This window comes from Marinobacter sp. OP 3.4 (assembly GCF_036224885.1).
In the GTDB taxonomy this organism is placed as follows: domain Bacteria; phylum Pseudomonadota; class Gammaproteobacteria; order Pseudomonadales; family Oleiphilaceae; genus Marinobacter.
In genome coordinates this window covers 1-55,607 of record NZ_JAVVLT010000059.1, presented here as the reverse complement: position 1 = coordinate 55,607, position 55,607 = coordinate 1, and the positions used below count along the sequence as shown (strand labels likewise).

The 55,607-nt window shown below is 60.7% G+C and carries 49 protein-coding genes and 3 pseudogenes; 22 read left to right on the top strand and 30 right to left on the bottom strand.

Translation table 11 applies throughout. From position 1 onward, the window contains the following. Positions 1–86: 86 nt before the first annotated feature. From RO069_RS11420 to RO069_RS11410, 3 genes are all read right to left on the bottom strand, one after another. A complete protein-coding gene (locus RO069_RS11420) occupies positions 87–524 on the bottom strand; it encodes an RrF2 family transcriptional regulator (protein ID WP_328187622.1) in 438 nt (145 codons plus the stop codon). Positions 525–559: 35 nt separating this feature from the next. Then, positions 560–916, bottom strand: coding sequence for a YbaN family protein (locus RO069_RS11415; protein ID WP_328187620.1), 357 nt, complete (start codon positions 914–916; stop codon positions 560–562). A gap of 168 nt (positions 917–1,084) precedes the next feature. Next, positions 1,085–1,321 (bottom strand): hypothetical protein, encoded by a 237-nt coding sequence (locus tag RO069_RS11410; protein ID WP_328187619.1) that lies wholly within the window; start codon positions 1,319–1,321, stop codon positions 1,085–1,087. Between the two features lie 259 nt (positions 1,322–1,580). Here RO069_RS11410 and RO069_RS11405 point away from each other — a divergent pair, with 259 nt between their 5' ends. Beyond that, complete coding sequence (locus tag RO069_RS11405) at positions 1,581–3,869, top strand: nitric-oxide reductase large subunit (RefSeq protein WP_328187617.1); 2,289 nt, start codon at positions 1,581–1,583, stop codon at positions 3,867–3,869. A 125-nt stretch (positions 3,870–3,994) separates the two neighbouring features. After that, positions 3,995–4,987 carry a GTP 3',8-cyclase MoaA gene (moaA, locus tag RO069_RS11400; protein ID WP_328187615.1) on the top strand — a complete coding sequence of 331 codons (993 nt, stop codon included), beginning with the start codon at positions 3,995–3,997 and terminating at the stop codon, positions 4,985–4,987. A gap of 88 nt (positions 4,988–5,075) precedes the next feature. Here the strand turns inward: moaA and RO069_RS11395 are convergent, their stop codons facing one another. The 9 genes from RO069_RS11395 to RO069_RS11355 form a co-directional block, all read right to left on the bottom strand. Further along, positions 5,076–5,477 carry a ribonucleotide reductase subunit alpha gene (locus RO069_RS11395; RefSeq protein ID WP_328187613.1) on the bottom strand — a complete coding sequence of 134 codons (402 nt, stop codon included), beginning with the start codon at positions 5,475–5,477 and terminating at the stop codon, positions 5,076–5,078. Between the two features lie 58 nt (positions 5,478–5,535). Continuing rightward, on the bottom strand, positions 5,536–5,910 hold the full coding sequence (locus RO069_RS11390) for a putative zinc-binding protein (protein ID WP_328187611.1): 375 nt from the start codon (positions 5,908–5,910) through the stop codon (positions 5,536–5,538). Positions 5,911–5,931: 21 nt separating this feature from the next. Then, complete coding sequence (locus tag RO069_RS11385; protein ID WP_328187610.1) at positions 5,932–6,684, bottom strand: Crp/Fnr family transcriptional regulator; 753 nt, start codon at positions 6,682–6,684, stop codon at positions 5,932–5,934. A 435-nt stretch (positions 6,685–7,119) separates the two neighbouring features. After that, on the bottom strand, positions 7,120–7,926 hold the full coding sequence (locus tag RO069_RS11380; RefSeq protein WP_328187609.1) for a peptidylprolyl isomerase: 807 nt from the start codon (positions 7,924–7,926) through the stop codon (positions 7,120–7,122). Positions 7,927–8,199: 273 nt separating this feature from the next. Continuing rightward, complete coding sequence (narI, locus tag RO069_RS11375) at positions 8,200–8,880, bottom strand: respiratory nitrate reductase subunit gamma (RefSeq protein WP_328187608.1); 681 nt, start codon at positions 8,878–8,880, stop codon at positions 8,200–8,202. 20 nt (positions 8,881–8,900) lie between these two features. Beyond that, a complete protein-coding gene (gene narJ / locus RO069_RS11370) occupies positions 8,901–9,641 on the bottom strand; it encodes a nitrate reductase molybdenum cofactor assembly chaperone (RefSeq protein ID WP_328187606.1) in 741 nt (246 codons plus the stop codon). A gap of 10 nt (positions 9,642–9,651) precedes the next feature. Next, on the bottom strand, positions 9,652–11,226 hold the full coding sequence (gene narH / locus RO069_RS11365; protein WP_328187604.1) for a nitrate reductase subunit beta: 1,575 nt from the start codon (positions 11,224–11,226) through the stop codon (positions 9,652–9,654). Beyond that, complete coding sequence (locus RO069_RS11360; RefSeq protein WP_328187602.1) at positions 11,223–14,966, bottom strand: nitrate reductase subunit alpha; 3,744 nt, start codon at positions 14,964–14,966, stop codon at positions 11,223–11,225. The genes narH and RO069_RS11360 overlap by 4 nt, the downstream gene beginning before the upstream one ends. 139 nt (positions 14,967–15,105) lie before the next feature. Further along, complete coding sequence (locus tag RO069_RS11355) at positions 15,106–16,371, bottom strand: MFS transporter (RefSeq protein ID WP_328187601.1); 1,266 nt, start codon at positions 16,369–16,371, stop codon at positions 15,106–15,108. 166 nt (positions 16,372–16,537) lie between these two features. Between RO069_RS11355 and RO069_RS11350 the strand changes: the two genes are divergently transcribed. The 3 genes from RO069_RS11350 (at position 16,538) to ubiT (ending at position 19,695) form a co-directional block, all read left to right on the top strand. Then, on the top strand, positions 16,538–18,394 hold the full coding sequence (locus tag RO069_RS11350; RefSeq protein ID WP_328187600.1) for a histidine kinase: 1,857 nt from the start codon (positions 16,538–16,540) through the stop codon (positions 18,392–18,394). Between the two features lie 51 nt (positions 18,395–18,445). After that, complete coding sequence (gene narL / locus RO069_RS11345; protein ID WP_328187598.1) at positions 18,446–19,105, top strand: two-component system response regulator NarL; 660 nt, start codon at positions 18,446–18,448, stop codon at positions 19,103–19,105. 89 nt (positions 19,106–19,194) lie between these two features. Next, positions 19,195–19,695 (top strand): ubiquinone anaerobic biosynthesis accessory factor UbiT, encoded by a 501-nt coding sequence (ubiT, locus tag RO069_RS11340; protein ID WP_328187596.1) that lies wholly within the window; start codon positions 19,195–19,197, stop codon positions 19,693–19,695. Positions 19,696–19,714: 19 nt separating this feature from the next. Here the strand turns inward: ubiT and RO069_RS11335 are convergent, their stop codons facing one another. The 5 genes from RO069_RS11335 to hemN form a co-directional block, all read right to left on the bottom strand. Then, positions 19,715–20,605, bottom strand: a complete 891-nt coding sequence (locus tag RO069_RS11335) for a U32 family peptidase (RefSeq protein WP_328187594.1) — start codon at positions 20,603–20,605, stop codon at positions 19,715–19,717. Positions 20,606–20,617: 12 nt separating this feature from the next. Beyond that, complete coding sequence (gene ubiU, locus RO069_RS11330; RefSeq protein ID WP_328187592.1) at positions 20,618–21,613, bottom strand: ubiquinone anaerobic biosynthesis protein UbiU; 996 nt, start codon at positions 21,611–21,613, stop codon at positions 20,618–20,620. A gap of 145 nt (positions 21,614–21,758) precedes the next feature. Next, on the bottom strand, positions 21,759–21,893 hold the full coding sequence (locus RO069_RS11325) for a putative transporter small subunit (RefSeq protein ID WP_328187591.1): 135 nt from the start codon (positions 21,891–21,893) through the stop codon (positions 21,759–21,761). Continuing rightward, entirely contained in the window at positions 21,890–23,566 is a 1,677-nt protein-coding gene (locus RO069_RS11320) for a sodium:solute symporter family protein (RefSeq protein ID WP_328187589.1), read from the bottom strand. Before RO069_RS11320 ends, RO069_RS11325 begins: the two co-directional genes overlap by 4 nt. 576 nt (positions 23,567–24,142) lie before the next feature. After that, the gene (gene hemN / locus RO069_RS11315; RefSeq protein WP_328187587.1) at positions 24,143–25,555 is read right to left on the bottom strand and encodes an oxygen-independent coproporphyrinogen III oxidase; all 1,413 of its coding nucleotides are present in this window, start codon (positions 25,553–25,555) and stop codon (positions 24,143–24,145) included. Between the two features lie 162 nt (positions 25,556–25,717). Here hemN and RO069_RS11310 point away from each other — a divergent pair, with 162 nt between their 5' ends. Both RO069_RS11310 and RO069_RS11305 read left to right on the top strand, forming a co-directional pair. Beyond that, positions 25,718–27,250, top strand: coding sequence for a cryptochrome/photolyase family protein (locus tag RO069_RS11310; RefSeq protein ID WP_328187585.1), 1,533 nt, complete (start codon positions 25,718–25,720; stop codon positions 27,248–27,250). A 151-nt stretch (positions 27,251–27,401) separates the two neighbouring features. Next, complete coding sequence (locus RO069_RS11305) at positions 27,402–28,658, top strand: substrate-binding periplasmic protein (RefSeq protein ID WP_328187583.1); 1,257 nt, start codon at positions 27,402–27,404, stop codon at positions 28,656–28,658. A gap of 3 nt (positions 28,659–28,661) precedes the next feature. Here the strand turns inward: RO069_RS11305 and RO069_RS11300 are convergent, their stop codons facing one another. Together RO069_RS11300 and RO069_RS11295 are read right to left on the bottom strand one after the other, a co-directional pair. Beyond that, complete coding sequence (locus RO069_RS11300) at positions 28,662–29,243, bottom strand: DUF2845 domain-containing protein (RefSeq protein ID WP_328187581.1); 582 nt, start codon at positions 29,241–29,243, stop codon at positions 28,662–28,664. Between the two features lie 101 nt (positions 29,244–29,344). Next, the gene (locus RO069_RS11295; RefSeq protein ID WP_328187579.1) at positions 29,345–31,033 is read right to left on the bottom strand and encodes an HAD family hydrolase; all 1,689 of its coding nucleotides are present in this window, start codon (positions 31,031–31,033) and stop codon (positions 29,345–29,347) included. Positions 31,034–31,131: 98 nt separating this feature from the next. On the opposite strand from RO069_RS11295, the gene RO069_RS11290 reads away from it, so the two are divergent. From RO069_RS11290 to RO069_RS11235, 12 genes are all read left to right on the top strand, one after another. After that, a complete protein-coding gene (locus RO069_RS11290) occupies positions 31,132–31,275 on the top strand; it encodes a DUF2256 domain-containing protein (protein WP_328187577.1) in 144 nt (47 codons plus the stop codon). Further along, a complete protein-coding gene (locus RO069_RS11285; RefSeq protein ID WP_328187576.1) occupies positions 31,272–32,819 on the top strand; it encodes an FAD-binding domain-containing protein in 1,548 nt (515 codons plus the stop codon). The genes RO069_RS11290 and RO069_RS11285 overlap by 4 nt, the downstream gene beginning before the upstream one ends. A 131-nt stretch (positions 32,820–32,950) precedes the next feature. After that, the gene (locus RO069_RS11280) at positions 32,951–33,778 is read left to right on the top strand and encodes a cytochrome c oxidase assembly protein (protein ID WP_442915367.1); all 828 of its coding nucleotides are present in this window, start codon (positions 32,951–32,953) and stop codon (positions 33,776–33,778) included. After that, positions 33,775–34,371: an SCO family protein gene (locus tag RO069_RS11275; protein WP_328187574.1), complete on the top strand. Its 597-nt coding sequence runs from the start codon at positions 33,775–33,777 to the stop codon at positions 34,369–34,371. The genes RO069_RS11280 and RO069_RS11275 overlap by 4 nt, the downstream gene beginning before the upstream one ends. A gap of 198 nt (positions 34,372–34,569) precedes the next feature. Continuing rightward, a complete protein-coding gene (locus tag RO069_RS11270; protein ID WP_328187572.1) occupies positions 34,570–35,883 on the top strand; it encodes an ATP-binding protein in 1,314 nt (437 codons plus the stop codon). Positions 35,884–36,024: 141 nt separating this feature from the next. Continuing rightward, positions 36,025–36,345 (top strand): hypothetical protein, encoded by a 321-nt coding sequence (locus RO069_RS11265; protein ID WP_328187570.1) that lies wholly within the window; start codon positions 36,025–36,027, stop codon positions 36,343–36,345. Positions 36,346–36,471: 126 nt separating this feature from the next. Then, positions 36,472–37,893, top strand: coding sequence for an acetyl-CoA carboxylase biotin carboxylase subunit (locus tag RO069_RS11260; RefSeq protein WP_328187568.1), 1,422 nt, complete (start codon positions 36,472–36,474; stop codon positions 37,891–37,893). A 20-nt stretch (positions 37,894–37,913) separates the two neighbouring features. After that, positions 37,914–39,707, top strand: a complete 1,794-nt coding sequence (gene oadA / locus RO069_RS11255) for a sodium-extruding oxaloacetate decarboxylase subunit alpha (protein ID WP_328187566.1) — start codon at positions 37,914–37,916, stop codon at positions 39,705–39,707. A 51-nt stretch (positions 39,708–39,758) separates the two neighbouring features. Further along, positions 39,759–41,162: a sodium:proton antiporter NhaD gene (gene nhaD, locus RO069_RS11250; protein ID WP_328187564.1), complete on the top strand. Its 1,404-nt coding sequence runs from the start codon at positions 39,759–39,761 to the stop codon at positions 41,160–41,162. Positions 41,163–41,242: 80 nt separating this feature from the next. Beyond that, entirely contained in the window at positions 41,243–41,695 is a 453-nt protein-coding gene (gene cadR, locus RO069_RS11245) for a Cd(II)/Pb(II)-responsive transcriptional regulator (RefSeq protein WP_328187562.1), read from the top strand. Between the two features lie 77 nt (positions 41,696–41,772). After that, positions 41,773–42,405, top strand: a complete 633-nt coding sequence (locus tag RO069_RS11240; RefSeq protein ID WP_328187561.1) for a cation transporter — start codon at positions 41,773–41,775, stop codon at positions 42,403–42,405. Between the two features lie 105 nt (positions 42,406–42,510). Beyond that, positions 42,511–43,488, top strand: coding sequence for a quinone oxidoreductase family protein (locus RO069_RS11235; protein WP_328187559.1), 978 nt, complete (start codon positions 42,511–42,513; stop codon positions 43,486–43,488). 148 nt (positions 43,489–43,636) lie between these two features. On the opposite strand, the gene RO069_RS11230 is transcribed toward RO069_RS11235, so the two are convergent. The 3 genes from RO069_RS11230 to RO069_RS11220 all read right to left on the bottom strand — a co-directional run bounded on the left by RO069_RS11230 (position 43,637) and on the right by RO069_RS11220 (position 46,157). Further along, positions 43,637–44,836 (bottom strand): serine hydrolase domain-containing protein, encoded by a 1,200-nt coding sequence (locus RO069_RS11230; RefSeq protein WP_328187557.1) that lies wholly within the window; start codon positions 44,834–44,836, stop codon positions 43,637–43,639. 114 nt (positions 44,837–44,950) lie between these two features. Then, positions 44,951–45,874, bottom strand: coding sequence for a M14 family metallopeptidase (locus tag RO069_RS11225; RefSeq protein WP_328187555.1), 924 nt, complete (start codon positions 45,872–45,874; stop codon positions 44,951–44,953). Then, positions 45,804–46,157, bottom strand: coding sequence for a carboxymuconolactone decarboxylase family protein (locus RO069_RS11220; protein WP_328187553.1), 354 nt, complete (start codon positions 46,155–46,157; stop codon positions 45,804–45,806). The genes RO069_RS11225 and RO069_RS11220 overlap by 71 nt, the downstream gene beginning before the upstream one ends. A 410-nt stretch (positions 46,158–46,567) precedes the next feature. On the opposite strand from RO069_RS11220, the gene RO069_RS11215 reads away from it, so the two are divergent. The 3 genes from RO069_RS11215 to RO069_RS11205 all read left to right on the top strand — a co-directional run bounded on the left by RO069_RS11215 (position 46,568) and on the right by RO069_RS11205 (position 50,411). Further along, complete coding sequence (locus RO069_RS11215) at positions 46,568–47,443, top strand: hypothetical protein (protein ID WP_328187551.1); 876 nt, start codon at positions 46,568–46,570, stop codon at positions 47,441–47,443. 60 nt (positions 47,444–47,503) lie between these two features. Continuing rightward, positions 47,504–48,934, top strand: a complete 1,431-nt coding sequence (locus tag RO069_RS11210) for an esterase-like activity of phytase family protein (protein WP_328187549.1) — start codon at positions 47,504–47,506, stop codon at positions 48,932–48,934. A gap of 349 nt (positions 48,935–49,283) precedes the next feature. Beyond that, positions 49,284–50,411 (top strand): zinc-binding dehydrogenase, encoded by a 1,128-nt coding sequence (locus RO069_RS11205; RefSeq protein ID WP_328187548.1) that lies wholly within the window; start codon positions 49,284–49,286, stop codon positions 50,409–50,411. Positions 50,412–50,666: 255 nt separating this feature from the next. On the opposite strand, the gene RO069_RS22125 is transcribed toward RO069_RS11205, so the two are convergent. The 8 genes and pseudogenes from RO069_RS22125 to RO069_RS22120 form a co-directional block, all read right to left on the bottom strand. Then, positions 50,667–51,056: a GFA family protein gene (locus RO069_RS22125; RefSeq protein WP_442915366.1), complete on the bottom strand. Its 390-nt coding sequence runs from the start codon at positions 51,054–51,056 to the stop codon at positions 50,667–50,669. An 81-nt stretch (positions 51,057–51,137) separates the two neighbouring features. Further along, positions 51,138–51,818, bottom strand: coding sequence for an AbiU2 domain-containing protein (locus RO069_RS11200; protein ID WP_328187546.1), 681 nt, complete (start codon positions 51,816–51,818; stop codon positions 51,138–51,140). 25 nt (positions 51,819–51,843) lie between these two features. Continuing rightward, a complete protein-coding gene (locus RO069_RS11195) occupies positions 51,844–52,215 on the bottom strand; it encodes a hypothetical protein (RefSeq protein ID WP_328187544.1) in 372 nt (123 codons plus the stop codon). A gap of 99 nt (positions 52,216–52,314) precedes the next feature. Continuing rightward, positions 52,315–52,521 (bottom strand): hypothetical protein, encoded by a 207-nt coding sequence (locus tag RO069_RS11190; protein ID WP_328187542.1) that lies wholly within the window; start codon positions 52,519–52,521, stop codon positions 52,315–52,317. Positions 52,522–52,616: 95 nt separating this feature from the next. Further along, positions 52,617–53,249 carry a hypothetical protein gene (locus tag RO069_RS11185; RefSeq protein ID WP_328187541.1) on the bottom strand — a complete coding sequence of 211 codons (633 nt, stop codon included), beginning with the start codon at positions 53,247–53,249 and terminating at the stop codon, positions 52,617–52,619. Positions 53,250–53,272: 23 nt separating this feature from the next. Next, a pseudogene (locus RO069_RS11180) lies at positions 53,273–54,843 on the bottom strand (IS3 family transposase). Between the two features lie 75 nt (positions 54,844–54,918). Further along, positions 54,919–55,137, bottom strand: a pseudogene (locus RO069_RS11175) (transposase); the annotation flags it as partial. A 67-nt stretch (positions 55,138–55,204) separates the two neighbouring features. After that, a pseudogene (locus tag RO069_RS22120) lies at positions 55,205–55,471 on the bottom strand (winged helix-turn-helix transcriptional regulator); the annotation flags it as partial. Between the last annotated feature and the right edge of the window lie 136 nt (positions 55,472–55,607).

Sequence of the window (55,607 nt, the reverse complement as noted above, 5' to 3'; positions counted from 1 at the left end):
AAATCGAGCCGGCGCAACGCGGCTATCAAGGCTCTCAGTGGCTCCCGAAGGGCGCAGCCACGCGCAGTAGGTCAGCGAACGGCGCACTAGGCGATCTGCAGCAAACGCAGTAGCTGGGGCCGGTGTCGGTCCGGCAGCACATCCTCCAGGGTGTACTCATCCAGGGCTTCCAGGAAGGCGTTCAGGGCGTGGGCAAAGGCTCCCTTGAGCCCGCAGACCGGTGAGATCGCACACTGGTTGTCCGACGAGAAACACTCCACCACGTTCAGGTCCTGCTCGGTTTCACGAACCAGCACGCCGATGTTGATGGTACTGGGTTCCCGGTGAAGCCGCATACCGCCGCTCTTGCCACGGACCGTCTCGATGTAGCCCTTGCGGTTGAGCTGGTGCACCACCTTCATCAGGTGGTTCCTGGAAATCTGGTAGCTGTCGGCAATCTCCTGGATGGTGGACAGCCGATCCCGTCGCATGGACAGGTAGATGAGCACCCTCAGGGAGTAATCGGTATATCGGGTTATGTGCATCTGGAACTCCTGAACCGGAAAACATTCCGGCTACATCAAACCGATGGCCGCGTGACCAGGAACGTCACGACGCCCGAGAAAAAAAGCCCGGTCATGACCAGCACCACCAGGGGCATCCCCATCAGGAACAACATGGTCCAGCTGGACGCCAGCAATAGTCCCGCCACCCACTTGGCGCGCACCGGTACAGCCCGGCTCTCCCGCCAGTTGTGGATGACTGGCCCGAAGGTCGGGTGACCATGCAGCCAGGCTTCAAACGCCGGCGAACTGCGACTCGCACACCAGGCCGCCAGCAGCACGAAGGGTGTTGTCGGCAGTAGTGGCAAAACCACCCCCGCAAGCCCCAACGCCAGACTGATATACGCCAGGATCCGATAACCGGTTTTCCTCATGCCACTTCTCTCCACCGGCCCGCACCCCGTGCAATGAGCCAATACCCCCTACCGGGACAGCCCCGCCACCCATCGGTTCAGTCGTCATTGATCTCCGGTGCCGGTATCGGGCCGTGCCCCCGGAGTTCCGGATACATAGCGATTCTACCCTATTCCAGCAAGCCTCTGTCAGTGTACCGGGCGATTCAGGCGCCGCAGCGATATCAGCCGGGTGATGTAGGACAGCTTCAGCGTTGTGGCAAAAAGCAGCGTGAAGATGTGAGCCGCCACCTGAGCCGGTAATGAAAGGCCGCCGGCAAGTGGGTAGGCGCACACTACGGTTGCCACCACGCCCACCAGGCTCACCAGCAACGCCAGGTTGGACCGTTTCAGCATCTGCTCCATGTTTCTTTCACTGGTTGCCATATCTCACCCCACAAAACATTTAAAACAGATGAATGTATTAGAAAGCAACGGGGCAGAATATTCAAGTCAGGAACATGATTCAGGCTGAGAACCCAAATCTTCAACAGATTAACTGACCTTACGGCGATACCTACACCGTCATTTGATGTATCTCAAGGACCTCTTAAACATTCATTTTATATGATTCTTATAGAGAAAAGGACTCCAAAGGCAACGAAAGAGAGACCACCCGCAACGGAAACCACCTCGGAGATAATCCATGGCACACTACCGCCGACTCTGGTACATCCTGATTGCCATCCTGGCGATCACCTTTGCCCTGCTGGGCTACTTCGGTGCGGAGGTTTACCGAGCCGCTCCACCCATCCCCGACCGCGTTGTCACCGTCGACGGCGACACACTGATGACGGAAGACAGCATCCTCGACGGCCAGACCGCCTGGCAGTCGGTGGGCGGGATGCAACTGGGCTCTATCTGGGGCCATGGTGCCTACCAGGCCCCGGACTGGACCGCCGACTGGCTGCACCGGGAACTGACTGCCTGGCTGCATATCGCTGCCGGGGAGGAGTTCGGCCAGGACTGGCACAGCCTTACCGGACAACAGCAGAACACCCTGGAGTACCAGCTTAAAGAGGCATACCGGACCAACGGCTACAATCCCGATACCGGCGAGCTGACTCTGGATAACCGCCGGGTACAGGCCATTGCCGAAACCGCGGACTACTACAGCCGCCTGTTCAGTGACGACCCGGGCCTGCAGCCCACCCGGGAAAACTACGCCATGAAGGAGAACACCCTGCCCGACCCTGACCGCCGGGCACGCATGACCGAGTTCTTCTTCTGGACCGCCTGGGCCGCCGCCACTGAACGCCCCGGCAGCGACGCCACCTACACCAACAACTGGCCCCATGAGCCGCTGATCGACAACAAGCCCACCGCCGAGAACGTCGTGTGGTCGGTTATCAGCGTGATCCTGCTGATTGCCGGTGTTGGCGGCCTGATATGGGCCTGGGCCTTCCTGCGTGGCCAGGATGAGGACGAGCCCGCCGCCCCGGTCAAGGACCCACTCACCAGTTTCGCCCTGACACCGTCCCAGAAAGCCCTGGGCAAATACCTGCTGCTGGTGGTGGGCCTGTTCGTGTTCCAGGTCATGCTTGGGGGCTTTACCGCCCATTATACGGTGGAAGGCCAGAGCTTCTACGGCATCAACGTATCCGAATGGTTCCCCTACTCCCTGGTACGCACCTGGCATATCCAGTCTGCCCTGTTCTGGATCGCCACCGGTTTCCTGGCCGCGGGTCTGTTCCTGGCCCCGATCATCAATGGCGGCAAGGACCCGAAGTTCCAGAAACTGGGGGTGGATGCGCTGTTCTGGGCCCTGGTGGTCGTGGTGGCCGGTTCCTTTATCGGTAACTACCTGGCCATTGCCCAGATCATGCCCGAGCACCTGAGCTTCTGGCTCGGGCACCAGGGCTATGAGTATGTCGACCTGGGCAGGATCTGGCAGATCGGCAAATTCCTGGGCATCGTGTTCTGGCTGGTGCTGATGTTGCGCGGCATCGTGCCGGCCCTCCGCCAGCCCGGGGACAAGCATCTGCTGGCGTTGCTGACCGCCTCCGTGGTCGCCATCGGTCTGTTTTATGGAGCTGGCTTCTTCTACGGCGAACGCACCCACATTTCCATCATGGAGTACTGGCGCTGGTGGATTGTCCACCTGTGGGTGGAGGGCTTCTTCGAGGTGTTCGCCACCGCGGCCCTGGCTTTCATTTTCTGCAGCATGGGCCTGGTGTCCCGCACCGTGGCCACCTCCGCGAGCCTGGCATCCGCCAGTCTGTTCATGCTCGGTGGCGTACCCGGCACCTTCCACCACCTGTACTTCGCGGGCACCACCACCCCGGTGATGGCCGTGGGCGCCACCTTCAGCGCCCTGGAAGTGGTGCCGCTGGTGGTGCTTGGCTATGAGGCCTGGGAGAACTGGCGCCTGAAACACCGCGCCCCATGGATGGAGAATGTGCGCTGGCCACTGACTTTCTTTGTGGCGGTGGCCTTCTGGAACATGCTGGGCGCCGGGGTGCTGGGCTTCATGATCAACCCGCCGGTGGCGCTGTACTACATCCAGGGCCTCAACACTACGCCCACCCATGCCCATGCGGCGCTGTTCGGGGTATACGGCTTCCTGGCCCTTGGCTTCAGCCTGCTGATCCTGCGCTACATCCGTCCGCAGATCGTGTTTGACGAGCGCCTGATGAAAGTCGGCTTCTGGTCGCTGAACCTCGGCCTGGTGCTGATGCTGTTCACCAGTCTGCTGCCCGTAGGGCTGATCCAGTTTGTCGCCAGCGCCAGCGAAGGCCTGTGGTACGCCCGCAGCGAAGCCTTTATGCAGAGCGATATCCTGCAGTTCCTGCGCTGGTTCCGTACCCTGGGCGATGTGGTGTTTATCGTCGGCGCCCTGGCCGTTGCCTGGCAGGTGGTGAAGGGTATCTTCTTCCCCAACCTGGCGCCGTCGGTGGCTGATCCGCAGGGTGTGACCAACCGACTCCGTGCCTGATCCACCAGGGCCACGGACGGCCCCATGGAGATACTCCCGCCGGGGTATCGGATTTACCGGCGGGATTTGCCATACTGACTTAATAATCGCGCATCCCGCATGCCTTATCGCAACAGGATACCGACATGACCCAATCCAAGCTGACAGACCGTTTTGGCCGCACCGTCAACTACGTGCGCCTGTCCGTCACTGACCGTTGCGACTTCCGTTGTGTCTACTGCATGGCGGAGGATATGACCTTCCTGCCCCGCCAGCAGGTTCTCACCCTGGAAGAGATTGCCCGTCTGGCCCGTACGTTTACGGAGCTGGGCACCGAGAAAATCCGTCTCACCGGTGGCGAACCCCTGGTTCGACGGGACATCCTGGAACTGGTGAAGGAAATCGGTAGCTATGGACTGCGCGACTTCGCCATGACCACCAATGCCAGCCAATTGCCCACCATGGCCGATGACCTCCGACGGGCCGGCCTGCACCGGGTCAATATCAGCCTGGATTCCCTGGATAAGGACAAGTTCCGTCAGATCACTCGCACCGGTAGCCTGTCAAAGGTTCTGGACGGCATTGATGCCGCACGGGAAGCCGGTTTCAGGGGCATCAAACTCAATACCGTTGTCCTTAAAGGCCGTAATGACGAAGAAGTGCCTGAACTGGTGAATTTTGCCCGTCGCAAAGGTATCGACATCACATTTATCGAGGAAATGCCCCTGGGCGAGATCAACGAGCATGACCGGGGCCTGGCCTTCTGCAGTAGCGACGAGGTGCGGGATATCATCCGCCAGCATCACGATCTGGTGCCTGCCACCGAGGACTCGGGCGGGCCGGCCCGGTACTACCGGATGCCCGGCAGCGAAACCCGGGTCGGCTTCATTTCACCCCACTCCCATAACTTCTGCTCCACCTGCAACCGGGTACGCGTGACCGTGGAAGGTCGGCTGCTGCTGTGCCTGGGCAATGAACATTCAGTGGATCTTCGCCGCGTGCTGCGGGGCAACCCGGTGACCGACGATAAACTGAAACAGACCATTATTGACGCCATGGATCTGAAACCGGAGAAGCACCACTTCGAGGTTGGGGGGGATGTGCAGATTCTTCGGTTTATGAATATGACCGGGGGTTAAGGTCACCGTTCATTGGCCGCCCCGGGAAAACACTTCCGATGGCGGGTACCGCAATCGCAAGCGCTTTTCCAGAGTACAACAACTCCAATCACTGGAGATCAACCGCCTTGCCCTCACGGTCCAGCGGCAGGTAACCACTTACCTGGCCAAGCCGGATCGACTCCACCATCATGGTGAGGGGTTGCTGCGCCTCATCTGACGACGGAGCAATACCACCACGACCAGCCATGGCCGCAACGAAAACCAGGTCCCAGTCCTGGCCTGTTTCCCGGGATTCGGCCACCAGCGAGCAGAAATCCCTTACCTCCACCGGTGCCTTGTCGACACAGACCACCGGTGCCAATGCCCCACCCTCACCACGCCCAAAGGCCGCTTTTTCTTCGGCGCTGGCATCATCGGGCAATTCAGCACGGCAAAATACAAACAGCAGGCGTTGGGGTTCTGGCTGCTCCTGAACCGCCTGCATCAGGTCGGTGTAACTGGCAATCATGGAATATCCTCGGTGATCAGAATTCGGTGGGAAAAGGGCCGCTGCGGGGCAGCCAACGTCAGGGAGAAACCGTACCGGCCTTGCTGGCCAGGACAACCTGGCAGACTTCGTCTACCGATTCGTCGTCATAACTCCTGCCGTAACGCTTCCTGAAGCCGTAGTCGTACAGGCGGATATGCTCATCCGGCGTGACGCCCACGTTCTCAAGGCAGTGCTTTGCACAATGCAGCGGACATCCGTCGATAACCGTGATGTGGCGCCCGGACTGCGCGGTTCTCACCAGCGCCGACACTTTGCCACCAACCCCCGAGATACAGGACATCTCGTACTCGCCGGCATGGTCCAGGTATACAGCAGCATTGTTGGCCAGTTGAGCCACATCGGAGCAGCCCGAGCAGGCGTAGATCAGCGGTCTCTGTTTGCGTGCGGTCATGTTCGCCTCCAGCGTGCCTCGCTACTGGCTGATCTGTATCAGCCGCGCGGGATCGGTAATAAACAGCTTGCTGCGGTTGACCCTTACCAGGCCGTTGCCCTTCAGGTCCGCCAGGATGCGGGAGAAGGTCTCCGGCTGCATGGCCAGCCGGGACGCCACCAGGCACTTGGGCAGCGGCAGTTCCACTTCTCCGCCCTGCTGGCGGGCGTTCTCGGGCAGCAGGTCGATCAGGTAGCGGATCAGCCGGTCCCGGGCGCTCTGCACGGTCATGATCTCCAGGTCATGGAACCGGCTGACCGCCCGCTTGGCGTAGTGCTGCAGGGCCGCCCGGGCATATCGGTGGTTGCCTTCCAGCAACTCCTGGTACACCTTCACCGGGATCATCAACACCTCGCTGTTCTTCAGGGCCTCGGCGTAGCAGGCGTACCGGGGCGGATCGGCGTAAATCATGACCTCGGCGAAGCAGTCGCCCGGCAACAGGCTGTCCAGGGTACGGTCCACCCCGGAGGCGTCCAGGCGATAGAGACGCAACCTGCCGGAGATCACAAAGAAGAAATGATGGGCCGGCATATCCTGGCGGTACAGCAACTGGTGGTGCCCCAGGCGAACCCGACGGGAATGCTGCAGTATGTATTGCAGGTCCCAGGGTTCCAGCGAGGAGAACAGCGGATGCCCCTGGATGGCGGCCAGACCGTCTTCCTCCTCGAGGAATCGGTTGGTCGCCAGGAGAACCGGTTTTTCATAACGTTTTTCAATGGATTGAACGACGGCCATGAGTGGCTTCCCCTTTTCATGTATTCCATAGAATGCTTTAGATGATAGGGGGACAGTGGCCGGAATTCTGTCCCCCGAAGGGGGTAGATGGGTGGTTATTGCGGAGTAATTGATTTACCTCAACGGAGCGGGATCTAACTTGTTTGGTTGATCGAGTGTATTCGTGAGGCTGTGGCACCAGACTGCTGGTACTGGAGCCTGGCCGAGAACCGGTAACAGTTTTCCTGAAGCATTACTGGAGGGTGGGGGAATACCCCAGGCCTGCGAATTCCGGTGACAGGCCCATGGCCGGGGTTCCTTTCCAGAACACGCTCCTAAAGGCACGTCCATGTGTCGCTCGAGCTCCGCCATCCCTGGCTCCGCACGGTTCTGGAAAGGAACCCCGGCCACAGGCCTTATTCACTTGGCAGTTAGCGCTTAAGGCACCGACCTGTGTTACTGCATTAACGGTGAATCCGGCAGTTCCAGATTGACACCTTCCACACCCGTTTTCGCAGCGAGCACCTGGAGGTACTGCCGGAACGCCCGGCGGGTGACACTTTCGCTGAGGTACTGGCGAATCTGGGGTTTGACGTGTTCGTAGGGCAACAGTTCGCCGTCGATGCGCTGATCGACCCGGACGATGTGCCAGCCGTAGCGGCTTTCGATAAGTTCCGGATGCAGGCCCTCCTGAAGGCTGAGCACCGGGCGCTCGAATTCCTCGACGGTCTGGCCCTTGCTGATCTGGCCCAGGCTGCCGCCCTGGTGGCGGGATTCGCAGGCGGAGTATTGCTTCGCCAGCGGCACAAATTGGGCGCGGCCATCGAGCAGGGAGGACAACAGCTGGCGGCCGGCCTCTTCCTGGCGGATGCGTTCTTCCACATCGTCCGGCGCCGCGGCCAGCAGGATGTGGCTGACGGCCAGCAGGATCGGGCTGCGGAACCTGGCCGGGTTGGCGGCGTAGAAGCGTTCGCAGTCCTCCTCGGATGGGTCGGGAACGTTCAGTTCCATCTCCAGCACCCGGGCGATGCGGTCTTCCTCGTCAATGGATTCCGCAAGCTGCAGGGTTTCGGCCTGTTGCAGCAACAGCTGGCGAATCACCAGGCTGCGGGCGGCTTCGTGCCAGGCTTCAGCCAGTTCTTCCGCCGGGTGGTGCTGCATTTCCCGGGCAATGTCGTCTTCGTGGATGAGGGTCTCACCCACGGTGACCGGCGGGAACTGGTTTCTGGGCTTGTCGGCTTCGCCCGTTGGGATCAGTTGCATAACTGGTATCTCCGAAAATGTCGTGTCTGGCCTCCGGCGCCCTGAGGGCGCTCCCCCTCTCCCCGGCCCTCTCCCTCGTTGGGGAGAGGGAGTATCCGACGCCAGCGCGGTGCTGAATCTGGCTCCCCTTTTATCCCCTCTCCTTCGTTGGGGAGAGGGAGTGTTCGCCGCTAGCACAAGGCTACGCCTGACTCCTCTTTTATCCCCTCTCCCCTGGCGGGAGAGGGCTAGGGAGAGGGGGGAGCAGGCACCTCCGCAGGTAGCGGACTATTTTCAGGCGCGCTTACGCACCACCTGGTACTTCCGTCCGAAATATTCCACCGGCACGCTCAGCATGTGCACCAGTCGGGTGAACGGGAACAGCACGAAAATGGTCAGGCCCAGGAAAATATGGGTCTTGTAGATCCAGTGCACGTCGGCGATGTAGTTCGCCACCTCGGAGCCCTGCAGGGTAAAGATGCCCTGTGCCCAGGCTGAGAACTTGAGCATGGTGCCGCCATCCAGGTGTCCCAGGGTAGGCAGGATAGTGAACAGCCCCAACGCCAGTTGTACCACCAGGATCAGGATAACCAGGTTGTCAGCAACCGTGCTGCTGGCTTTTACCCTGGGATCGGTCAGGCGGCGCCAGGCCAGCATGCCTCCACCGATGATGGCAAACACGCCGGCGATACCACCAACCACGATGGCCATGACCTGCTTCTGCCCAGGGGTAATGATCCACTCATAGGCCCAGTGCGGCGTGAGCAGCCCCACCAGGTGACCGAAGAAGATCACCAGTACGCCCACATGGAACATCACAGACGCCCATACCATGTTTTTCTTGCGCAGCATCTGGCTGGAGTGGGCCTTCCAGGTGAACTGGCCATGGTCATAGCGTGCCCAGGTGCCAATGAACAGCACGAGAAGGGCAATGTAGGGATAGATTCCGAACAGGAGTGTGTTGATATAGGACATTGTCATTTCCTCCGGCGCCCTCAGGCGCGCCCTGCCTGACGGGGAGTCACGTCCGTCATCAGTTGATCACTCAGGTGAATGGTCTGGGTCTGCTCCAGTTCCCGGCGGCGCTGGCCTACCACGCCACCGGTGCTGCAGGAGCTGCCCTGGTCATCCACGAATTTCACCATTTCCTCTTCCCAGACCTTGTCCAGGGCTTCCGGGGTGTCATCCCGCTCCTCGGAGGCAACGATCCGGGCCAGTTCCTGGCGGTTCACCTGCCGGCCAGAGACCGCCAGCAGTGAATCCATCACCAGGTGGTAGCGGCTCTCCCGCTGGAACAGGCGCTCACCCAGCAGGCCGAGGATGTGATGGATATCTTCCAGCCAGTTACGGATCTCGTCCCAGGGACGGGCCGCCAGGTACTCCAGGAACAGGGGGAGGTAGTCCGGCAGTTCCCGGGCATCGATTTCCAGCCCGTTACTGCGGTACTCCTCCATCAGGTCCACCATGGCCTGGCCCCGGTCCCGGGATTCGCCGTGGACATGCTCGAACAGCAGCAGGGAAGTGGCCCGGCCCCGGTCGAAGGTGCCCACGTAGGCTTCCTGTACATCCAGCAGGTCGCCGTCGCAGACGTGGTCGATCACCTGCAGCAGCTGTTCCTTGTTCTGCCTCGGCAGCCGGCTGTCCTCGAGGACAGCGGCGACCATGGCATCCTGTGCTTCCCGAAGCTCGGCGGTGGGGTATTCCAGCAACCTTGCCATGACTTTCAGTGATTGCATGATGCGCTCCTTATTCCTGCAGCTGCTTCGGGTCCACCTGCTTTACGGTGGAAAGTTTGTGCACCATGGTGGTGGTCTGCTTGCGGCCACCAAACATGTTGAACTTGCTGTCGCCGTTGCAGCCGTCGCCGAAGCTGAAGCCGCAGCCGTTGCGCTCCTCATGTGCGGTCGCATCCGGGAAGGCTTCCTTCGCCAGTTCGCGGTGGCTGGTGGGGATCACAAAACGATCCTCGTAATTGGCGATGGCCAGGTAGCGGTACATTTCGTCCGCCTGGGCCTTGCTCAGCCCACACTCCTCCAGGGCACGCAGATCCTCGACGCCTTCCACGGTTTCCGCTCGCTTGTACAAACGCATGGCCATGATCCGCTTGAGGGCCCGTACGATGGGTTTCTCGTCACCGGCGGTGAGCAGGTTGGCCAGATATTTCACCGGGATCCGCAGGCTTTCGATCTTCGGCAGTACACCGTCGAACTCCACCTTGCCGGCTTCCGCGGCGGACTGGATCGGGCTCAGGGGCGGCACGTACCAGACCATCGGCAGGGTGCGGTATTCCGGGTGCAGCGGCAGGGCCAGTTTCCAGTCAACCGCCATCTTGTAGACCGGGCTACGCTGGGCGGCCTCGATCACATTCATGGGGATGCCGTCTTTCTTCGCCTGTTCGATCACCGCCGGATCGTTCGGGTCCAGGAAGATTTCCAGCTGCTTTTCGTACAGCTCGTGTTCGCCCGGGGTGCTGGCCACTTCCTCAATGCGGTCTGCGTCGTACAGCAGCACACCCAGGTAGCGAATGCGGCCGACACAGGTCTCGGAGCACACCGTCGGCATGCCGGCTTCGATCCGCGGGTAGCAGAAGATGCACTTCTCGGACTTGCCGGTTTTCCAGTTGAAGTAGATCTTCTTGTACGGGCAGCCGGAGACACACATCCGCCAGCCACGGCACTTGTCCTGGTCGATCAGCACGATGCCGTCCTCTTCCCGCTTGTAGATGGCGCCGCTGGGGCAGCTGGCCACACAGGTGGGGTTCAGGCAGTGCTCGCACAGACGCGGCAGATACATCATGAAGGTGTTTTCGAACTGGCCGTAGATGTCCGCCTGTACCTGGTCGAAGTTCTTGTCCTTCCGACGCTTGGCAAACTCCGTGCCGAGGATCTCCTCCCAGTTCGGGCCCCATTCGATTTTCTGCATCCGCTCGCCGGAGATCAGCGAGCGGGGCCGGGCCACCGGCTGGTGCTTGCTGTCGCCGGCGGTATGCAGGTGCTGGTAGTCAAAGTCAAATGGCTCGTAGTAGTCGTCAATCTGGGGCAGGTCCGGGTTGGCAAAGATGTTCGCCAGTACCCGGAAACGGCCACCGATCTTCGGCCGGATCCTGCCGGAGCTGTCACGCATCCAGCCGCCCTTCCACTTGTCCTGGTTCTCCCACTCTTTGGGGTAGCCGATACCGGGCTTGGTCTCGACGTTGTTGAACCAGGCGTACTCCATGCCTTCACGGCTGGTCCACACGTTTTTGCAGGTGACTGAACAGGTGTGGCAACCGATGCACTTGTCCAGGTTCAGCACCATGCCGACTTGGGAACGGATCTTCATTTTACAGCCTCCTGAACAGTGTCATTGCCTTCGCCGTCGAGCCAGTCGACGTTGTGCATCTTGCGCACCACCACGAACTCGTCGCGGTTGGAGCCTACGGTGCCGTAGTAGTTGAACCCGTAGGAGTACTGGGCGTAGCCACCGATCATGTGGGTCGGCTTCGGGCAGACCCGGGTGACCGAGTTGTGGATGCCACCCCGGGTACCGGTGATCTCGGAGCCGGGAATGTTCACGATCCGCTCCTGGGCGTGGTACATCATCACCATGCCGGGCATCACCCTCTGGCTCACCACCGCCCGGGCCGCGATGGCGCCGTTGGCGTTGAACAGCTCGATCCAGTCGTTGTCTTCGATGGCCATCTCTCTGGCGTCGTCTTCGCTCAACCAGACGATGGGGCCACCGCGGGAGAGGGTCAGCATCAGCAGGTTGTCGCTGTAGGTGCTGTGGATACCCCACTTCTGGTGCGGCGTGATCCAGTTCAGCGCCTTCTCCGGGTTGCCGTTGCTGCGCTGGTTGATCATGTGGCTGACCGTCTTGGTGTTGATGGGCGGGCGATACACCAGCAGGCTCTCACCAAAGGCGCGCATCCACTCATGATCCTGGTAGAACTGCTGACGACCGGTCAGGGTCCGCCAGGGGATCAGCTCGTGCACGTTGGTGTAGCCGGCGTTGTAGGACACATGCTCGTCTTCCAGGCCAGACCAGGTCGGGCTGGAGATGATCTTGCGCGGCTGGGCCACGATGTCCCGGAAGCGGATCTTTTCCTCTTCCTTGTTGGTCGCCAGATGGGTGTGATCCAGGCCGGTAAACTCGGACAATGCCGCCCAGGCCTTCACGGCTACCTGGCCGTTGGTTTCCGGCGCCAGGGTCAGGATGACTTCCGCGGCATCAATGGCACTTTCGATCTTCGGACGACCCGCGTTGGCACCCTCAAGGTGCTTTTCGTTCAAGTCGCCGAGGAACGTCACTTCCTTCTCGGTGTTCCAGTTGATGCCCTTGCCGCCATTACCCAGCTTGTCCATCAGCGGACCCAGGGAGGTAAAGCGCGCATAGGTGTTCGGGTAGTCCCGCTCCACGGTGATGAAGTTGGGCGCGGTCTTGCCCGGGATCAGATCGCACTCGCCCTTTTTCCAGTCCCTCACATCGAACGGCTGGCCCAGCTCGGCCGGCGCGTCGTGCAGCAGCGGCAGGGTGACCACATCTTTCTCGACACCCAGGTGACCCTCGGCGGCCCTGGAGAAGGATTTCGCGATGCCCTTGTAGATTTCCCAGTCACTGCGCGCTTCCCAGGCCGGGTCGGTGGCGGCGGTCAGCGGGTGGATGAACGGGTGCATGTCGGACGTATTCAGGTCGTTCTTCTCGTACCAGGTGGCGGTCGGGAGGACGATGTCCGAGTACAGACAGGTGGTGGACATGCGGAAGTCCAGGGTCACCAGCAGGTCGAGCTTGCCTTCCGGCGCCTCGTCGTGCCATTTGACCTCTTCCGGCTTGGCACCGCCTTCCACACCCAAATCCTTGCCCTGCAGACCACTCCTGGTGCCCAGCAGGTACTTGAGCATGTACTCGTGGCCCTTGCCGGAGGAGCCCAGCAAGTTGGAGCGCCAGATGAACAGGTTGCGCGGATGGTTCTCGGGCGCTTCCGGATCCTCGCTGGCGAAGGCCAGGGAACCGTCTTTCATGGATTTAGCCACGTAATCCGAGACTTCCATACCGGCTTTCTCGGCCTCAGCGGCAATACCCAGGGGATTACGGTTCAACTGCGGCGCGGAAGGCAGCCAGCCCATACGCTCGGCACGAACGTTGTAGTCGATCAGGCTGCCGCCGAATTTGTCCTTGTCCGCCAGCGGCGACAGGATCTCGTCGACACCCAGCTTCTCGTAGCGCCACTGGCCGGAGTGGGCATAGAAGAAGGAAGTGGAGTTCATGTGACGGGGCGGACGCTGCCAGTCAAGACCAAAGGCCAGGGGCTGCCAGCCGGTCTGCGGGCGCAGTTTTTCCTGGCCAACGTAGTGGGCCCAGCCACCACCGCTCTGGCCGATACAGCCACACATGATCAGCATGTTGATCAGGCCGCGGTAGTTCATGTCCATGTGGTACCAGTGGTTCATACCGGCACCGACGATGACCATGGAACGGCCCTTGGTCTTGTCCGCATTGTCGGCGAACTCACGGGCAATCCGGATCACCTTGTCAGCAGGTACGCCGGTGATCTTTTCCTGCCAGGCGGGGGTGTAGGGCTTCACTTCGTCATAGGAGGTAGCGCCGTCGTCATCACCCAGGCCACGGCTGATGCCGTAGTTGGCCACCATCAGGTCGTAAACCGTGACCACGCGACCTTCGGTGCCATCCGCCAGCTGAACCTTGCGGGTACCCAGCTTGTGCTTGAGGATGTCCTTGATCTCGACGTGCTGGAAATGGTCGTGCTCGATGCCACCGAAGTACGGGAAGGCCACGTCGACGACGTCGTCATGCTTCTCGACCATGGACAGCTGCAGGTTGATGTCCTTGGTGTTGGCGGTCTGCTTCAGGTTCCACTTGCCCTTCTCGCCCCAGCGGTAGCCGATGGAGCCGTTGGGAGCGATCAGCTCACCGGTGGTCTCATCAATGGCGATGGTTTTCCACTCGGGGTTGTTCTCTTCGCCCAGGCCATCCACCAGGTCGCTGGCCCGCAGGAAGCGACCGGGCACAAAGCTGCCGTCGTCTTTCTCTTCCAGCATGACCAGGTATGGCATGTCGGTGTAGCGGCGCACGTAGTCGGTGAAGTACTCGCTGGGCTTGTCGACGTGGAATTCCTTGAGGATCACGTGGCCCATGGCCATGCCCAGCGCGGCGTCGGTGCCCTGCTTCGGGTTCAGCCACTCGTCAGACAGCTTGGACACTTCCGCGTAGTCCGGTGTGATGGCAACGGTCTTGGTGCCCTTGTAGCGTACTTCGGTGAAGAAGTGGGCGTCCGGGGTCCGGGTCTGGGGAACGTTGGAGCCCCAGGCGATGATATAGCCGGAGTTGTACCAGTCGGCGGACTCGGGCACGTCGGTCTGCTCACCCCAGGTCTGCGGTGAGGCCGGCGGCAGGTCGCAGTACCAGTCGTAGAAGCTCATGCAGACGCCGCCGATCATGGAAAGGTAGCGGCTGCCGGCGGCGTAGGACACCATGGACATGGCCGGGATCGGGGAGAAGCCGAAAATCCGGTCCGGGCCATATTTCTTCGCGGTGTAAACGTTGGACGCACCGATCAGCTCGTTGACCTCGTCCCAGCTGGAACGCACGAAGCCGCCCATGCCACGACGGGGCTTGTATTCGGCGGTTTTCTTCGGGTCTTCCACGATGGAGGCCCAGGCTTCCACCGGATCATTGTGCTGGGCCTTTGCCGCACGCCACAGCTTCATCAGGTGCTTGCGCATCAGCGGGTATTTCAGGCGGTTGGCGCTGTACATGTACCAGGAGTAGCTGGCGCCACGGGGGCAGCCGCGTGGCTCGTGGTTGGGCAGGTCCGGACGGGTACGGGGGTAGTCGGTCTGCTGGGTCTCCCAGGTAACCAGGCCGTTCTTGACGTAGATTTTCCAGCTGCAGGAGCCGGTGCAGTTCACGCCGTGGGTGGATCGCACGATCTTGTCGTGCTGCCAGCGCTGGCGGTAGCTGTTTTCCCACTCGCGACTGACTTCATGGGTTTCACCGTGACCGTTGGCAAACGGCTCGCGGTTCTTCCTGAAGTAATTCAGTTTGTCGATCAAATGACTCATGGTCTCTCTCCATCAACCCGTTGGCCGGATCGCTGTTCTGATTCAGGTCCGATTTGAGACTATTGTGTGGGAGAGAAACCCTGAAAGCTGCATGGTTACTACTACATAACCACCCCCTACCTCCCTGGGGGTAGGAGGGCTATATCCCCGGGTGGAGAAGGCGTCGCCGTTCATCCCGGCGGGCGGTGCGGGCAAACAGGAAGAGGGTGAGCGACAGCATCAGGAACAGGATCATGAAAACGGCACTGCGCACCCCCACCCAGTCGTTGGCGGCACCAAACAGCGGGGGCAACAGGAAGGCCACGGAGCAGGCACTGACCAGCAGTACGCCGGCGGCAACGGCAATGGTTTCGCGGTTGTCCACCACCACCTGCCGTTGCAGGCCCGCCATGCTGCAGCCCATGGCCACACCCAGCACGACCACCAGCGACAGCTCCACAGGCAACGGCAATACATAGTGCAGGTCCAGGGTGCCATGGATACCCTGGATCACCAGGGTCATGGGGGGATAGGACAGGAAGAACAGTGCCACCAGGCAAACCATCAATCCCCGGGTGACAATGCTCGTGGACCCATAGCGATCCGCCAGCCAGCCACCGGGAATCTGTGCCAGGGCTCCAGGGATAACGAACCACCGGGCCAGTTCAGCACCGGCTTCCACGGTGAAGTGGTGCTGGGACATCATGAAGTCCGGCAGCCATAACGCCAGGGCGAAGAAGCCGCCGGCCACCACCCCATACCAGCCGGACAACTGCCACAACCGCAGCCGGGACAGACGAACCCAGACCGGCGTCAGCGCCCCGTCGGCCATGTTTCCACCGGTCGGCTCCTGGGAGGTCAGCAATACCATCAGCGCCAGCAACAACAGCAGCATAATCAGGTACGCCAGTGGCACAACCGACCACGAGAAGCCTTCCAGTATCAGGGGAACCAGATAGTAGCTCATCCCGACCCCGGTGATTCCGGCGCCGAACACCCCCAACACCAGGCCCGTACGATGTTCCGGTGCATGGCTGGTGACAAACTGCAGGCCGGCGCTGTAATACGCACCCGCCAGACCCAGCCCGGCCCCCGCCAGCCAGACCGTGGTGAAGGGGGGAGCCGGCAGCAGGGCCATCATGCACAGCGACAATCCCGCCAGACACACCATCATCACCCGACGCGCACCAAAGACCTGCGCCGCCACGCCCCCGGGGATAGCCACCAGTGCCCCCACCGCCATGGGCAGCGACAACAGCAATCCGAACTGGACGCCGGTCAGTTCCATTTCCTGACGAATATGAATGCCGGCCACCGACAGCAGCGACCAGCAGGCCGCCACCAGGGCAAACCCGACCACGGCCAGGGGCAGGATCACCACCAGCGAATCGAGCTTGCCCTCTTCATCGTCCGTGGAGGTAGACATGGATCCGGCCTTTGCATAAAGATGAAGATCAGTTTCATCTTTGCCGCGGGACCGGTCAAAGACTATGATGGGTTATCTCCCATCGGGGTAAATGCCTTGCCTGTAAGGGGTAGATGTCCCTGATCCCGGTGATGCTCTATATCGCGCCGCACTTGAACGGATTGCCATGATATTCAGACGATCCCTGGTTAAACGGACCGCCGTCGTGGTCGGCGCCATTATCCTGACGGCGGTGGTCAGCATGGCGACAACCCTGGCCGTATCCCGCAGCATTGAGGGCAATGCCACGGCCATTAACCGTGCCGGCGCCCTGCGCATGGCGGCGTTCGAGTTGCTGGCCCACTCCGCCGGCCACGATGAGGATGCGTCGGAGCCGTTTGAGGCCCAACTGGCTGGCTACGACCGGAAACTGCACCAGGCCCCCCTGACGCAGACCCTCCCGTCCGCCGGAAACCACCCCCTGAGACAGCAATACGAGCAGATGCTGATGCGTTGGCAGCAGGCCCTGCGCCCCGCTCTTGAGGATCACGCCCTCGGAACGCCGGTCAGTGCCTCCCTGCTACAGGCCACCGAGCAGTACGTGGCGGAGGTGGACCAGTTGGTCACCATGCTGGAGCAGCGCACCGAAGCCCGCATCGACCTGCTGCACGTCATCCAGATCATCAGCCTGGTGTTCTCGATACTGATCGCCGTTGCCCTGTTCCTCGACCTGCGAAACCACGTGCTGCAACCCATGCGCAAGCTGGTCCGCATTGCCGCAGCGGTGGGCGACAAGGACTTCACCTGGAAGGCCAACCTGTCCGGGTCCGACGAGCTGTCCCGTCTGGGCCGGGCCTTCGATCAGATGACCGATGAACTGGCGCAGAGCTACGGCGCACTGGAGAGCGAGGCGGCGGCCAAGACCCGGGAACTGGAGAGGAGCCACCAGGCCCTGGAACTGCTGCACAGCGCCAGCCGGACGCTGTTCGCCACCCATGACCTGTGTAACGGCGCCGTGCCCATGCTGCAGGAGCTGGAAGTTCTTCTGGGTATAGGCCCCATCCGCCTGTACCTCCATGACAAACAGGCCAGTGAACCGGTGGAAGCCATCACCACGTCCACACCGGAGCGGCCATTCTATTGCCGGGACCACCATTGCAATGCCTGCCTGGTGACCCCGGAGGTGTATGATGAACTGCCCTCGGAGGGTAACGACGGGCGCCGGCTGCTGTTGCCAATACGTACACCGGGGCAACTCCTGGGTACCCTGGAAGTCTGGTATCCGGCGGACCGTGGACTGTCGGAAACCGCCCGCCGGCTGTTGGAAACCCTCAGCGACCAGTTGGCCACCGCCATTTTCCTGGAGAAGCAGATTACCGAGGAACAGCAACTGACCCTGGCGGAGGAACGGGCTGTTATCGCCCGCGAGCTGCATGACTCCCTGGCCCAATCCCTGTCCTACCTGAAAATGCAGGTGGCCCGCCTGCGCCGGCTGGACATCCAGGGCGAGCATGAAAGGACCCATGCCGATATCCTGGATGAACTCAGTACTGGCCTGAACAGTGCCTACCGGCAACTGCGGGAGCTGTTGACCACCTTCCGCCTCAAGCTGGATACACCGGATCTGTACACGGCGTTGCGCCAGACGGTCGACGAGTTCAGTGATCGTCTGGGACAACTTGTGGACCTGGACTACAACCTGCCAGTGAACACTCTCTCTCCCAATGAGGAGATCCATATACTGCAGATTGTCCGGGAGGCCCTGGCCAACGCGATAAAACACGCCGATGCCACCCTGGTCCGGGTGGAAGTGCACTTTGAATCACCGAGGGTTGCGGTCAGAATACTCGACAACGGTAAGGGCCTGCCCGGTGGAGAACAGCCGTTCCAGCACTACGGCCTGATTATCATCCAGGACCGGGCCCGCACACTGGGTGGCAAGGTATCGGTTGCAAACCGTGAAGACGGTGGCGTGGAGGTTTCCATGGGGTTCATCCCCAAGAGTCGCCATACCATCCTGACCCGGGAAGCCAATGCAGGCTGACAGCGGGTTGTCCGACACACACGAACCATAAAACGATTTCTGAGAGGGAACATGCCTGATACACCGGCAAGCATTCTGCTGATCGACGACCACCCCCTGCTCCGTCAGGGCATCAAGCAGCTTATCGGCATGGAAGATGACGTGCAGGTGGCGGGGGAAGCCTCCAACGGCGCCGACGGTATCAGAAAGGCCACGGAACTGGAGCCGGACCTGATCCTGCTGGACCTGAACATGCCGGAAATGAACGGCATTGAGGTACTGCGGACACTGAGGGACCAGGGCGTGGCTTCCCGTATCGTGATTTTTACCGTCTCCGACCATGAGGACGATGTGGTGGCCGCACTGCGCGCCGGTGCCGATGGCTACCTGCTCAAGGACATGGAGCCGGAGGACATGATCGGCGAGCTCAAGCAGGCCGCGGTGGGCAAGATGGTGATCAGCGACCGCCTGACCACCCTGCTGGCCCAGGCGTTGCGATCCCAGAAGCCCCAGCCGTCGGAGGGTCCCAACTTCGACAGCCTGACCCCCCGCGAGAAAGACATCCTGCGCCTGATTGCCGAGGGGCTCTCCAACAAGATGATTGGCCGTAAGCTGGATATCAGTGACGGCACGGTCAAGGTGCATGTGAAGCATTTGCTGAAGAAGCTGAACCTTCGGTCCCGTGTTGAAGTTGCCGTCTGGGCTGTTGAGGAAGGTTTGCATAAGGCTTGATGACGCCTTGTTCGATATTTGCCCGATATCAACCAACAACACGAGCGAACGCATTACCCTATGGCCAACCAAATGGCCCGGAGAAACCCATGCTGCCCGCCCTGCCCAAACTGACTATCCCGGAATCCCTGCTCCTTCAGTGCCAGCAAGTCATGCAGGAGTACGCCCCATCGCCGGTGCCGATCTTCCGCGACGCTGAACGCCGCGTTCCTTTCCTCTTCAAACAGCTGATCACCGAAACCACCCTCAACCGGATGTTTGCGGAAGCCATCTATGAGGGGGAATTCGATGACTTCGAAGGACGAACACTGAGGCTGGAAATCAACGACGGACACCCCGGCATCACCCTCGGCTTCTGGCAGGGCAGGCTGAGGATTGTGGACGGGCCTGGGGAAGCCACCATTCGCGGCAACTGGTCTGCGTTCTACCAGTTGGCCAACCGCAGGCAGGACCCGGACCAGCTTTTCTTCCAGCGGCAACTTGTGATTGAGGGAGATACTGAGCTGGGCCTCGGCATCAAGAACCTGTTGGACAGCCTGGAGTGGTCATTGCTACCGGGCGGTACCGGGAAAGGCCGCGCTCCACGGTAAACCGGACTGCCCTGCCCCGTCAGGCCAGCATGGTCATCCCGGGCCGCCCGTACCAGTAGCCGTTGCAGGGCGGTGCCTCTACCAACCGCAACGGGTCAGTCTCGGGAACCACACCCCGGCGCACCTGATCAAAGCGTTTGACCACCTCATCCATGCCCTGATGTTCCGGGCTCAGGCGTACGGTGCTTACCCCCATACGTTCCATTTCCGGCAACTCCCGCATCAGGTCATAGCGGGAGCCAGACAGAGTGGAGACGCCGTTAATGCGGAACAACTCCTGGCTTTCCCGGGAACGCAACGCCATGCCGTCCGGGTGCTCCAGGCAACGAAACTCGCAGTTGTCCTTCGGCAGGTTGTAGTGGCGGGCGGTAAAGCAACGGGAGGACCAGGCCAGGGGCAGGAAGCCCCAGGAGAACACCTCGGCGGGCAGTTCCAGCCCTTCGGCCATCAATTCCCTGATGAGCTGTTCAAGGGTGTCCTTGCCCAGCTCCACCGGCAGGTTCCAGCCCTGCAGGCCCTGCCTGGCCAGGATTTTCAGGGTGGCGGTGTTGTAGATATTCATGGACGGGCCGGTGATGAACGGAATGTTATTCCGGATGGCCACCTGCAGGGCGCTCTGGTCGTTGGCCTCCACCAGGAACTCATCCTGCTCGCAGAACCGTCGTAGTCGACGCAGGTCAGCTTCCGACTCGATCAGCGTGAGGGTGGAGAGCACCACATCCTTGCCGCAGGCTTTCAGGTCCCGGGCCAGGTCCAGCCAGTCATCCGGCTTCAGCTCGCGCCGTCGTGAACATACTGCCTCGCCCAGATAGATAGTATCCACCGGCCATTCCGCAGCCTTCGCGTAGAAATCAAACACACGTTGTCTGGACCAGAACCACAGGATGGGGCCCAGCGATAACTTCATCATGATCTCAGCACCTTATTTCCACTTGCGATGGTAGGCGCCCAGAGTGGTGAGCCCACCTTCGGACAACCCGGCGAGGGTGGATTGCCAGGCCGGGTCCACGGCGAAATCCGGCCCCCGTTCGAGGCGGTCCAGCGCCTGGCGCCAGGTGCGAGCCACGTCGGCTATGTAGGCCGGGCTGCGCTGGCGACCTTCAATCTTCACAGCGCTGATGCCCAGGGCCTTGAGTTCCGGCAACAGGTCAAGTGTATTGAGGCTTACCGGTTCCTCAATGGCATGATAGACATCCCCTTCAACCTCAAACCGGCCCTTGCACAGGGTTGGGTAACCAGTCGACTCGCCCCGGTCGTAGCGATCGATAAGCACGTCATTGAGGCGGGATTCCAGCCCGCCATCAGTGGTTTCCTCCCATCGCACGGCCTTGGCCGGCGAGCAGGCGCCCTTGCTGTTGGGGGACTCGTCAGTGAGGTAGGACGACAGATAGCACCGCCCCTCCGCCATGATGCACAGACTGCCGAAGGCAAAGACCTCCAGCTCCACCGGGCTGTGCCGGGCCACGCCCTTCACCTGATCCAGGGACAGAACCCGGGGCAGCACGGCACGGCGAATATCAAACATATCCTTGTAGAAATGCAGCGCCTCATAACTGGTTGCGGAGCCCTGGACAGACAGGTGGCGGGGCAGGTCCGGGTAACGGTTCGCGGCGTAATCGAGCAGCCCCATGTCCGCCAGGATAACGGCATCAACCCCCAGGTCGGCGGCCCTGTCAACCGCCGTCAGCCACTGGCGCCAGCCCTGGGGCTGGGGATAGGTATTGATGGCACAGAATACCCGGGCGCCTTTCGAGTGGGCATAGTCGATACCTTCGGCCGCCCGTTTATCGTTGAAATTCAGGCCGGCAAACTGGCGCGCATTGGTGCTGTCACGAAAGCCGAAATAGACGGCATCCGCCCCATTGTCGACGGCTTTCTTCAGGGCCGGCAGACTGCCGGCGGGACAGACAAGTTCCATCAGTGTCCTCCAATAGCTTTGTGCCCCACCCTACCGCCAACCCGCACCCGTCGCATTGATCATTGTCAGCAGGCAGGAGGACCGCCAGCCAGACACAAAAAAACCGGCCACAAGGCCGGTTTCTTTTACTCAATGGCGACAGGATTCAGACCAGGTCCTGATCCGAATTGCGCGCCTTGCGGATGTCACGGGCGACCGCCCGGCAGATCACCCCGAGCACGACCAGGGTGATGGCGGGCCAGACCAGGATATAAGCGCCGTAAACCAGTTCGCTTGTCATTTTGCACCCTCCGGTACCAGGCTGGAAGTATCGTCGGCGGCGGTGTCGTCATAGTCACCGACACGCTCACGGATCAGGTCAAAGTCGAACCGCTCCTTGCTGAACAGCGTCATGACTGTACACACGACCGCGCTGGTGCCATAAGCCGTCAGGGAGGCGACCAGCACCATATAGTCCCGCAGGAAGCCGGTGGCGAAAATGAGCATGGCAATCAGCGTCACCATGGCGGCCAGGAACCCGGCCATGCGACCGAAGAAACCGAACACCATCAGCCCGATAACCACGGCACCACCCACGGAAGCCAGAACCTCGAAGCCGAGTACGGTAACGCCGGTCATTTCCAGCAACTCGAAACGGGCGATACAGAACAGGGCCATGGCAACCGCAACCGACCAGGTAAAGGCCGCATTGCTGACCCGGTCCCAGTAACAGCTAACGATCACCGGGAACACGATGGCCCCCCAGAGCGCGCCCACAAACACCAACATCACCAGTATGTCGAGGGAGAAGCTGGCAAAGATCAGACCCGCTGCCGTGGCCACGATCATGGTGATACGGCCCACCAGCATCATCACTTTGGGATTGGGGTTATTACGGGCGATGTTCTTGCCGTACACATCCGCCATCATGATGGTGGACAGGGCCGACAGGTCGGAATCCGCCGTGGAGGACAGTGACCCGATCACCAGGATAAAGAACAGCCCCACGAACACCGGCGACAGGTAGGTGGACACCATCTGGGGAATCAGGTTGTTCATCTTGCCGTCAATGGGCTCCATACCCACGGACAGGGCCATGAGACCGATCATGCCCAGGCCGATCACAATGGCGCCGTAACCGATGGTGGCGGTCACGAAGGTGGACTTGATGTGTTTCTCACGGACCGCGAACAGCCGCTGGGAAATGGTCTGGTTACCGATGGCGTAGGCCAGGACCGCCACGAAGAAGGGGGCGCCCTGGTGCAGGATGGCTTCCATGGAAAAGAGGTTCGCCTGCTCGTCTGTCAGCCTGCTGAGGCCCTCCACCATGACCGATGGGCCACCAGCGGAAAACAGCACCGCCGGAATGATGATAATGGCAATGGCCATCAGCGCCACCAGTTGGGCAAAGTCCGTGAATACGGAGGCCCGGAAACCGGACGTCAGGGTATAGGCCAGCACACCGACACCGGCGACGAGCACACCCATCTCGAAGGACAGGGGCGACAGTACCGACACCAGCGCGCCTGCTGCGGTGAAGTTCACCATCAGGCTGATGACGCTGCCGAGAATATTGGAACCGGCCAGGATCAGTTGGCTGGAGGCGCCGTGGCGGGCATGGATCAGCTCACCCAGAGTGTGGCCATTGGGGGCCAACTTACGAAAGCGACGGCCGAACGGGTAGATGAACAGGATCATCAGCGCGCCCCAGAGCCCGTAATGGATGGGGCCTGATACGCCGTAGGTATAACCGGATGTGGCGGCAGCATAGAAAGACGCCGCCCAGATCCAGGTGGCGGTCATACTGGCGGCGCCCATGCCGAAACCAACGTGGTGGCCGGCGACCATGAAGCCGGAGGTGTCTTCCCTGTCCTTGCGGATCAGGAGCGTCAGCAGATAGGTGCCGCCATAGAAGGCGGCAAGGAGCAACAATACGGTGATTGTTGAAAACTGGGTGAAGCCGTTCTCGTTCAAATCACTACCTCTTTTTCAAAACGACAGGCGGCCGTCAGCGGCGCGGAACAGTGAAAGTCCGGCCACCAGGCACAGAAGTCTGGAAATTCCCGCTATAACGGGGGCTGCCTCGGGGGCAACGGGAGGGTGGGCGTTTCCGCCCCGGAGTCGAGCTAGCTAAGGAAAGCTAAGGTGAGGCAACAGCTCACAAAGATCTTTAGATGTCATGGTATTTTTTGGTCCTCTTAACCAGAAGCAAAGCAGGCACGGGGGCCGGGACTTGCGTTCAGCCTGGTGACTGACGACCGCTCTGTGGCACACCATACCGGGATTTCGGGCTAATCATCCGGGGCCCCGGATGAGGAGGTGGCAGACCTTACTCCCTAACCTGGAGGAAGTCCACTTTTTAGAGGGCGTAATATTAGTGTACGAACTCATTTCGTTTGGTATGCAGGCTCAAGCCATTAAACGGGCAGGTCTGGCTGTTTTTTTGCAGGGGGGGGATTTTCTGAACAGGAGTCAGGCGGCGGGGCGAGGGGGAGCTTTCTCCGCCGCCACCAGACTTCTCAGGCTAGGAAGTCAGAAAGTCAGGAATTATCAGATAATCCGGGAAAACCGCTGCGAAGCCCCGTCCTTGCGATACCGATCGAAAATCTGGCAAATCGCCCGGATCAGCAACCGACCCGCAGGCTGCACCTGTAGCACCCGCCCGTCATCGGCGATCAGCTCGTCCTGGATCATCGGCTTCAGGCGCTTGAGTTCGTCGGCGAAGTAGTGGTCAAAGTTCTTGCCCCACTCATTGGCGAACCGCTGACGATCCAGCCGGAACTGGCAGATCAGTTGCCCGATCACCCAGCGGCGAATCTGGTCATCCCGGGTCAGCACCACACCACGGACAGTGGCCAGCTCACCCGCATCAATCGCCGCCTCCCAGGCCGGCAGGTCATGGTTATTCTGGAAGTAGGCATCCCGGGTCTGGCCGATGGCTGAGACACCCAGGGAGACCAGGTCACAGTCCGCGTGGGTCGTGTAGCCCTGGAAGTTACGGTGCAGTCGCCCCTCGCGCTGGGCCACCGCCAGGGAATCCTCCGGCCTGGCAAAATGATCCATACCGATGTATTCGTAGCCCGCCTCCAGCAGACGGCTGATGGTGTTATGGAGGATGGTCAGCTTCTCCTGGGGCGTCGGCAGCGTCTCCGCCTGGATGCGTGTCTGGGGATAGAACCGGCCTGGCAGGTGGGCATAGCTGAACACTGACAGTCTGTCCGGCGACATCTCGATGACGGCATCCAGCGTCTCCGCAAAACTCTCCGGTGTCTGGTAAGGCAGCCCGTAGATCAGGTCCAGGTTGATGGAACGGAAGCCGATACGGCGGGCCTCGTTGAGCACCGACTCGGTCATCTCCCGGGGCTGGATGCGGTTGACCGCTTTCTGCACCCGTGGGTTCACGTCCTGCACCCCCAGACTGATGCGGTTGAAGCCCAGCTTCCACAGGGTCGGCAGGGTATCCTCGTCCACCTCCCGGGGGTCAATCTCCACACTGTAATCCCGCTCGTCGCCGGACTGCAGGTTGAACAGCTCGCCGTAGCCTGCCATCAGGTGTTCCATCGCGTCCCTCGGCAGGAAGGTTGGCGTGCCACCACCCCAGTGCAACTGCTGCACCGGTCGATCGGCGCCGAACAGCCCGGACTGCAGGGCGGCCTCCTTTAACAGACGCTCCACATAGGGCATGGCCCTGTCACGCTGTCTGGTGATCACCTTGTTACAGGCGCAGTAGTAGCAAAGGTGCGCACAGAACGGCAGGTGGGTATACAGCGAGATGGCACCGCCGCCGGCACGGCTGAGTTCCGCGGCCCTGGCCATCGTCGCCGGGCCTATGTCCGGCATGAACTCCACCGCCGTCGGGTAGGACGTATACCGGGGGCCGCTCAGGTCGTAACGACGGATCAACGCCTCGTCCCAGATGAACGAAGGCAGGGTGGACTGTGCTGTAGCGAGGGAAGCAGGCATGGCCAGGCACTCAATGTCGGGATAAACGGGAATGGCAGCGCCATTCTAGGCCGTTTGCCTTCGCCGGTTCTTGATCGACGTCAGTTTGCCCGCGCCCCTGAACCACCCTTGTGCCAATGGCGTATGTCCCACTACCTCCCTGGTAATAGGCGACACCGGATCATGGCGAACCTGATACTGATCCTTGGCGACCAGCTCAGCCACAACCTCAGTGCCCTGGAAGGAGCCACCCCCGGCGCAGACCGGATCGTGATGGCGGAAGTCCACGACGAAGCCAGCTACACCAGCCATCACAGGAAAAAGCTGGTGCTGATCTTCAGTGCCATGCGGCATTTTGCCGGGGAACTGGAGCAACGGGGCTTCGATGTCCACTACCATCGCTACGATCCCGACAGTCACGCCCATGGGCTCGAAGACGTTGTCCGGGACCAGTGCCAGCGTCATCCGCCAGCACGGCTGATCACCACCGAGTGTGGGGAGTACCGCCTGGATGAGCAGATCCGGCAATGGCACGGGCGGCTGGGCCTGCCGGTGGAAATCCGCCCCGACTCACGGTTCCTGGCCAGCAAGGACGAGTTTGCCCGCTGGGCCGAAGGTCGCAAGCAACTGCGCATGGAGTTCTTCTACCGGGAAATGCGCCGCAAGACTGGCCTGCTGATGACAGCGGAAGGCGAACCGGAGGGCGGCCACTGGAACTACGACGCCGACAACCGCCGTAAGTGGACCGGCAAGCCCCCGGCCCCCGCGCCTTTCAGGGCGGAACCCGATCACATCACCCGGGAGGTGATCGACCTGGTGGACACCCACTTTGCGGATCACTTCGGCACCACCGACGACTTCCACTTCGCCGTGACCGCCGGGGATGCCCGGGCCGCCCTGGCGCATTTCATCGAATTCGCCCTGCCCTGCTTCGGGGACTACCAGGACGCCATGTCCGACACCGAGGACTGGCTGTTCCACGCCATCCTGTCTCCCTACCTCAACTGTGGCCTGCTGGACCCGATGGACGTCTGCGAAGCCGCCGAACGGGCCTGGTACGACGGCCAGGCTCCCATCAACGCGGTGGAGGGCTTTATCCGGCAGATACTTGGCTGGCGGGAATTCGTGCGCGGCATCTACTGGTTGACCATGCCGGACTACGCCCGGGAAAACCGGCTGGGCAACGATCGGGCCCTGCCCTGGTTCTACTGGACCGGCGACACCCATATGCACTGCATGCACCGGACGATCGACAGCACCCGCCGCAATGGCTACGCCCACCACATCCAGCGGCTGATGGTCACCGGTAATTTCGCACTGCTGACCGGTGTACGCCCGGAGGAGATCTGCGACTGGTACCTGGCGGTGTACGTGGACGCCTATGACTGGGTGGAACTCCCCAACACCCTCGGCATGGTGATGCACGCGGACGGCGGCTACCTGGGATCAAAACCCTATGCCGCCAGCGGCAAGTACATCCACCGGATGTCCGATTATTGCAGCCAGTGCCGCTATCAGGTCAGTGAAACGACGGGGGAGACGGCGTGCCCTTTCAACGCCCTGTACTGGCACTTTATCGATCGGCACCGGGAACAGTTCGGTCAGAACCCAAGAATGAAAATGATGTTCAGGAACTGGCACCGACAGGATGGGCAGCGGCGACGGGAAATCCTGGAAAGGGCGGAATGGCTTCTGGATAACCTGGACGAACTATAACGTACACCAAACCGACATGATTTGGACTATGCTACAGGAGCGCTGACTCAGTCGTGACTGGAGTATGAACCCCACGGTCCGACTGTAATAGGATCATGAAACCAGCGGGAAAGGCCCGCCTGAAAATCGAGTGACTGGGATGCCACACCGCATGAAAATAAGGCTCTGGTGTTTTCTGGTTCTGTACCTTTCCGTGCTGGTCAGCCCCATGACCCACGCCCGGACCCTGAACCTGTATACCTTTCACTCACCGCCCTACCAGGTAAATCCCACCTCCCTGCAGGACCATGCAGGGCCCTTTGGCACAACCGTGGAAACCGTCCGCTGCGTGGCCGGGCGCATGGACTGGGAGACGCAGATTCGTACCGTTCCCCAGAACCGGGCCATCCATGGGCTCCAGAACCACCTGATTGATGGCTACTTCGCGGTGGACGAGTCGGACCTGCTGAACCGCTTTGCCCTGCCCACAGCGCCGGTGGCGCTGGAAAAATGGTACTTCTATTCCCTGGAGCCCATCGACGATTTCAGGGACAGCCGGATCGCCGCCATTGCCGGCAGCAACGAAGCCATCTGGCTGGAGCAGAGCCGCTACGATACCGCCATGACCGTATCCCACCCGGACCAGTTGCTGGCCCTGCTGCACCGGGATCGGGTCGATGTGGTGCTGATGGATGAGCGGGTCATGGAGCTGCAGCGACTCCACGGTCAGGACCCGGACGAACTCCACAGGCGGTTTGTACGGTTCGCTCCGTTAAGCCTCTACGTCACCGTACCCTTTGCCATGGAGCACCCCGAGTTCCTGAACGAATTCAACCGGCATATCGCCGATTGCATGACCGGCGGATTCGACCTCAGCCAGCAGGAAATGAGCCAGATCAGCAACCGGGCGAGGAGCCTGATCAATGAGCTGGCCACCGCCTATCATCTATCAAACTGGCTCGGCAGCCTCGGACCGCCGGCGGAACTGGGTGAGGTACTGGCACTGGACAAGCAATGGCGGGAACTCTCACCGGCCCGGGCTTCCGACAGAGCCGCCGAGATACTCTCTTCAAAGCTGTCCGGCAAACTGGCCCAGTGGCAATACGAGCAGGACGGCATGGTGACGGAAATCATCGTGATGGACACCATCGGCGCCGCGGCGGCCATCAGTGTCCTGACCTCCGACTACTGGCAGGGGGATGAACGCAAGTTCGAGACCATTGCCGGCAAGACCAGTGACACCCTGTACCTGGGACCGGTCCGCTTTGATCCATCCGCCCAGGCGTTCCAGGTGTTCGCCTCGATGCCCGTGGTGGATCCCACCACCAACCGTTTCGTGGGTGGCGTGGCCATCGGCCTGAATATCGAGGAGGCCCTGCGGAGTCCGTACCTGACGCCGGGAAGCACGAACGCCACTCCCGGGGAGTAGTCACTACCGGGGCTTGTCCGCTTTCTCCAGGCGCACCACCCGACCGTTCTTCAGCACCACCACCCGCCGAAACTGGTTGCGCCCGAATTCGTATAGCCACTCCTGGATCGGCACCAACCCCTGAACGGTGCCAGCCTGACGATAGGAACCAGACAGGGTAGACCACTCCACCCGGCTGGACAGGGGTTCGCCACAACGGGCCACCACCTCGAACTCACTGGTGCCCTCGTCGATGGCGGCCGGCGTACAGGGCCCGGGACTGTCCCCGGCAAAGCCATACCCCAGGGTGTCTTCCCGCTGCAGCTTGCCGTTGCGGAACTCGAAACGGCGAACAAAGTGACGGGGCCCGCGGTTGTAGTACCAGTGCTCCATCTCTTCCACCACGCCAACCCCGGGGATGGTGGCGGACGGATAGGTCGCGATGTAGTCAGGTTCGCCACAGCTCTCCTCCACTTCCACCGGCCAGTCGCCAATATCCACCAGCGACGCGCCGCAGCGTACCGAAGCGGAGGCGAACAGGGGCAGAGCCAGCATCAGCAGCCCCGCCATCACACCGCCATGCCACCAGCATCCATGACACTCCATCGTTCCGCTCCCTTTCGTGGCCATTGTTACCGAAACCATAACGCAACTGCCCTGCCCCGGTCGTTTCCGGGAGGTAAAAGTCAGGTAAACACCGCCTGTCGCTACGGAGGCCCCTCCTCACAGGCCAGCACCAGCGCCCAGAACTCGGAAAAGTCATTGACCACCACATCCGGCTTGTGGGGGTGCTTGTGGGTGCCGGGAAAAATCTTGTTCAACCAGGGCAGGTCCCATTGGGCCCCATTGAAGAACACCGAGGTCAGCCCCGCCCGCTTGGCGGAAATCACGTCGGTGGTGCTATCGCCCACGTACCACACGCTGGGGTCCGGCGGATAGTCCAGCTTCTGGATGGCCAGCAGCAACTGGTCCGGATGGGGCTTGCGCAGGGGCGTGTCGTCGCCACACACATCCACGTCGAACAGCTCGGTCCAGCCGGTGCCCTCCACGGCGGCCAGCTCATTCTCGAAGAACTCCCGGTCGCGGTTGGTGATCACGCCCACCTGGATATCCAGCTTTCGCAGCCCTTCCAGAACATCCCGTACCCGGGGCTCGAAGGCCTTTACAGTGCCGTAATGCTCCCGGTAGTGCCGGTTAAACACCTTGTGGGCCATCTGCTTGGCCTCCTGGTCGTCCCCGAACAGCACCTCAAAGATATCGGTGCGGGAGATCTTGCGGTCGGCACGGACCTTCGGGTGCAGGCGGGCGAATTCGCGGACATAGGCCACCAGGCGGGCATCCTCCGGTGTCTTGCTGTCCTCCGGTGCCAGCATGCGGTCGGTGAGCCCCAACTCGGAGAATTCCGGCAGCATGTCATCCACCGCGTGGTACATGGCATCCAGGGTATCCACCAGGGTGGCGTGCCAGTCGAACAGCACCACCGCCGGGCGGATCAGCTTCACCACCGCCGGGTGCCAGTCCGCCTCGATACGGGGTTCCGGTCGCTCCGGCGGCGGGAAGGGGCGCGGCCGGGCTTCCGCCGGAGTCATGTCGAAACACTCCGGCTGGCGTCGTTCCAGCAGCGCCAGCAGGTCCATCAGGTCCTCGAAGCTGTCCAGGATCGCCGCCGGGGCGTCCCGGTGGCTGAACCAGCTGTCGATACGCCCCGGCTCCCAGTTGGCGCCGTTGTAGAACACCCCGGACACCCCCGCCTTGTTGGCGGTGAGCATGTCCACGTAGCTGTCCCCCACGTACCAGGCCCGGTCGTCCAGGGGCAGGTCCAGCTTCTCCAGTGTCTTCAGGATCACCTGCGGATCCGGCTTGTACTCGGTGACATCATCCGCACACACGGTGGCATCGAACAGGTTGGCCCAGCGGCCCTCGTCCACGGTCAGCAGTTCCTTGTCGAGGAATTCCCGGTTGCGGTTGGTGGACACCGCCAGCTTGATGCCCATGCGCTTCATGGCGCTCAGGTACTCGTAGGCCCCGGGCTGGAAGGGTTTCACCTGGCCGAAGTATTTCCGGTAACACTCATTGTAGGCCTTGTGGGCAATAAGCTTGGCGTCCCGATCATCGCCGAAGATGGCATTGAAGATATCCGTGCGGCTGACACGACGCTCCGCCAGGATACGCGGGTGCAGGCGCCGGAAGATGCGGATGTAACGTACCAGGCGGGCATCATCCTGAGTGCGGCACCGGTCCTCGGGCAGCAGCCGCTCCACCAGCCCCAGGTCCTCCAACTGGGGCAGCATTTCCTCCATGGCACTGAACATGGCGTCGTGGGTATCCACCAGGGTGCCATGCCAGTCAAAAATCAGTACCGACGGGGGTGGCAGGCAATCGCTGAATCTCGCCATCCAGGGGGCCTCCTCTGCTCTTGCGGCGGTTTCCTGAGCCGAACCCGGGAACCGGACGTAAAGGTCTGGTGTCTTTCAGTAAAACCTAACACGGCCCGATGCACAAAAAAGCCCGTCTCCCCAGCAAAATCTGCCCGGTCTGCCATCGCCCCTTCCGGTGGCGACGCAAGTGGGCGCGGGACTGGTATCGGGTGCGGTACTGCAGTGAGCGCTGCCGCCGACACAGGAAGAGCACCCAATGACCACTGTCGTCTGGTTCAAACGGGACCTCCGGACCCACGACCATGGCCCCCTGCTGGCCGCCGCCGAACGTGGGCGTCCGGTCATTCCCCTGTATGTGGTGGAACCGGGCTACTGGCAGCTACCGGATACCAGCGACCGTCACTGGGGCTTCATCCGGGAATCCCTGGTGGACCTGGGCCGTCAGCTCCGAGCCCTGGGCAGCCGCCTGGTGGTCATGCACGGTCCGGTCCTGGACGTACTGGAAACTCTCCATGCCCACTATGGGATCGGCCGCATCTTCTGTCATCAGGAGACCGGCGGCCAATGGACCTTTGACCGGGACCGTGATGTGATCCGCTGGTGCCAGGCCTACGGCATTGAGTTCCGGGAATGGCGGCAGTTCGGCGTGGTCCGTCGGCTACCGGACCGGGACCAGTGGGACACCCGCTGGCAGGACCTGATGGGGCAGCCGGTGACCGCCGCTCCCGATACCCTGCCGATGCCGGAAGACAGGCTGGCGGACTGGCCCGACAGCCGCAGCCTGGCCGCCCCGGAGGTCAGCCACCGGCTCCCCTGCCCGGACCGCCAGACCGGCGGCAGCACCCATGGTGACCATTTGCTGGCGTCATTTCTCGAGCGGCGTGTGGTGGGTTACCAGTATCGGATATCCAGTCCCACGACGGCCACCCGCAGCTGTTCACGACTCAGCCCCCATATTGCCTACGGCACCGTCAGTCTGCGGCACATCTATCAGCAGGCCAGGGCAACGGCCACGCACCCGGGCACCCTGCCCCGCAAGGAGAAGAGTCTGCGCAGCTTCCGCTCGCGCCTGCACTGGCACTGCCACTTTATCCAGAAGCTGGAGGACGAGCCGGAACTGGAATTCCGCGCCATTCACCGGGACCTGGAGAAGCTCAAGGATGGTCCCGGTGAACCGGAGCGCCTACAGCGCTGGCAGGAAGGGATGACCGGCTGGCCGCTGGTGGATGCCTCCATGCGGGCCCTGAAGCACGGCGGCTGGATCAACTTCCGCATGCGGGCCATGCTGATGGCGGTGGCCAGCTACCAGCTCTGGCTGCACTGGCGGGAGCCGGCTCTGCACCTGGCGCGGCTGTTCACTGACTTCGAGCCCGGCATCCACTACCCACAGGTACAGATGCAGTCGGGCCTGACCGGCATCAACGCCCTGCGGATCTATAACCCGGAGCGCCAGAGTACCCGGCTGGACGCCGATGGCACCTTTATACGCCAGTGGCTGCCGGAACTGGCGGGAGTACCGGACGACCTGATCCATACCCCCTGGCTGATGTCACCCCGCCAGAGGCAACGCTATGGCGGAAACGACTACCCGGCTCCGGTCTGCGACCACGAGCAGGCCGCCCGGGAAGCCCGTCGGGCCATGGGCCGTTTTCTGGCGGAGCACGTCAGGCCCGGGGAAACCGAGCGGGTGCTGGCCCGTCACGGCAGCCGCAGGGGGCCGGTGCAGCGTCGCCCCGGCCGGCCCCGCGGGCAGGCCGATGACGACCATGGGCAACTGTCCCTGTTCAGTGACGGGGATGCCTGACCGGGACTTCCGGTTACCCGGTGTTCTTGCTACTCTCGCCACTGGCCCGGGCGACAAGCCGCCCGGCACCGGATTCCAAAAACAACACCGACACTGGCTCCAACCCCGGGCGTGATCCCATGAACTGGTCCATGCTGCTTCCTTATGATGTCTCACCGCTGACGATCCTGGCGTACCTGCTGGTCGCTGTCGGCTACCTGTGGGCCTTCCGCACGCTGCCCCGTCAGGAACGTCCGGGCCTGTTCCGCGTGTCGGTATTCTTCCTCGGCCTGCTGATGTGCTATGCGGTGATGCAGACCCGGTTCGACTACTACGCCCAGTACATGTTCTTTATCCACCGGGGCCAGCACCTGGTGCTCCATCACCTGGGGCCCGTGCTGATTGCCCTGTCGAACCCGCTGCCCATCCTGCGCTTCTGGCACCAGCGGCTGGCCCCCTACCTGGGCACCTGGGCCCTGATGCCGGTCCGCCTGACCTACAATACCCTGCAGCAGCCCCTGATCGCCGCCTTCCTGTTCGCCGGGCTGGTGTATTTCTGGCTCTGGCCCGCCATCCATTTCGACGCCATGCTCAGCCGCAACCTGTACTGGGTGATGAACTGGAGCATGCTGCTGGATGGTCTGCTGTTCTGGTGGTTGATCTTCGACCCCCGGTCCCCCCACGACACCCGGTCCCTGGGATACGGCAAGCGCATCCTGCTGCTGGTGCTGGTGGGCGTGCCACAGATGGTGCTGGGGGCCTGGATCGTGTTCAATCGTGGCATGGTCTACGACGTCTACGAGGTCTGCGGTCGCGCCTGGCCCATGTCGCCGGAGGACGACCAGCTCATCGGCGGCGTCCTTACCTGGATACCGCCCGCCATGATGAGCATCATCGGCATCCTGATCATCCTGTCCCGGGCCATGAAGGATGACCGCCCAAAACCAGGGCCAGCCACCCTGGAAGGAGCAACCCAATGAACCGGTTCAAGATGACACTGGCCGCCGGCCTGACCCTGCTGCTGGCCGGCTGTTTCGGATCCGAGCAAAGCTGGAACGCCAAGGAAATTGACGGCCTGATGCCGGAGCTGGCCTTTACCCTGACCCGCAGCGACGGCGAGACCGTGACCGCGGACAACTACCAGGGCCAGGTCCGCCTGCTGTTCTTCGGCTTCACCAACTGCCCGGATGTCTGCCCCACCACCATGGCCAGGCTTAGCCAGGCGATCAAGGCCATGCCCGACGAGTTGCAGGACGAGGTCACGCCCCTGTTTGTCAGCGTCGATCCCCAGCGGGATACGCCGGAAAAACTGGGCGACTATGTCAGCTTCTTCAACGATCGCACCGTGGGCCTGACCGGCGACGAAGCCGCCCTGCGGGACCTGGCCAAGCGCTATCGCACCACCTTCGGTTACGACGAACCGGACGACCGGGGCAACTATAATGTCTCCCATAGCTCGGCGGTCTATGTGTTCGATGGGCAGGGCGAGGCCCGCCTGCTGCTGCGCCCGGACCTCTCGGCCGAACAGATCACCCAGGACCTGACGCAACTGGCCCGGGACCAGCGCTCCTGAGGGCACGGGCGTGCGGGTTGTGAACCCCCACGACATAACCCTGTCACACCCGTAATGTCACATCGGTCTCCGGTGGTTCACAATATCCAACCGGAGTTACCGGGCCCACGAACTGAACTGACCGACGGTAACCCGTTCGCTTGCCCTTGCGTCATTGAGGGCCAGGGAAGTCCGAAGTGTTAGGGAGATGTGCCCGCTATGCGCCGTTCCATCCGCTCAAGCCTGTTCCTGCTGGTTACCCCCTTTGCCTTGACCTTTACCCTGGTAGCCTGGGTGGTGAGCAGCAAGATCGGACCATGGCTGGCGCAACCACTGATCGCCAATTGTGGTGACAAGGGCTATTCCGAGTGGTTCTGCAGCCTGCAGGCCGGCCTGATGCCGTGGCTGTTACTGGGTGCGGGCATCCTGATCCTGCTGTCCGTTACCGCCATCCTCTCCCTGGGTCTGTTCCGGGCCCACCTGCGGGAACTGCAGCAGGACGTGCTGGAATTCCAGAAGGGTCACCGCGGCAGGCTCTCTGCCGACGCCCCCTGGGAAATAGCCTCCCTGACCCAGTTGCTGGACCGGATCCTGCAGTCCGGCGCCGACCATCGGACCGATGATGGCCGCCCCATGCGAGGGTCGGACGCGCTGCGGGATGGCCCGGACCATCCGGAACCCGACCGCAGGACCGCACCAGCCAGTCAACCGTCGCCGTCGCCCGGAGCGGAAGTCAGCCGGTCCACATCACGCCCTCTTCACCAGCCCGAGCCACAACCCTGGCAGCAGCCTGAGCCGGCCCCACACCCCGACCCCGAAGATGTGGAGGATCTGGAGGTATCCCTGGAAGAACTGGACGCCGATATCGAAAAGGCCCTGAACGAATCTCCCGGGCCCGAGCCTGCGCCGGAAACCATGCCAGAACCGGAGCGCAAGCCCGAACCACGACGGACAGAGTCTCCGGCGGCCAACCGGCAACCTGCCCCCGGCAGTGCATCCGGCCCCAGCGATACCCCACCGGCAACGGCAGAGGCCGAGGAATCACCAGCCGCCGGTCGGAAAAACCTGGCCTTCCCGACCCGTAAATGCCGCAAACTGATCGCCATGCTGGGGCATCGCTACCCGGATGTGAATTTCGAACTGATTACCGACGTGCCGGAAAGCGATCCCTGGACCATACGGGAAGCGGAACTCACCGAAGTCTTTGGCCAGTTGCTGGACAACGCCGGCAAGTGGGCAAAGTCCCAGGTCAATATCTTCCTGGCCATCAAGGGCAATATGCTGGTGTTTGGCGTGGCGGACGACGGCCCCGGCGTCGACCCGACATTAATGCCCCACCTGGGAGAGGCAGGATTGCAGGGCAGCGGCGATCAGCCCGCCGGCGACGGTCTGGTGGCCGTGCGCCGGACACTGGACGCCCACGGCGGCTCCCTGGCCTTCGACCGCAGCCGCCTGGGTGGCCTGGAAGTCATCGCCGCCATTCCCGGGTCGCCACTGCCCCGACACGTCAGTTCGAAAGGGCTGTACCACTGAGGGCCGTACCACTGGATAGTGCCGTAAAAACAACGCGCCCCCGGAAAACGATCCTTTGCCTGACCACGGCGGTGTGGTACATATAGCGTCCAACTGTTTCGGTTCCAAACCCTTTTAATCACGACGCCAGGTTATCGATCCGTGTCCTCCAGCCACCTCTCCCAATCGCCCTGCCGACTGCTCGCCCTGCTGGTGCTGCTGTCAGGGTTTATTGTCTGGGGTGCCGCGGATCGACTGTCCCAGGGCAGCGACCAGCACTTCCAGGCCGCGGGCATGGAAGAGAGCCTGTCCTACATTGCCCATGGCGATGACAGCCCGTCCGATCCGCCCCCGGACGCGGCTCCCGCCAAGTGGCCATGGTCACTGTTACCGACCGGACAGCATACCCCCTGCGTCGAGTGCGATATTCCCGGGGCGCGGCTCCTCAGCGGTCCCGGATTACCACGGGCCCCACCCGCCTGACGACACTCCAACACCGGACTATGCTAATAGCTGGATAGACGGCTCGAATGAGGCCGGTCTTGTCCCGTCGCTTCGTCCGGCCCATTCAAAGCTACTCCAAAAGCCTTTACAGAAGGAGGTCATACCATGGCCTTTCGTAAACTGCTGATCGCCAACCGCGGCGAGATAGCGGTGCGGATCGCCCGCGCCTGCCACGAGCTGGGCGTGCGATCCGTTGCCATCTACTCGGAAGCGGACAAGTATTCGCTCCACGTCAAAAAGGCCGATGAGGCCTACCGGATCAGCCAGGACCCGCTGTCCGGCTACCTCAACCCGCACCACATCGTGAACATGGCGGTGGAAACCGGCTGCGACGCCCTGCATCCCGGCTACGGCTTCCTGTCCGAAAACGCTGAACTGGCAGCGATCTGCAAACAACGGGGCATCGCCTTTGTCGGCCCCTCGGCGGAGGCCATCGGCGCCATGGGTGACAAGACCCGCGCCCGCCAGACCGCCATCGCCGCCGGCGTGCCCGTTACCCCGGGTTCTGAAGACAACCTTACCGATGTCGAGGACGCCGTCCGCCAGGCGGAGGACATCGGCTACCCAGTCATGCTCAAGGCCACCTCCGGCGGTGGCGGTCGGGGCATCCGCCGCTGCGACAACGAGAAGGAACTGCGGCAGAACTACGAACGGGTGATCTCGGAAGCCACCAAGGCCTTCGGCAGCGCCGAGGTGTTCCTGGAAAAGTGCATCATCGAACCCCGCCACATTGAGGTGCAGATACTCGCCGACCATCAGGGCAACGTGGTGCACCTGTACGAGCGGGACTGCTCCATCCAGCGCCGTAACCAGAAGCTGATCGAGCTGGCACCCTCCCCGCAACTGGAAGACAGCCAGCGGGAATACATCGGTGAGCTGGCCCGCAAGGTGGCGGCCCAGTGCGGCTACGCCAACGCTGGCACCGTGGAGTTCCTGCTGGACCACGACGGCAGCTTCTACTTCATGGAAATGAACACCCGGGTGCAGGTGGAACACACCATCACCGAGGAAATCACCGGCATCGATATCATCAAGGCGCAGATCCGCATTGCCCAGGGGGAACCCTTGTGGCTGAAGCAGGAGGATATCTCCTACCGGGGCTTTGCCGCCCAGTTCCGGATCAACGCCGAAGACCCGAAGAACGGCTTCCTGCCCAGCTTCGGCCGCATCAGCCGCTACTACTCCGCTGGCGGCCCGGGGGTGCGTACCGACGCCAACATGTACACCGGTTACGAGATTCCGCCCTACTACGACTCCATGTGCGCCAAGCTGATTGTCTGGGCCATGGACTGGCCGGAGCTGATCGCCCGCTCCCGTCGGGCCCTGAACGACATGGGCATCTACGGTGTGCAGACCACCATTCCCTACTACCAGCAGATCCTGGGTCACCCGGACTTCCAGGGCGCCAACTTCAATACCGGCTTCGTGGAACGCAACCCGCAACTGCTGGAGTACAGCTCCAAGACCCGCCCTGAATCCATCGCCACGGCGGTTGCCGCCGCCATCGCCGCCCAGGCGGGTCTGTAACCGAATTCCGGAGAGAGATCATGAGTAAACGCAAGATTCACATTACCGACGTTATCCTGCGGGACGCCCATCAGTCACTGATCGCCACCCGCCTGCGCACCGAAGACATGCTGCCAGCCTGCGAATGGCTGGACCAGGCCGGTTACTGGTCCCTGGAATGCTGGGGCGGCGCCACCTTTGACGCCTGCGTGCGCTTCCTGAAGGAAGACCCCTGGGAGCGCCTGCGCACCCTGCGCAAGGCCCTGCCCAACACCCGCCTGCAAATGCTGCTGCGGGGCCAGAACCTGCTGGGTTACCGTCACTATGGCGACGACGTGGTGGAAGCCTTTGTCGCCAAGGCCGCCGAGAATGGCATGGATGTGTTCCGCATCTTCGACGCCCTCAATGACGTGCGCAACCTGGAGACCAGCATCCGCGCGGTCAAGAAGGCCGGCAAGCACGCCCAGGGCACCCTGTGTTACACCGTCAGCCCCGTGCATACCGTGGATGCCTACCTGGAACAGGCCAAGGCCATGGCCGACATGGGCGCCGACAGCATTGCCATCAAGGACATGGCCGGCCTGCTGGCGCCGGAGGTCACCGCCGAACTGGTGGGCCGCCTGAAGAAGGAACTGACCCTGCCGGTATTCCTGCATTCCCACGCCACCTCCGGCATGGCGCCCATGTGCCAGTGGGCGGCCATGGAAGCCGGCGTGGATCATATCGACACCGCCCTGTCCGCCTTCGCCGGCGGCACCAGCCACCCGCCCACGGAATCCCTGGTGGCGGCCCTGCATGATGCCGGTTACGAGACCGGCCTCAACCTGGAACTGCTGGACAAGGCCACCCGCCACTTCCGCGAAGTGCGCAAAAAGTACCACCAGTTCGAGAGCGACTACAACGGCGTGGACACCGGGGTGCTGCTGTCCCAGGTGCCCGGCGGCATGATGTCCAACCTGGCCAACCAGCTCAAGGAACAGGGCGCCCTGGACCGCATCCAGGATGTGTTCGAGGAAATCCCCCGGGTGCGCAAGGACCTGGGCTATCCGCCGCTGGTCACCCCCACGTCCCAGATTGTGGGCACCCAGGCGGTGATCAACGTGCTGTCCGGCAAGCGCTACGACACCATCACCAACGAGGTGAAAAAGTATCTGCAGGGCTGGTACGGCAAGGCACCGGCGGACGTGGACCAGGAACTGCAACGCCGCGCGGTGGGCTCCGAGGAACTGATCACCGAACGCCCCGCCAACCTGATCCCGAAAGAGTTCAAGGACCTGGGCAAACAGGTGGGCGACCTGGCGGAAACCGAGGAAGACGTACTCACCTACGCCATGTTCCCGGACCAGGCCCGTGGCTTTCTGGAACAGCGCCGTGACGGCACCCTGCAGCCGGAAGCCCTGGAACCGGTCCCCGGCAAGGGCGGCGGAGGCCCGATCTCCACCCAGTTCCAGATCACGGTGCACGGCGAGAGCTATGACATTCACGTCACCGGTGCCAACCCGGTGGAGGAATCCCGCCGGCGCTTCTATATGACCGTGGACGGTGTGCCGGAGGAGATTGAGCTGGAGTCCACCGGCCAGGAGGGAGGCTCCACCGCCAGCGGTCGCAGCAAGGCCACCAGCCAGGGCCACGTCACCACCAGCATGCCGGGCAATATCGTGGATGTGCTGGTCAAGGAAGGCGACAGCGTGTCCGCCGGCGATCCGGTACTGGTGATCGAGGCCATGAAAATGGAGACCGAGGTCAAGGCCACCGTCGGCGGTACCGTCCAGGCCGTCCATATCAAGAAAGGCGACCGGGTGGCCCCCGGCGAAACCCTGATCGAGATCGAATAATCCCCGCCCGCCCCGGCTACGGCCGGGGCTTTTTCCCGGAGTAGACAAAGAATGAAGAAACACCTGTTGTTGCCGGCAGCCGGACTGCTGTCGGCCTCCGGCCAGGTATGGGCCGCTCCCGCCTCCGAGGCACTGTCCCTGATCCATCATCCCGTCGGTTACCTGGCCATTGCCATCTTCGTGCTGGCCTATGTGCTGGTGATGCTGGAAGAGAAGATCCACCTGGCCAAGTCAAAGCCCATGTTGCTGGCCGCCGGCCTCATCTGGGTGCTGCTGGCCATCGTCTATCGCCAGGCCGGCCTCAATGGCGAGGTGGAAGACGCCATCCGCCACAATTTCCTGGAGTACGCCGAGCTGTTTTTCTTCCTGTTGGTGGCGATGACCTACATCAACGCCATGCTGGAGCGGGGCGTGTTCGACCAGTTGCGCCTCTGGCTGCTGGGTCGTGGCTTCGGCTACCGCCGCCTGTTCTGGATCACCGGCACCCTGGCGTTCTTTATCTCACCGGTGGCGGACAACCTGACCACCGCCCTGATCATGTGCGCCGTGGTCATGGCGGTGGGTCGTGACAGCCCGACGTTCGTCTCCCTGTCCTGCATCAACATCGTGGTGGGGGCCAACGCCGGGGGCGCCTTCAGCCCGTTTGGTGATATCACCACGCTGATGGTCTGGCAGAAGGGCATCCTGCCGTTCCAGGACTTCTTCCGGCTGTTCCTGCCCAGTGCCGTGAACTTCCTGGTGCCGGCTGCCCTGATGCACCTTGCCCTGCCCGGCGGTCAGCCAATGCCACCGGAAAACCGCAGCAGCGTGCTTCGACCGGGCGGACTGGTGATCTGCGGCCTGTTCCTGGCCACCATCGCCACCGCCATCAGCTTCCACCAGTTCCTGCACATCCCGCCGGTGTTCGGCATGATGACCGGACTGGCCTACCTGAAGATCTTTGGCTACTTCCTCAAACGGCATGAGGAATACCAGTGGCAGGACTCCTCGGAAACCCCGCCCGGCGACACCTCCAGTGAGCACGGCTTTGATGTGTTCGCCCACATCGCCCGTTCCGAGTGGGATACCCTGTTCTTCTTCTACGGGGTGATACTCGCTGTGGGTGGCCTGGGCTTTATCGGCTACCTGGGGCTGATGTCCAATACGCTGTACGTGGACCTGGGGCCCACCGCGGCCAATGTCATGATCGGCGTGATCTCGGCGCTGGTGGACAACATTCCGGTGATGTTCGCGGTACTCACCATGAACCCGGACATGCCCGACCTGCAGTGGCTGCTGGTCACCCTGACCGCCGGTGTGGGCGGCAGCCTGCTGTCCATCGGCTCCGCTGCCGGTGTCGCCCTGATGGGCCAGGCCCGGGGCCAGTACACCTTCTTCAGCCACCTGAAGTGGACCCCGGCCATTGCCCTGGGCTATGCCGCCAGTATCTGGGTACACTTCCTGGTGAACGGATAGAAAGCCGATGAACCCGTCCCCGGCCCTCAGCGATGGATCCCGCTATCGCTGAGGGCCCGGGGCCATTCCCGGAGGTTGTAATGAAGATTGGCGAAGTGGCGGCGAAGGCCGGCATTCCGGTGGAAACCGTACGCTACTACGAAAAGATCGGCCTGCTGCCGCCACCGGAGCGACAGGCCAATGGCTATCGCCGCTACCGTCAGTCCCACCTGGACCGGCTGCTGTTTATTCGCCGCTGCCGCAACCTGGACATGGCCCAGGATGAAATCCGCGAGCTGGTGCGCCTGGCGGACCAGCCGGACGCGGATTGCAGCGAAGTGGACGCCCTGCTGGCCCGACACCTGGAACACGTACGCCAGCGGCTGGCGGAACTGCACCAGCTGGAGGACACCCTGGCGCAGCTCCAGCAGGCCTGTTCCGAGGGTCGCACCGTGGCCGAATGTGGCATCCTGGGCGGGCTTTCCGATGCCCTGGACGCCGATCTTCCACAGGACAGCCACAACCATATTCCGGGCAGTCACGGCACCCGATAGAAAATCCGGCCCACCTGCTTGACCCTGTAGCTACTACAGGCCTTGTAATGACCATAATCAACGAACAGGAGGTCATTATGAGCAGTTGCTGTTCCGCCCCGGAGCCAAAAACGCCCTCACCGGGATTCCGCCGTGCCCTCTGGGTCGCCCTGTGGGTGAACCTGACCATGTTCGTGGTGGAAGGTATTGCCAGTTTCCAGTCCGGGTCCGTGTCACTGATGGCGGACGCCATCGACTTCTTCGGTGACAGCGCCAACTACCTGCTGTCCCTGTCGGTGCTGTCCATGGGCATGCTCTGGCGTGGCCGGGCGGCCATGGTCAAGGGTGTCACCATGACGGTGTTCGGGCTCGCGGTACTGGCTCGGGCCATCTGGGTGGCCCAGAGCGGCATTACCCCGGAGGCCATCACCATGGGTACGGTCGGCTTCCTGGCACTGGCCGCCAACGTCTCCGTCGCCTGGATCCTGTTCCGCTACCGCAGTGGTGATTCCGACATGCGCTCGGTCTGGCTGTGCAGTCGCAACGACGCCATCGGCAACGTCGCCGTGATGATCGCCGCCCTGGGCGTCTTCGGTACCGGCACCGCCTGGCCGGACCTGCTGGTGGCGGCGGTTATCGGCAGCCTGGCGGTCACCTCGGGCATCAGCGTGGTGCGCCATGCCCGCAGCGATATCAGCGATGCCCGCCTGAGCCACGGGCATTCCCACTGAGACCTTTGACGACGGGCAAAAACCGATCGGGGTGGGTATGATGGAACGTTCAATGCCACCACGGCATGGCGCCATCCACCCCCTCAAACAAGAAGGTACCAGGCGATGACCAAAGCTATCCGATTTTCCCAGACCGGCGGTCCCGAGGTCCTGACACTGGAGGACATCCCGCAACCGGAACCGGGCCCCGGTGACATCCTCGTCAGCAACCGGGCCATTGGCCTGAACTATATCGAGATCTACTTCCGCTCCGGTGTGTATCCGGTGCCCTCGCTGCCCTCCGGTCTGGGCACGGAAGGCGCCGGCGTGGTGGAAGCGGTCGGTGCTGACGTGACGGACTTCCGGGTGGGTGACCGGGTGGCCTATGCCCAGGCGCCCCTGGGTTCCTACGCCGAGCAGCATGTGCTGCCCGCCGAAAAGGCCATTCGCATCCCCGATGAAGTGGACTTTGAAACCGCCGCAGCCACCATGCTCAAGGGCCTGACGGTCCAGTACCTGCTGCGCCAGACCTACCCGGTGAAGTCCGGCGAAACCATTCTGTTCCACGCCGCCGCCGGCGGCGTCGGGCTGATCGCCTGTCAGTGGGCCAGGGCCCTGGGGGTCAAACTGATCGGTACGGTAAGCGGCCCGGAGAAGGCAAAGCTGGCCATGGATCATGGCGCCTGGGCCACCATCAACTACAAGGAAGAGAATATCGTCGAACGGGTCCGTGACCTTACCGACGGTGAGATGGTGCCAGTGGTTTACGACTCCGTGGGCAAGGACACCTGGGAAACCTCCCTGGACTGCCTGCAGAAACGCGGCCTGATGGTCAGCTTCGGCAACACCACCGGCCCTGTGAGCGGCGTCAACATCGGCATCCTCAACCAGAAGGGCTCCCTGTTCGTCACCCGCCCCAGCCTGGCCGGCTACGCCGACAGCCGCCCACGTTTTGAGGCCATGGCTGGCGAACTCTTCGAAATGCTGGCCAGTGGTGCCATCAAGGCCGACATTAACCAGCGCTTCCCGCTGGCGGACGCCGCTAAAGCCCATGAGGCGCTGGCGAGTGGGCAGACCACCGGATCGACAGTGCTCCTACCCTGATCGCAATGAAAGACGGGAGCCTGCCGGCTCCCGTCACCAATCACACTGGGTAAATGCCTGCTGATCGGCATGGCTCTTCGATAAATCGTGTTTTTGAGTGTTCATAGCACCGAAAAAGGCACTTTTTCAAAGAGCCACCTGCCCCCACCTACTCCGCCAACTCCCGATCAACCGCCTGCTGAACCTGCCGGAAAAAGGCCAGGCGCTCTGCCCCATGGGTACCGCCCTGGCGATCAGAGGCCTGCGGCCAGTTGCTGTTGGAGGCGATGACCAGGTTCCGCTGCGGGTCGATGAAAATACTCTGGCCAAAGATCCCCCTAGCCATGAACGCCCCATCGTCCAGCGTCCACCACTGGTAGCCGTAACCGTAGTCCGGCTGGTCGGTCTCCGCCTGCGTACTGGTGGCCTGGGCCAACCAGCCGTCGGGCAATACCGGCTCGCCATCAACCAGGCCGCCACCCAGGATAAACAGCCCAAACCGGGCAAAGTCGCGGGTGGATGCCTGGATGCAACAACCGCTGATCTCATGCCCCGTGGACCCCAGCAGCCAGCTGGCATCCTGTTCCATGCCGAAGGGTTTCCAGACTTTCTCGGACAGGTAGTCCGACAGGGTCTTGCCGGTGGCGGAGCTGACCAGCACGCCAATCAGGTTGGTTTCGCCGGTCTTGTAGACCCACTTGGTCCCCGGGGGCGCTTCCGCTTCCAGCTGGCGCATATAGCTCACGGTGACATCGACGCCCGGTTCTGCATCGTGGGTATTGAACTGCGCCACATCGGATTGCGGGTCCGCGTAGTCCTCATTCCAGGCCACGCCGGATGTCATGGTCAGCAACTGCCGGATGGTGACATTGTCATAGGCCGAGCCCTGGAGGTCCGGAATATACGCCGACACCTTGTCTTCGAGACTGTCGATATACCCGTCCTTCAGGGCGGCGCCGACCAGTGTGGAGGTAAACGACTTGGCCACCGAGAAACTGGTCCAGCGCCCCTCCGGACCGAAGTCCAGGCCATAACGCTCCAGCCGCACCTTGCCGTCCTGCACGATCAGCAGCGCGGCGGTGCGCTGGGATTCCATAAAGGCATCAACGTCCGCATCCAGTTCGATCGGTTTCCCTTCGGGTAACGGAAAGGGATTGTCACCCGCCTCGATGACGTGGGATTTGGACAGCAGGGGCACCCGGTCCATGGCGCGGAACACCGCATCCCGTTGTGAGGTTTCCCAGAAAAGCACATTGGTATCAGTCGGCATATTCAACACCAGCCGGCGCATGTCCTTGTCCGCCGTTGCCCAGAATACACCGCACGCCAGTGCGATCAGAACCACGACGGAAACCATCCATTTTTTCATAAGACGCTACTTCTTCTGTTTTATTGTAGTTGAGACCCCGGAGGGCCGGAACGAACCCGATCAACGGGTTACAGGGCAAGCGTCGGTTTACCACCGCTTACCGAAAAAGGGACTCTACCGGTGCGCCAGCGCGTAGTCGATGGCTGCACGCACCGCCGCAACCTGGGCAGCATTGCACTGGTCCGGGGTTGCATGGGGGCTGTCGGGGTAGACCTCGGTGGTGGTCCGGAAAGGGGCGCTGGTCATGCTGGCGCACAGGCCCAGCTGCGAGAGCGGGTACCGGATAACGCCCCGGGCGGCAGTGGGTGTGCCGAGGATCTCACCGCGATCGTCGGCCGGCGCGATATGGGTGATCGGCTCCACCGCCGCCAGCACCGCCTGCTGGAAATCCGGGGTCGGGTGCTCGGTATCATCCACCAGATAGAAACCATCGGGAATGCTGCCCGGCTCGTACAGCTTGCCGTCCCGGGCTGCCAATGCGGGCTGGAACTCGGATTCGTCAGTATCGGTGGTTTCGTGCAGGTCGATGTGCATCAGCACCCGGTCGCGGATCGGTGCCACCAGATCCATCAGGGCCGCCGACTCCCCCGCTGGACTGTCCGCCCGGAACGACCGGTTCGGGTCCACCGTATCCGGGTTCCAGCGATGGATACGTTCGTAGGCCCAGGGGCTGACACAGGGCGCGACCAGCCAGTTGACCCGGTCGGCATACTCTTCCCCATGCTGCTCCATAAACCGCAGCGCGCCGTGGACACCACTGGTTTCATAGCCATGCACCCCACCGGTGACGAGCACCACCGAAAGTTCGTCGCGCCAGTCGCGGCTGCGGATGGCCATCAGTGGGTACTGATCGGGGCCATAATCCAGATGGCCATAGACCTCGACATCGAAGCGCGAACGCAAACCCTCCACCACGCTCAACACATCGTCCTGGTAACTGCGCTGGCGCACCTGTTGAGACAACCACTCAGCCCTTTCTTCGTCGCCCCAGGGAACGCCGGGGGTGCCGATGGGATAGGGGGTGGCGACGTTGTTCATAGTACTTTCTCCGATGGTGGACGACTGGCGCGGGCATATCACGCCATGCGCTCAAGCCAACAATCCGCTCGAGGGTTTCCCCCTGCGCCAGGGCGTCCTTGCTGTGCATATCAATACAAAACGCACACTGGTTGATCTGCGACACCCTCAGCTTCACCAGTTCCCACAACGCCATGCTTAGCGTATCGGATTCACTGAACTGTTGCCTCAGGTACGCTTCCTGGTTCATCAGTATCTGCATGGCCTTAGGGGCCAGACCAATGTAGTTCGCGCGAGTCGTCATCGTTCATCTCCTCCAATGGTGTTGGAGTTCTACGATAGTGACTGCGCCGGAACCAGTATTGAAGATTTTCGACACCGATGCGACTCAATGGCAACGACCTCACGCATTCAACGGTGGCATTTCGCCTGTTGCTGCTGAGGAAAACCTTAAAATACTGTCCGGGATTAGTTGACCACTACAGAACCCTATCATGCCCTTGTCGGTCAGAGTGCCGACAGAGTCCGGTGGAGCAACGCATAGGCACCCTGCAGCAGGTGGCAGTAGCGGTAGTATCCATGTCGGTGTGTCTCAAGGTGTGTCATGAAGTGATCATGAAGTCGTCATACAACGGTATCGGACCCGTCATGTTTGTTCGCTAGCGTTGGGCTCCTGCCAGGTTGTTGGCCTGGTTACATATTAGGGAGTTAATTATGACGGTCTATCGCCGCCCCATGGTCCTGTTGGGCGCCATCCTGCTCAGTACACTGGTGCAGGCCAACCCCGATGTCATTTCCCGCGAGTACAAGCTGATGCTGGATGCCAGCCAGTTCACCTACCAGAACGAAGCGGTGTCGGTGGGGCAGCTTCTGGCACTGGCCGAGACTGAAATCGAGTCGGCCATTGCCCGTGACGTCTCCGGCAGTGCCTCCCTGGACAAGCAGCGGGACGTGCGCTTCTTTGACGTTCAGGGTTCCTGCCAGCTCCGCCAAATGGGCTATTCCTTCCGCGATCGCGTGGAAAACGGCCAGTCGGAAGTCACCCTCAAGTTCCGCAGTCGCGACCGCTATATTTCAGACTTTGAAGACGTATCGTCGTCCACCTCCGGTGCCGAGACCAAGCTGGAATCCGATATCGGAGCCACTTCCACCGAGCCGTTCAAGGTGGTGTACGGCCATTCCACCAAGGCTCCAAATTCACGGAACCTGAATGAAATAAAGGACATTAATCATCATTTTTCCGACTTTGAGGATGATTATGGTCTACCGGATGACCAGCCCCTGTCACTGGTAGGCAACCTGGTGATCCGTGAACACGTCTACCGCGGAGTGGAGATCGACCTGGGCCAGCACGATGCCGAGATCAGCGTGACCCTCTGGTACCAGGGGGTGCCGTTGGGCGCCCAGTCGCCGCTGGTCGCCGAACTGTCATTCCGCTATGAGGACGGATCCGCCGATTACACGCGCAAGGTGGTCAATAGGGCGGCCAAGTCCTTTGAGGCGCTCAAATCCCTGTCCCCGTGGGTTGCCCCCGATTCCCAGACCAAGACGGCCTTCGTCTACGGTTTTAATCCCGCATTCTGCCAGTGATACCTGGCCCGGGGGTCTGAGCGCCCTTTTGTAATCTGTACGCGATGAAGGAAATAGAGAATGAAGTCGATGAACAAACATAAACTGCTCCTGGCATCCCTGGTGGCGTCTTCCCTGCTGGTGGGTTGCAGCGACAGCGACGATGACACCGACAACGCTTCCGTATTTGACAGCTATCCTGCGGAAGGTGTGTTCCTGCCCTATAACGTGCTGAGGGATGATCTGATTGACGGCAAGTCCCAGCAGCCATTTGAAATTCGTAATGGCGGTTTCGGTTCGGCGATGACGGCCCACCCCTCGGATTCAAACCGTTTTTATGCCCTGACGGACCGGGGCCCCAATGCCAAGTTCACAGGCGACCAGGGTAAAGGCAAGATATTCCCGACACCGGACTATACCCCCCGTATTGCGCTGTTCGAAGTCCAGGCTGACGGCATGATTGAGCAAGTTGATACGATCCTGCTGAAGCGCCCCGATGGGTCCCCGATTACCGGCCTGCCCAACAGTTCCGCCCTGGGTGGAACCGGTGAAACGCCTTACCACGCCGACGGCCAGCCCATTCTTGAGGATGACAGCCAGCCCTACGATGAGACCACCAATCCGTTTGCGCTTGATGACTATGGCCTGGACGGGGAAGGTCTGGTGGCCCTGTCGGACGGCACCTTCTGGGTCAGCGATGAGTATGGCCCCCATATCGTTCATTTCGATGCCGAGGGCCGGGAGATCGGCCGTATTAACGCCTTCACCAATGATGACCGGGTTGACCTGACTCTGCCGGCCGAATTCGGCAACCGTCGCGCCAACCGGGGGATGGAAGGTCTGGCCATTACGCCGGATGAGAAAACCCTGGTGGGCATCATGCAGTCCACCATGTATAACCCCAGCAGTGCCGTGAAGGACCTGGACATCACTCGCATCGTGACCGTGAACCTGGAGTCCGGCGACATCGGGCAGTACCTCTACCGCCAGGAAAAGCCCCAGAACTCCAACTCCGAGATTGTCGCCCTGAGCGCCACACAATTTCTGGTGATCGAGCGCGATGGCAGCTTTCTCTATGGCGGCCCCAATGGTGTTGAAGCAGCAGCGCCGGATGCGCAAAAGCAGGTCTACCTCATTGATATTGCCTCCGGAACCAACCTGGAAACCATTGCAGCCAGTGGCGACGTTGCCCAGGATGCCGAGCTCGGCCTGACATTGTCCGGGAAAACCCTGGAGGAGGTCGTTCTGGAGCAGGGCTGGAGTGCCCTGGCCAGCGCCGAGATCGCGCCGGTGAGCAAGTCCCTGGTGGTGGATATGGTCGCCGAAGTAGACTACCCCCACGATAAGATGGAAGGCTTGTGGGTGATTGACGACCAGCACCTGGGGGTGCTGAATGACGATGACTTCGCCACCTGGGCCACCAGTGGTGAACTTGAGCAGAAGATGCTGGACCCCAATACCGTGGATGGTAATCGACTGTTCATTGTCGAAGCCGACCTGAGCACCGACTGACCCGCACCGATGTATCCGTCGCCCGGACGCCGGGCGGCGGCCCCTCCCTGAGAAGCCTGAACAGCCAGGGCCCGCTCTCTCCACGTTGCCCCCGCCAAAACTCCCCCTTGAGGACCCGCCCTGTCGTAACTTCGTCACTTGCTTGCTGGCCCGGTCGACTTCGCGGATGATGGCCTGCTGTTCCTGGGAGAACTGATCGAATAAGTCAGCTACTCTAACCCCATTGATCACTGCGATCAGACAGCCCAGCGAGGCGAATCACCCAAGCGCGAAGTGTTTGCTCGTCACTTTGTCGGGTAACATCAGTTAGCGAAGTACCACCCCCTAACCTTTTCAGGAGAACAACAACGTGTCAGATAACAACATCGAACTGACGTCCACCATCAGCGAAGACAACAAACTGGAACTGGCCCTGAACGAGATCGAGATCCCGCAACCGGGCGAGAACCAGGTGGTCATCCGCGTCGAAGCCGCCCCGATCAACCCGTCGGACCTGGGCGTGATGCTCAGCGCGGCGGACATGTCGACGGCCAGCCAATCCGGTAGCGCGGATCGCCCGGTCATCAGCGCCGATGTGCCGGCCAAGTTCATGGGCGCCGTGAAAAAGCGTGTTGGCAAGGCGATACCCGTGGGCAATGAAGGCGCCGGTACCGTTGTCGCGGCAGGTTCATCCGACGCCGCGCAAAGCCTGATGGGCAAAACCGTGGCGTTCATTGGTGGCGGTAGCTACCGCAAATACCTCTGTGCCAATGTGCAAAGCTGTCTGGAAATGGCACCGGGCACGACGGCAGACGAAGCCGCTTCAAGCTTTGTGAATCCGCTGACGTCCTTGGCCATGGTGGAAACCATGCGCGCCGAGGGTCACAAGGCCATCGTTCACGCGGCGGCCGCCTCCAACCTCGGGCAAATGCTCAACCGCATCTGCCTCGCCGACGGCATCGACCTGGTCAATATTGTCCGCAAGCAGGAACAGGAAGACCTGCTGCGGGACCAGGGTGCCAAATACGTGGTCAACTCCAGTAAAGACAGCTTCATGGCCGACCTGACCCAGGCGCTGATCGACACCGGCGCGACCATCGCCTTCGACCCCATCGGTGGCGGTCGCATGGCCAGTGATATCCTCACCTGCATGGAAGCCGCTGTCTCGCGCGACATGACGGAGTACAGCGTGTATGGATCTGACGTCTACAAACAGGTGTATATCTATGGCGGTCTGGATCGCGGCCCCATCACACTGAACCGCAACTTCGGTTTTGCCTGGGGTGTGAACGGCTTCCTGTTGTTCAATGCGCTGGGAAAACTGGGCACGGAAACCAACATCGCCATGCGCAAACGCGTCGCCGCCGAGATCAAGACCACCTTCGCCAGTCACTACACCCATGAAGTGTCCCTGGCCGGTGCGTTACAACTGGATGCCATGTCGGCCTACGGCAAAATGGCGACCGGAGAGAAGTACCTGATCAAACCGCAGAGCTGAGGTTTGGTGTGTGGCCGAGAGGCCATTCTGGGGCGCTGGAGTCAGATTGGCTCCAGCGCCTAGATGAAAGGTAAGCCTGCGGATCGATGTCTCTGGCCCCATTGACCGCAGTGCCCAACCGAAGAATAGATCTGACCGGTTTTCGAGCCGCCTCATTCCTGTCGGAACCACCAACGAAAGGCGAGCTAGTGCCTTTCGACAGGGATTCCGAGATAACTTTTACGGCCTCTGAGCGGTCCATTTTCTCAGTTCACGTTAAGTATCATGTGTGATTCTACTACCGTATATCTTCTTGACCGGAATCGCCTCGAGATCAATCCCTTCCAGGCACCTGACATTAACCGCCCAGCCATCGAAAGGCTCAACTCCCTCGTGTAGCTCCTGCGCGGTAGGATCGCTCGGTCGCCTAAATGGCAAGATACCGCACACTGGGCAGAAGTAGTCCTTTGCCGTCCTCGAACCCCATTGGTACAGCGCGAGATCTTCCCACGGGACCAACAAGCGAAGCTTCTCCTTTGCTACCCGGTGGTTGAGTGCACCTCTACGGAGACACACAGAACAATCGCAGGAGCGTACATGATCAATGTCTGCATCTACCTCGAAACGGATTCTTGCGCAATGGCATGAGCCTTGGTATGTTTTCATGGCATTTTCCACCCGCAACATGCTCGGCTTTGGAATGTCGGCGAAGGCACAATGGAAAAGACGTCGTCGTGCCTGCTCTGGTTATGTGCCCTTAATCTGATCCAATAGGCGACCGAAGTCATCTTCATAAAAGTCCAAATTTGGCTTTCTGCCTTTCAGCAAAGGCGTTTTCCCATTGCTGTACGCGTCGAACAGCGTTTGCTTAATATCGTAAAGAAACCAGAGTATCGATTCTAGCTCACCAATATTGGTATTGTTCCATAAGCTATCCCTATCTTCGAGGTGCTCTTTATCAGAGTGAGCAAATAGCCTATGGCGGATTGGCTTGTAGTTTTTTTCAAATATCTTCCTATGTTTTCCGACCTCAGACCGGAGTTTTTGAAAGTCTACTTGCTCTATTTCGTCGGCATGAAGGATAAAATCAGGCATCCATTCTGGCTCAACTTGATCATCAAACCCCGCCAGTCTTCTTTCTCTAAGGTTCTCTTTAGAAAAGGATTGAATCTCTTCGATGCAGGTTTTCAGCAGATCGTCGATCGAAAAGGAATCTCCATCGATATCAAAAATACGACCTAACGTCATAAACAGGGTGACTTGAAGGCTATGTTTCGTAAGGATCCAGCTCAACGGTGTCCTGTTCAATGCTCGGAGAAGCGTCTTATCTTCATGTGCACGAGAATTAATCAGCCTCCAATAGAGGTAACAACCAAGGGCTTTGTGCACTTCATTACAATATTCTTGGTAATAGGTTTCGAATTTCATCTTCTTACTAGCGCATAACGCTGAATTATGTCACGAAGGCAACGACCACACCGGTAATCGCTACAAAAAGCGCCAAGATGCCAAGCTCATGGCGACGTTGAATGACACTCCATCCTGTATCCGTGAGCTTCCATATCGGGCCCGCAGAATCGAACATAGGGCCATTGGGTGACGAGCCGTCTGCTTGTAACCTCCCCTTTGGAACAGAATTCTGTAGAGGCTCTACCCAGCCCCGCATATAGCAGGTTTTGAGGAGCACATCTGTTTCCTCATTGTCTTCAACTGCGTACTCGATAACCCAATAATTTCCGGGCTGCAGCACCATCCCCACGCGTTGGCGGGCCAAACGCCGCAGAAGCCGATAAATACGCCAGTTGTAAATCACTATCTCAAGCATCTGGCTCCTTACACATAACGCTTTGGTTTTGCAGCGCACCGGAGGAACTCCAGCGCGAACCGCCACAGTTTGTTAGCTTCCGTGGGCATTGCGCGTACTTCACGCAGTGCCGATCATCTGTCGACCGGGCAGCGAGTCAGCAGCTTCAATGAAATACTTCATGACTTCACTATATGCTCTAATCTTTTGATTGCAGCACACTGATTGAAAGAAAAGCTCGCCATTCATTTTGTTTTCAGCTAGCTGATCCATAACCGGCCCAAGATCACCTAGGCTCTTTTTACAGTATGGGCAATATGCACTCATAAAATTCTCCTAATAACCAAAAGATAACGCCTTACTCACCGGAAAATTGGGAGCGCAGAGAGTAATTTTTCCGGTGCAGTAATTTGTTAACGGTCCTAATTGACGACAGTGTTAACATGCTTCATCACTTTTGTTGATAACTCAAAAAGATCTTTAGCGCTTATTTCATACGCTTCGGAAATCTCAAATACTTCTTCGGCATCCTTCACTCGCCGTGATCCTGGATCAGGATAGCGACCAGCCCAACGTACAAAATGAGTAAGCCCCTTCAATATCGCTAGTTCTTTTTCACTTAAGTTGGAAATAAACTGAGCTAAATCATCCAACTGGTGGTGGAAGTGTTTCTTTTCCTGTCTTGTAAACTCCTCAACTCCAAGCCGCATTAGGATCATGGCTTTCAAGCAAACCTCGAGACTATAGCCAACCAACATTAATACAACAGCATGATATTGACTGTGACATATAGTGCGAATACTTGGAGGCATACTTTCAAAGGTCTGGGAACTCCGTGCTAAGCATACAGCTGCTTCGCTTAGCGCATTAGCGTGGCTTAACCAGAGAACTGGATTTTTTAGGTCTTCCACCGTTGGCGGTTTGGTGATATCTATTTCTAAGCCATTCGCGTTGGCAAGCATACCCCATTTATGCCATGCTAGAGCACTATAACCAAATGGATCATTTGAAAATCCATCTTTGTCTGAGCACATAGATATCTCGGCGATTTTCAACCCAGTTGTCCAAATGACCGCATTTAAGCAGCCAGTTTATTGCGCTCAATTTCCTGCAACTTGCCAGGGTTGAGCGCTACCGGTCCGGCCACTTCCCAGTTCCGGGTGCTTCCAGACCAGCGCCGTGGATTTAGGCGCTTTGCTCTTTCATAAACCATTTTTCGATGCGCCAGGCGTTCGTGATCAACACCACGATGCCGGTCTGCCGGTGTCACGAACCGGATACCGCTGTGCAGGTGCCGCTCGTTGTAGGCGTGCTCGAACGCCAGCATCCAGTCGCGCACTGCCGTCAGTGATTCAAAGCCCTTTGAAGGCCACTCCGGGCAGTATTTGATGGTCCGGAACAACGACTCCGAGTAAGGGTTATCGTTGCTGACTCTCGGCCTGCTGTGCGACATCAACATGCCCAGATCGGCCAACCGGGCCTTGAGCGTGTACGAGGTCATCGGCGCTCCGTTATCAGAGTGCAGTACCGGCGGATTATGCCCACAGCCTTCGCGCAGCAATGCACGCTCAACCAGCTTCTTGGCCAGTTCTCCGGATTCGGCCTCATGGATTTCCCAGGCGACGATCTTGCGGCTGTAGATGTCCATAATCAGGTACAGATACCAATGCTGGCCACGCACCGCTGACGGGCAGTAGCTGATGTCCCAGCTCCACACCTGGTTCGGGCCTGTCGCAGTGAAGCTCGTTGGCTCCGGTACCGTGCGAGGCGGCTTCATGCGCCCCCGGTAATTCTGTTGTTGGTGCTTTTTCAGCACCCGGTAAAACGACGACTCAGAAGCCAGATAGACGCCTTTGTCAGCCAGTGACGGCACGATCTGCGACGGTGGCGAACTTCGGTACTGAGGTTGATTGCACGCACTTAGAATGGCCAACTCCTCAGCCTGGGTGAGCTTATTGGGCTGTTCGACCCGTTCCGCATCAGGACGACGATCTTCAGCCACCCGACCGTTGGAACGGCGCCAGCGCTTCAATGTGCGCTCGCTGATATCTATCAGCTCTGCGACCTTGTATCGGGCTGCACCACCGGCAACGGCTTCATCAAACAGCTTCAGGAGCCTTGCACGTTCGTCCAGCGGCGTCAGTCGTCCTCGCTGCTGTTTGGGTCTTCGCCGTACAAGGCTTCGAGCTTTTTTGACAACACCAGAAGCGAGGTGGTCTCAGCCAGAGCCTTGTCTTTACGGCGAACTTCTGACTTCAGCTTCTTGATGGTTTTCTGGGACTCTCGTTTCTGTTTCTGAGCCGCTTTATCACGGTCTTGTTGCATGCCAGCGCCCTGGAGGCAGGCTTCTTTCCAGCGCTGCACCTGCTCCGGATACAGGCCTTTCTCGCGGCAATAGGCGCTGAGTTCGGCTTCAGACATTGAGGCCGTTTCCACTACAACGGCCAGTTTGGCTTCGGGGGACCAGTCTTCCCCGGTATTACGATTACCTGGCACGGGCATTCCTTGTTCTCGACACTGTTTCAACCAACTATACAGAGTCACATCGGATATGCCTTCCTCTGCCGCCACCGACACCACACTTCGGTTCTGCGGAGGCAACAGCTTCTTCAGGACTGCGGCTTTGCGTTCTTCGGAATAGCGTGGCATGAATGCTCCCATGCCGCCCCTGGATTATTAAAATCAGGCGAAATAGCCAACTGGACAACTAGGCTGACAGAGGGGGATGGACTCGGCCAGCAACTTCTTGAGCCGGGCATTCTCTTCCTCCAGCGCCTTCAGGCGACGGGCTTCAGAGACCTCCAGGCCACCGTACTTCTTGCGCCAGGTGTAGAAGGTCGCGTCCGAGATGTTGTACTTCCGGCACAGCTCTTTGACCGGAAGGCCGGCCTCGGCTTCCTTCAGAATGGGAATGATCTGTTCTTCGGTGAATCGCTTCTTCATGTTCATCGTCCTCTCTGGTGATGAACATTACTAAGATCAGGATGGATTAGAAAGTTGGGTGCAGGTCAGGTAAGTCGCCGACCTTTGCCTGAAGCTTACGGGCAATCTTGACGGCGCTGAGCTTGGGAAATTGCTTGAGCAAATGCACCAGGTAATCCCGGTGATCGTCGAGGCGCTTGCTCCGCGAGGGATCTGCAAACTGCTCTGTGATCGCATCCACCTCCATCCGCAAATACTTGCGTACCGTGTTCCGGGATAACCCCAGTTCCTGGCTGATGGCGCGGATCGACAGTCCTTTACCGTTATCGTGCAGTGCCTTGATCTTGTGTATCACAACCCACTCCTTCACTGACATGCCCCCGGCCATCGATCAAAGCGGGGGACAGTAGCTGGTTCTGTGGCCGGACGGCCACCCGGGGGTGGGTCAAAATTAATGGCCAGTAGTGGGTCATTTTAATTGGCCACTAACA

Excerpts from the sequence above, each read along its gene's own strand:
- RO069_RS11310 (WP_328187585.1), top strand. The coding sequence starts at position 25,718 with ATGGCGAACCTGATACTGATCCTTGGCGACCAGCTCAGCCACAACCTC.
- RO069_RS11225 (WP_328187555.1), bottom strand. The coding sequence starts at position 45,874 with ATGAACAACGTCGCCACCCCCTATCCCATCGGCACCCCCGGCGTTCCC.
- RO069_RS11360 (WP_328187602.1), bottom strand. The coding sequence starts at position 14,966 with ATGAGTCATTTGATCGACAAACTGAATTACTTCAGGAAGAACCGCGAG.
- ubiU (WP_328187592.1), bottom strand. The coding sequence starts at position 21,613 with ATGGAACTTGTCTGTCCCGCCGGCAGTCTGCCGGCCCTGAAGAAAGCC.
- RO069_RS11300 (WP_328187581.1), bottom strand. The coding sequence starts at position 29,243 with ATGGAGTGTCATGGATGCTGGTGGCATGGCGGTGTGATGGCGGGGCTG.
- hemN (WP_328187587.1), bottom strand. The coding sequence starts at position 25,555 with ATGCCTGCTTCCCTCGCTACAGCACAGTCCACCCTGCCTTCGTTCATC.
- RO069_RS22125 (WP_442915366.1), bottom strand. The coding sequence starts at position 51,056 with ATGAAAACATACCAAGGCTCATGCCATTGCGCAAGAATCCGTTTCGAG.
- RO069_RS11230 (WP_328187557.1), bottom strand. The coding sequence starts at position 44,836 with ATGAAAAAATGGATGGTTTCCGTCGTGGTTCTGATCGCACTGGCGTGC.
- RO069_RS11385 (WP_328187610.1), bottom strand. The coding sequence starts at position 6,684 with ATGGCCGTCGTTCAATCCATTGAAAAACGTTATGAAAAACCGGTTCTC.
- RO069_RS11195 (WP_328187544.1), bottom strand. The coding sequence starts at position 52,215 with ATGCTTGAGATAGTGATTTACAACTGGCGTATTTATCGGCTTCTGCGG.
- RO069_RS11410 (WP_328187619.1), bottom strand. The coding sequence starts at position 1,321 with ATGGCAACCAGTGAAAGAAACATGGAGCAGATGCTGAAACGGTCCAAC.
- RO069_RS11240 (WP_328187561.1), top strand. The coding sequence starts at position 41,773 with ATGAGCAGTTGCTGTTCCGCCCCGGAGCCAAAAACGCCCTCACCGGGA.
- narH (WP_328187604.1), bottom strand. The coding sequence starts at position 11,226 with ATGAAGATCCGTTCCCAAGTCGGCATGGTGCTGAACCTGGACAAGTGC.
- RO069_RS11270 (WP_328187572.1), top strand. The coding sequence starts at position 34,570 with ATGCGCCGTTCCATCCGCTCAAGCCTGTTCCTGCTGGTTACCCCCTTT.
- RO069_RS11190 (WP_328187542.1), bottom strand. The coding sequence starts at position 52,521 with ATGAGTGCATATTGCCCATACTGTAAAAAGAGCCTAGGTGATCTTGGG.
- nhaD (WP_328187564.1), top strand. The coding sequence starts at position 39,759 with ATGAAGAAACACCTGTTGTTGCCGGCAGCCGGACTGCTGTCGGCCTCC.
- cadR (WP_328187562.1), top strand. The coding sequence starts at position 41,243 with ATGAAGATTGGCGAAGTGGCGGCGAAGGCCGGCATTCCGGTGGAAACC.
- RO069_RS11390 (WP_328187611.1), bottom strand. The coding sequence starts at position 5,910 with ATGACCGCACGCAAACAGAGACCGCTGATCTACGCCTGCTCGGGCTGC.
- RO069_RS11200 (WP_328187546.1), bottom strand. The coding sequence starts at position 51,818 with ATGAAATTCGAAACCTATTACCAAGAATATTGTAATGAAGTGCACAAA.
- RO069_RS11210 (WP_328187549.1), top strand. The coding sequence starts at position 47,504 with ATGAAGTCGATGAACAAACATAAACTGCTCCTGGCATCCCTGGTGGCG.
- RO069_RS11420 (WP_328187622.1), bottom strand. The coding sequence starts at position 524 with ATGCACATAACCCGATATACCGATTACTCCCTGAGGGTGCTCATCTAC.
- RO069_RS11290 (WP_328187577.1), top strand. The coding sequence starts at position 31,132 with ATGCACAAAAAAGCCCGTCTCCCCAGCAAAATCTGCCCGGTCTGCCAT.
- narL (WP_328187598.1), top strand. The coding sequence starts at position 18,446 with ATGCCTGATACACCGGCAAGCATTCTGCTGATCGACGACCACCCCCTG.
- RO069_RS11350 (WP_328187600.1), top strand. The coding sequence starts at position 16,538 with ATGATATTCAGACGATCCCTGGTTAAACGGACCGCCGTCGTGGTCGGC.
- RO069_RS11415 (WP_328187620.1), bottom strand. The coding sequence starts at position 916 with ATGAGGAAAACCGGTTATCGGATCCTGGCGTATATCAGTCTGGCGTTG.
- RO069_RS11395 (WP_328187613.1), bottom strand. The coding sequence starts at position 5,477 with ATGATTGCCAGTTACACCGACCTGATGCAGGCGGTTCAGGAGCAGCCA.
- narJ (WP_328187606.1), bottom strand. The coding sequence starts at position 9,641 with ATGCAATCACTGAAAGTCATGGCAAGGTTGCTGGAATACCCCACCGCC.
- RO069_RS11355 (WP_328187601.1), bottom strand. The coding sequence starts at position 16,371 with ATGTCTACCTCCACGGACGATGAAGAGGGCAAGCTCGATTCGCTGGTG.
- narI (WP_328187608.1), bottom strand. The coding sequence starts at position 8,880 with ATGTCCTATATCAACACACTCCTGTTCGGAATCTATCCCTACATTGCC.
- RO069_RS11305 (WP_328187583.1), top strand. The coding sequence starts at position 27,402 with ATGAAAATAAGGCTCTGGTGTTTTCTGGTTCTGTACCTTTCCGTGCTG.
- RO069_RS11325 (WP_328187591.1), bottom strand. The coding sequence starts at position 21,893 with ATGACAAGCGAACTGGTTTACGGCGCTTATATCCTGGTCTGGCCCGCC.
- RO069_RS11335 (WP_328187594.1), bottom strand. The coding sequence starts at position 20,605 with ATGATGAAGTTATCGCTGGGCCCCATCCTGTGGTTCTGGTCCAGACAA.
- RO069_RS11260 (WP_328187568.1), top strand. The coding sequence starts at position 36,472 with ATGGCCTTTCGTAAACTGCTGATCGCCAACCGCGGCGAGATAGCGGTG.
- RO069_RS11285 (WP_328187576.1), top strand. The coding sequence starts at position 31,272 with ATGACCACTGTCGTCTGGTTCAAACGGGACCTCCGGACCCACGACCAT.
- RO069_RS11235 (WP_328187559.1), top strand. The coding sequence starts at position 42,511 with ATGACCAAAGCTATCCGATTTTCCCAGACCGGCGGTCCCGAGGTCCTG.
- RO069_RS11405 (WP_328187617.1), top strand. The coding sequence starts at position 1,581 with ATGGCACACTACCGCCGACTCTGGTACATCCTGATTGCCATCCTGGCG.
- moaA (WP_328187615.1), top strand. The coding sequence starts at position 3,995 with ATGACCCAATCCAAGCTGACAGACCGTTTTGGCCGCACCGTCAACTAC.
- RO069_RS11275 (WP_328187574.1), top strand. The coding sequence starts at position 33,775 with ATGAACCGGTTCAAGATGACACTGGCCGCCGGCCTGACCCTGCTGCTG.
- RO069_RS11215 (WP_328187551.1), top strand. The coding sequence starts at position 46,568 with ATGACGGTCTATCGCCGCCCCATGGTCCTGTTGGGCGCCATCCTGCTC.
- RO069_RS11280 (WP_442915367.1), top strand. The coding sequence starts at position 32,951 with ATGCTGCTTCCTTATGATGTCTCACCGCTGACGATCCTGGCGTACCTG.
- RO069_RS11380 (WP_328187609.1), bottom strand. The coding sequence starts at position 7,926 with ATGCAACTGATCCCAACGGGCGAAGCCGACAAGCCCAGAAACCAGTTC.
- oadA (WP_328187566.1), top strand. The coding sequence starts at position 37,914 with ATGAGTAAACGCAAGATTCACATTACCGACGTTATCCTGCGGGACGCC.
- ubiT (WP_328187596.1), top strand. The coding sequence starts at position 19,195 with ATGCTGCCCGCCCTGCCCAAACTGACTATCCCGGAATCCCTGCTCCTT.
- RO069_RS11220 (WP_328187553.1), bottom strand. The coding sequence starts at position 46,157 with ATGACGACTCGCGCGAACTACATTGGTCTGGCCCCTAAGGCCATGCAG.
- RO069_RS11295 (WP_328187579.1), bottom strand. The coding sequence starts at position 31,033 with ATGGCGAGATTCAGCGATTGCCTGCCACCCCCGTCGGTACTGATTTTT.